Raw genomic sequence first — 55,000 nt, forward strand, 5'->3', positions numbered from 1 at the left:
TTCCTCAATTCCTCAATTCCTCAATTCCTCAATTCCTCAATTCCTCAATTCCTCAATTCCTCAATTCCTCAATTCCTGAGTTCTCCCCTTGGCCTGTCGCGCTGTCGCCAGGCCGACGCCGAAGGTGGTGATCGCCATGCCGACGATCTGCAAGGCGTTGAGCTGTTCGTTGAACAGGGCCCAGGCGATGAGGGCGGTGACGGCGGGCACCAGATAGAACAGCGAGGCCACTTTCGACATCTCGCCGTCGCGGATCATCACCATCAACAGGAAGATGGCGCCGAGCGACAGCACCAGCACCAGCCAGGCCATGGCGAAGATCAGTTCGCCATTGATGACGACGGTGTGCGTTTCAAAGGCAAGCGCGGCCAGGATCATCAGCGAGGCGCCGCCGACATATTGCCACATGGTCGCGGCGACGAGGTCGCCGCCGGAAGCAAAACGCTTCTGCCAGATGGTGCCGGCGCTCATGCCGAGCACCGAAACCAGCGAGGCGGTCAGCGTCGCCGCAGTCACGCCTCCGCCGAGCGCCCCGAGTTTTGGCCACAGCACGATGACGATGCCGACCAGGCCGATGCCGAGGCCAAGCCAGTGGCGCGGCAGGATGGCCTCGCCCAGAAACTTGCCCGCAAGCACCGCGGTGATCAGCGGCTGCAGGCCGACGATCAGGGCCGAAAAACCGGCCGGCATGCCCCGATGAATGGCCCAGAAGACGGCGCCGAGATAGACGCCATGCATCAGCACGCCGGCGCCGGTGGCGTGCAGCGCCTCCTTGCTGGTGGCTCGTTTCGAGCCCAGCACAAGCGTCAGCAGGGCCAGCAGCACGGCGGCGATGATAAAGCGCGCGGCGAGGAAGGTGAACGGCTCCGCCCACGGCATGGCATAGCGCGCGCCGATGAAGCCGGTCGCCCACAGGACGACGAAGGTGGCGGGGATGAACCGCTTGAGGCTGTGCATGTTCCGGGACCGCCACACTGGTGAGAACTGACCGTGGCGATGCTCTAGTCCCGTTCAGCCCGCCGCGCAAAACGAAACGATTGATCCATGGGTCATGGGGACGATGAACCTGTCGGGATGCTCAGACGGTATTTTCTTGGCGACGCGGCCGTGTCTGTGGCAAAATAGCAATATGGACAGGATCGACGGCATTTCAGATGATCTCTTGCGGCGCATCGATGCGCTAACGGCCCGGTCGACGCTAACGCGTGCCCAGATCATTGAGGACGCGCTTGCGCGCGGACGCTCGCTCGCATGGCAAGAAAATTGGATCTCGGGCGTCCAGGCCGGGCTTGAAGAGGCCGATCGCGGCGAGTTCGCCACCGAGGAAGAGATTGCTTTGGTCCTCAATAAATACAGCACGGCGTAAGCCGGGCAATCATGCGCATTGTCTGGACCAGACGCTACCTGACTGAGCTTGAAGCTATCGGCGACTACATCAGCGAACACAATCCACGCGCCGCTGCCCGCATCGTCAAGGAGATCCATGGTAAAACCAGTCGCCTTCTTTCGGCGAATCCATTCATCGGCCGCACCGGCGAAATCAATGGTACACGCGAACTGGTCATCCCGAGCACGCCCTACATTGTCGCTTACCGCGTCAGGGATAAGGAAATCGAGATTCTCTTCGTTCAGCACGGTGCGCGACAATGGCCCAACGAACCTTGACCGCTTATAGCCCCACCATCCTTTCGACATCATCCGGCGAAGCCCCTGCGTCACGCAAGGCGGCGAGGCCGGTATCCCCGAGGCTCTTCGACAGTTTTCGCCCGTCCGGCCCAAGGATCAGCCGATGATGGAAATACGCGGGCCGCGGCAGCCCGAGCAGTTCTTGGAGCAGGCGCTGCACACCGGTCGCGGAAAACAGATCCTGGCCACGCACGACATGGCTGACGCCTTGCAGAGCGTCGTCCATGACGACGGCGAGATGGTAGCTGGTCGGGATGTCGCGGCGCGCCACGATCACGTCGCCCCAGTCCTGCGGACGCGCCTCCACGGAGCGCGTGGCGGAAAGCGTCTCATCGGTGAATTCGGTCCATGTGAGGCCCTTGCCGGCACGCGCCATGGCGGCGCCGACGTCCAGCCGCCAGGCGAACGGCGCGTTCCCGGCAATCCGCCGCTTGCGCTCCTTCATCGGCAGCGCCTTGTCGGCCGGGGGATAGAGCGGCACGCCGTCGGGGTCGCGCGGCCAGTCGCGGCCGCGCGCTGGGGTGTCGGCGATGAAAGCCCTGATCTCGCCACGGCTCATGAAGGCGGGATAGACCAGTTCCTCGCGGATCAGGCGCTCGAGCACCGTCCCGTATTCCGCAAAATGCTCTGATTGCCGTCGCACCGGCTTTTCCCAGGCCAGGCCGAGCCATTTCAGGTCGGCGAGCATGCCCGCCTCGAACTCCGGCGTGCAGCGCGTGATGTCGATATCCTCGATGCGCAGCAGCAGGCGGCCGCCTGACGCCTTTGCCAGCTTCTGGTTGAGCAGCGCCGAATAGGCGTGGCCAAGATGCAGTTGGCCGTTGGGGCTGGGCGCGAAGCGGAATGTCAGGAGCGTCATGTCTCTGGCGGCAATCGGGTTGTGCTGTGGTTTTGGCGGTTGCTACTTTGCGGCACATTCGCGGACAAGGATACCATGCAGCGCATCGCCACACTGGACGACGTTGAGCGCGGGCTCGATGCGCTTTGCATCATCGATCCCCGCCTGGAAAAGGTGCGCGGCATGGCCGGCGAGGTGCCGCTGCGGCTCTCGGAGCCCGGGTTCAGAAGCCTCGCCTCGATCATCGTCTCGCAGCAAGTTTCCCGGGCGAGTGCCGATGCCATTTTCGGCCGGCTGACGAAACTGGTCGATCCGCTGACACCCCAAGCGATCCTGGCCGCCGGCGAGGACATGTTTCGCGAGGCCGGCCTTTCGCGGCCCAAGCAGCGCGGCCTGATCGCGGTCGCGCAAGCCGTGGTCGACGGGCTCGACCTGCATCACCTCTGTTCGCTCGACGCCGGGGAGGCGATCACGGCAATGACCGCGGTGCCCGGCATCGGTCCCTGGACGGCGGAAGTGTACCTACTGTTCGCCGCCGGACACCCCGACATCTTCCCGGCGCGGGACGTCGCCCTGCAGAGCGCTGTCGGCCATGCGCTCGGTATCGACCCGCGCCCAGCGGAGAAAACACTGATCGCCCTGGCCGAATCATGGAGCCCGTGGCGAGGTGTCGCATCGCGGCTTTTCTGGTCCTATTATCGCGAAACCAGGGGCAGGGACGCCGCGCCGCCAGCCTGAATCCGCAAAAAAGCATGAAAATCATGCGTTTTTCGCAGTTAGGGCGAGTGACAATCCGCTTCACATCCCTGTCATGTCAGGCTTACAGTATCCGCGCCGAACGGTCGGGCTTTTGAAGCTGCACGCGGTCCTTTGCGAGAGTCGAAATTTCGATTTTCGAGGGCGTGTGCGAACCAAGGAGGTCAACAAGGTGACGGTTGCCGTATCTCCGGATGGGCTTCCAGCGCTGGTGCTGAATGCGGATTACCGTCCGCTCAGCTATTACCCCTTGTCGCTCTGGTCCTGGCAGGACGCCATCAAGGCGGTTTTTCTTGACCGGGTGAATATCGTCGCCGAATACGAGCATGCGGTGTCCTCGCCGACCTTTTCGATGAAGCTGCCGAGCGTGGTCAGCCTGAAGGCCTATGTGAAGCCGTCGAGGCACCCGGCATTCACCCGCTTCAACGTGTTCCTGCGCGACCGCTTCCAGTGCCAGTATTGCGGCACGCCAGAGGATCTGACCTTCGATCACGTCATCCCCCGCCATCGCGGCGGTGCGACGACGTGGGAGAATGTCGTCGCCGCCTGTTCGCCTTGCAATCTGAGGAAAGGCGGCATGATGCCGGCGCATGCCAAGATGTTTCCCCTGCAGAAGCCCTACCAGCCGACGGTGCATGATCTGCACAATAACGGCCGCCTGTTCCCGCCCAACCATCTGCATGAAAGCTGGATGGATTATCTCTACTGGGATGTGGAGTTGGAGCCGTAGAGTTCGACGCGATCGGTCAGCCACGCAAATTGTCGATCCCGGCGCTGCCCCCTCATCCGGCTGCCGCCACCTTCTCCCCGTATAGTGACTGGGAGAAGGGAACTGTCCGCGACGCCGGCACCGTTCTGCAACGTTGATGATTGGCGAAACCATTGACGACGGAATCTTTCTCCCCGTCATATACGGGGAGAAACGTCCGGTAGGACAATGAAGGGCGGCGCCGACCGCATGCAGGGCGGCGCGAGTTTTGCTTCGTGCCGACTGAGTCGTCAGTCGCGAGAAAGCGCGCCACGGAAGGCGACGGCGGCGAGGATCAGGCTGGCGATGGCGTTCCAGCCGGCCAGCGACAGGCCGAGAATGCGCAAGGCGGCCTTGTCGCAGGAGGGCGGCACGAATTTGTCGAGCGCGTCGAGCACGCCCTTGCCGCCGGTGTCGACCGGTCCGGCGCCCGCCGTGCAGTCGGTCGGGCCGGCCCACCACTGCCATTCGACGCCGGAGTGATAGACGCCGAGATAGAGGCCGTAGAGCATCAGGAGGCCGCCGATGGCCAGCAGGCCGCGCGTCAGCCATGCGGGCGCGCGCAGCATCGATGCGATCACCGCCAGCAGCATCAAGGGCACGCCGATGTAATAGGGCGTGCGCTGTTCCAGGCAGAGGTGGCAGGGGATATAGCCGCCAATGTACTGGAAGGCGAGCGCGGAGCCGACCGTCGCGGCCATGGCGACGGCGAGAAAGAGCGCTGCGCGCGTCCGCGGATTTCCGGTGCCGGCGGTCATGGTCGATGTCATCTCGGGGATCCGTTTGGTTGCGCTGCTATCCGTGGGCGTATCTGACGAGGATATAGAGCAAAATGAGGGCAACGGCGCCGGCGCCGACGATCAGCCCCAAACGCTTTTCGATGAATTCCTTGATCGATTCGCCATAGCGGCGCAGCAGCCAGGCCAGCAGCAGGAAACGGGCGCCGCGCGCGACGATCGCCAGCCCGATGAACAGCAGCAGATTGACGCCGATGACGCCCGACAAGATGGTCACCACCTTGATCGGCGGCAAATGGGCGGCACCGGATGTGATCAGCATCAGGATGATGAAGCCGATGCCGGACGAGGTGCGCAACTGTTCGAACTCGTCATACTTGCCGTAGAATTCGAGAATCGGCCGTGCGACAGCCTCATAGGCGTAATGGCCGATGAACCAGCCGGCGACGCCGCCCAGCACCGAAGCGACGGTGGCGATCAGCGCGTAGCGGTAGGCGCGATCCGGCCGCGACAGCGCCATCGGCAGATAGAGCACGTCGGCCGGCACCAGGAACACCGAGCTTTCGACGAAGGCGATCAAAGCCAGCCACCACTCGGCCGACTTTCGCGCCGCCAGCGACAAGGTCCAGTCGTACAATCCGCGAAGCATCGGCTCTCCTAGTGCATGTGGCCCAAAACCGCGCGGCCGCGCTGGACAAAGGCATGGATCAAACAAGGACGCAAAGCGCGCCGCGTCCACGTCTCCAGACGCGCCGCGCTTTGATGCGCCGCCTGTCTAGAAAGATTTTCCGCGCTGCACAATGGCAGCCCTATCGCGAAATCGAAAGGCGAAGATTGGTCGCATCCGGACGATCGCGAGAATTGGCCGTTGACGAACAGGCCTCCGACCGTATAGTCCGCGCCCATCCAGGCCGCCCGGCCTGAGCCCCTATGGCGGAATTGGTAGACGCGCTCGACTCAAAATCGAGTTCCGCAAGGAGTGCTGGTTCGATCCCGGCTAGGGGCACCACTGGACCTTCTTCGGGCCAGGAAATTCAACAGTAGCAAGGGCTTAGAAGTCCCCTGAGGTACGACGTACGGTACCGAGAGAGGGACAGTTATGGTCAATGTGACGATGAAGTATTTGCAGGAGCGGCAGGGCAAGAAGCGCGGGACGTTGTCCTACCGATACCGCCGCCCGGTGCCGGGGGGCTCAAAGAGCATCTTGGAAAGGGCGAGTTGGTCGTGCCGCTGGGCAAGACGCTTGTCGCGGCGACGAAGGCCTACGGCAAGGTCGACAAAGAAGTTGAGAAGGCGCTCGCCGAAGCGTGGGACGCCCTCAATGGGAAGACGAAGGCGGCGAAGGTTCAGCAGGACAAGACGGCGCGCGAGCTATTCAACGATGCGATGGATCGGGCACGAGACCTTGGGGTCAACCCCTATCGCCATGATGATGACGACAGCGATGATGCCGACGACGAGGTGCGGGAGCTGATAGCCGATAGCGTCGCGAAGCAGTACCGCCCCAGCTACCGGGCGGAGGGCGGAGCCTATGCGACCGATGTTGATGAGCCGGACGAGCCGGCAGGGTTGACGAAGGCAGACGCGGCATTGCTCCGAGTAATGATGACGCCCGACCCCAAGGCCCCTCCTGTGACCATCATGGACGCCAAGAAGCGTTATCTTCAGGACCGCTTCGCCTTGAGGGAGCCGGGCGAACTGGAGCGGAAGAAGGACGAGCAGCGCGCGGAACGGGCGGCGGACGCCATCGTCGAGGCGTTGGGACGAGTGCCGACTATCGCAAGTATCTCGCGTGAGGAGGCCCGCAAGGTACAAGCGTACCTTAAGGGCAGGGTGGCTGCTGGGACGGTGGACCGCTATCTCAACGACGTTCGGTCAATCATCAACCACGCGATTGCCGAGTTCCCGGACCTCCACGAGTTGAAGAACCACTTCACTGGGCTGCCGATCCTCGCGGGTGGTCGTTATGGCGGGCCCACGGCAGATGAAGAAGGAAGGCCCCTGACGGTCGAGGAGGCGACGGCAATCCGTGACAGGATCGAGAGACTGTCCAGACAACCCGACCTCATCCTTATTTGGAGGATGCTGGAAGGTACCGGTTGCCGTCTTGCGGAAGTGACCGGTCTTCGGGTTGTGGACGTCGTAGCGGATGGCGAGATGCCTTACCTCGACATCAGGCCCCATGGTCGGCGGGGTCTCAAGACCGTGGCGTCAATCCGCAGGGTGCCGCTTGTGGGTGACGCTCTCGAGGCGACCCGTGCGGCTCTCAAGTTGATAGGCGAAAGTGACATGCTGTTTCCGCGCTACGGCGTTGAAGGTGGCAACACATCAGCCTCAGCGGCGCTCATGAAGCACGTTCGGGAGATCACCGACGATAAGCTGGCGAGGGTGCATTCGCTTCGGCACAACATGGCTGACAAGCTCAAGATTGCGGGGATCGAAGAGGCTGACCGGAAGCTGGTTCTTGGCCACGCATTGGGCGGCGAAGGGAAGCGTTACGGTGGGGCCGAGGGCCGGCTTGTGGCGGCGACGAGGGCGCTGCGGAAGGCTATGGACATCACGGGATGCGGATCTGCCTAGGATGCCGACCGCGCAAATGCGGAGGAGCTTCAGGGCGCTGCCACGATGTACCGAAGAAATGCCATTCCCTGCGTGGCAGACATGATGGCCAAGTCGATAGGAGCTTCGTGAATTTGGGCCAGCGCTGCACCATGGCGGAAGGGGTGTGCCGAGTGAACCCAAGCCTTGAACATTTCCATGGCGCGATCAACCTTGTCTTGAGCTTCAGCGTAGCTCGCATACCTTGCCATCAAGATCGGCTTGAGGTGAGCATCGATCGACTGGGCATTCAGCCTGTTGACGGTTGGTTGGTTGATCGCCACCAAGAAGGCGCTTTCGACGGCCTCGAAGACCCCCCGGATGAGGGCCTTGCCGCTTTGGCGACCGGGGTCCAGGTGGGAGAGAGCTTCGTCGAGAGCGTGGCTTGCCGCTGCAAAGCGTGGCTGCCCCAGTCCCGCGAGCGCGGTTTCAGAAATGCGCGCAAATTCCTCATCCACCAAATAGTGAACCCCGAGAGCGTCGTCTATTCGGTAGTGAAGGCCCTCCTCAGCGATGATCCTACGGGCGGTCGCATGTGCTCGTTGTTGGTTCAGTTGTCCCCGTGACTGCGCCAACCTGAGAACCAGCGTTATCCCGCTCAGCACGTCGATTATCCCCGCCCGTCTCCAAAAATCTCCATGAAGAGCATAGCCACCCGGCGTCCTTGGATACTCGATGCCAAGCAGCCGTTCGACTTCAGTGACGAAATTGGCCTGCTGGTCTGGGCTTAAGAAATCTGTAAAAAACACCAAGAGACGCTGGCGCGCCCGAGCACTGTCTGCCAACGGAACTGGTTCCCTGACATAGTTTCTGCGAAACAAAGCCCCTTCCACAGGAGGGAGTGCCATCACAAAGCTCCTCGACTTTCTCCTGCAACCTTTAGTGTTTGTGAGTGCTGTTGCCGATAGCTGATCGACTTCGCCCACCGAAATGTTTGAGAAAAAAGTTCGCGCGGGTGATCGAATATTCAGCATGCGCCACGGCCCCCCGTACCCCGTCCACTTCCACTACACGGAGACCGAGAGGTTCCCTCGGGATCGACGGCGGGAATACCCTCACCACCAGGCCCATCCAACCCCCCCCGCCATTCTGACCCACAGTGGACCTTGATCTCGTACCTAATTCTCAAGTACAAGGTACACAGAACGAGCCCATTGGCTTGTGATGCATGGGATAGGATGTCAGAGAATGACCACGGCAGTTGCATACCTTCGGACCTCCAGCCGGACCAATGTCGACGGCGACAGCGCGCCTAGGCAGCGGCAAGCTATCGAGGAGTACGCCAACCGGCACGGGCTGGCGGTGGTGGAGTGGTTCCACGATGCGGCGGTGAGCGGGGCCGACCCGATTGACACGCGCCCCGGCTTCCAACACCTCCTTGAGTACATGGCCGGCAACGGTGCGCGGGTGATCCTGATCGAGAACGCCAGTCGGTTTGCACGTGACCTTGCGGTGCAGATCGCGGGCCACAAGCTCCTGCAGGGTCTCGGCTATGAACTGATCCCAGTCGACGCGCCGGATAGCTTCACGAATGACACGCCGACCGCTGCGATGGTGCGGCAGATACTCGGGGCCGTGGCTGAGTTTGAGAAGGCGCAACTTGTGGCGAAGCTCAGAGGCGCGCGAGACAGGGCCTCGAAGGCCGCTGGGAGGCGCGTCGAGGGCAACCATGGTTACCGGGTGTCCAGCCCGGAGTTGATCCGGGAAGCCAAGCGGCTGGCCCGCAAGAGCCCCAAGACGGGCAAGGCAAGGAGCCTGCGGGAGATCGGAGCGGAACTTGCCCAGATGGGCTATATGACCTCGAACGGACAGCCGTTCTCGGCATCTCAGGTGCAGCGCTTAGTCGAGACTAGGTAGCCACAGTCGGTCGCACCCGCTACTGGGACGACGTAGCAGGCGGTTTCTGGCCAAGCGGAAAGGACGCGCCTTGCTCACTTCCGACGCTTGGCGTGGAAGATCAACTCGAGCGCGCTCGGTACGTCAGCCTCGCTGGTCACCTTGAAAAGGGTGTTGCCCCGGTCATCCTTGATCGGCAGCTTTGCCATGCTCTCAAAATGCTCAACTGGCCCACGAATGGTGATCGAAAGCTGCGCGACCCGGGGCTGAATGATGACGTACCAAAAGTTGTCTGGGGTTTCGCTGAAGTTGCGAGCAAGACCGCGCTTCAGTTCACCCTGCGCACGCTGACGCACCCCGTCCAACAGCGCTGCCGCTGCCCGCTGCATGGGCAGAGGGAGTAGGTCTTTGACCAACGAAAGAAACTGCCGGTCGCCGGGGGCATAGGTCGACACGGGGGTTGCATTGCGAGACGTGGACGCGGCTTGACCGCGCGATGTCGACGTCTCCGCCGCGATGGCGATTGCCTCGGGTTGTGTCCCTACATTCAGGGCAACGGCGTCATCCACATCGAACTGTAGGGTTTGCGCCTTGGCGTCGAAGTTGCACGCTTTGACGACAATTACGCTGCGGTGACCGATAGAGGTCGGGGCAGCTCCAAATAAACGGACCTGATGCGGAGGCATCTGGAAGGTCCAGAGGCCGGGGCCGACACCGGCTGCGTGCGTTGCTGTGATCATCAGTCCCATTGGTAACTCCCTTCAGTTAATTGTCTATCTGAGCAGATAATCTGCAGTTAGTCAACATCAGAGCGCTGGCTCATTAGTGGGTCGCGTCTGGTCAGGGTGGCTGCGTGTGGTTGCTCACCATCATGATCGCTGTTACACGCCCTTGTTCTGGCTACAGCGGGGTGGTCATTTTGAGTGGAGCAACGTTGCGAAACTGGGCAAGGAAGCGTGAGCGAAAGAGTGAGGTCAAGTCACGGGCAGGGGAGCCGAGCAACATGTTCAGCCGCTGCAGGGTCGTGGGCTGCTCCAGACCGGCCCGTGCGGGCATACAGGACGGCTTGGACACGCGCTTCTGCCGTTCCCATGCGGATCACTACGCGCGCCACGGGAGCGCCTATAAGCCGTCTTACGAGGCACGAGAGATCAACCCATACCGGGCTGCTGCACTGGCATGGCTGGAGGCGAACCAGAGCGACACCTACGTAACAAATGCAGTCGATCGGGTAGCGACGCTTCTGCGGACTGCGGGACCTCACGTGGAGGCTTTCCGGTTGCGCGGGCTGTCACCACAAGAGCGCGCTAATGCCGCCTGGGCGAGGCTGCGGAAGGCCGGCGTCGATCCACGTCGCGTAGTCGCTGCGTGGCTGGCCGTCGAGATGATCATTAGGGACGACCCACAAGCCGAGCGGAAGGCCGAGTTCAGGCAGGTGCAGGGCGCCAAGCTCATTCATCGGATGGCGTCTGGGACGCACAAGAGGTGGGGCGATGGGGCGACCGCGACCGAGCTGCACGTCTATCCGAGGCCGCGCGGAAGGGTCCTGAGGCACATGGGCGAGGCGCTGGAGAAGGCATGCGAGCTTCTCGTCGAGCATCGCGCCTCCGACCTGTTCAAGCGGTCGTCGAACTGATGGACGAAGACGGGGAGGCGGACGCGCGGGCCATCAGCGAGCCCGCTAACAGTTCGGCCGACATCCAGGAGACAGAGCCCAGATCGTCGACGGTGTGGATGACCTGCGAATGCGTCTTCTGCGCCAATGAGCGACGCAGGCAAGGCTTCGATCCTGAGCCCGAAACTGCTGAGCAGAGCCGCACTCCAGACCGCGAAGCGATGGACCGCTACCGTTCTCGGTTGCTGCCGGGGTCGCTTGGAGAGAACCGCGACTGGTCGATCCTGATGGCTGGCCGGCGGTTCGTCGGCGGCAAGCCCATCGACTTCAAGGATATCGTCCAGCGGGTCTATCGGGGAAAGGCAAGGCGCGCGCTCTATTCCAACTTCGGGGCAACCCAGGCGTCCCTTGATGGTGCCTCTCACGTGGATGCTCTCGACGATGGCATGGACAACTTCGGGTCGGTGGGCAACGAATGGCTCACGATCACAGCCTATGGACAGTCGAAGGGCATGGGTGGTCGAAGGGCTCGGGATGTGATGAGCAGCCTCCATCTCCTCCAGCCTGAAATCGAGGTCCGTTCGGCCCCATGCATAGTTGACCCAGCCGAAAGCGAAGGCGGATGGCTGAACAAGAGTAGTGAAGATTGGCTTGGGGCCACCAAGCCCGACTACCGCACTACGGAACGCCTTGCCACCTGGGCACTTCAGGCCGGCTTCGGCAGACGGATGAAATCCCGAGCAGGGATTGAGTTCGATGTCCTGTCACCGGACGGCGTGGCATGGCTCGATGCCCGTTGGCCGAAGTCCGTCGAGAAGCTAAAGGCAAAGCGCGGCCGTCCGTCGACATTGCGGGAGGAGGTCCGTCGCCTTCTCGATGAAGGCAAGACCCAGGCTGAAATCGCCCGGCTTCTCGGAAAGTCCCGGCAGATCGTGTCGCATCACTTCAAGGCACTTGTGGCCTCATGACCGAGTGTCAAACAATTCCGGGTCTTCACTAAGATATACACCTAAAGGCCACATGCTGGTTTGGGGAAGACCTCAGAATGGGTGACCACCATTCCACATGATCATCCTCCAATCAGCAGTTACATCTTCATTGGATCTTCACGGGAAGGCTTCGGAACAGCTTGGAACGAGGGCACCGAAGGCCGACGTGAAATGAGGTGAAGATTGACCGAGGGTGATGGGATGACGAGGTCGACCCTCACAACGCGAGCAGAGCGAGCCTGGAGTGAAGGGAGAGGACAGATCATGAGTGCCTACCTTCCGGTAGGAGGCTATGATGGTCTTCCTCTCGTAACCCTCGGCAGGGCTCGCTCCTGCTCGCCAGAGATGGATGTGTCTTCCAGGATTTCTGAAGCCCCAGGTCGACCAGAAGAGGACCTCATAGCGACCCAGCATGGATGCTGGTGACCATGAGCGGTACTTCTGGTGCCCTCGTGTCGCTGATCCCCGCTCCTGATCACGAGGATTGCCGACAAGTCATCCCTGTTCCAAAGCGACGTTCATGAGCAACTCGGCTATCAACCTCGCCGTCCTTGCTTCACCTTCGCTGCAGTGTCGCGTCCTGCCCTAATCCGCTCCAGCAAAGCGCTTGCGGGTTCGTCGGTGGGGTCCTGAGGCAGGAGTTTGCCCCGGAAGACCTTGGCGAGGACGGACTGGTCGAGGCGGTCAATCAGCTTGCGGGCGCTGTTCGCATCGGAGGCAAGCCGGTCGATCCAATTCAAGGCAGTTTCGATGCGGCGAATAATTTCCTCCTGCTCGGCGGACGAGGGAACTGGGAACATGAAGTTGCGGCACTGGCTAAGCGAGATGTTGACCTGCCCAGCCGAACCCTTTGTCTCGTTGGCGATCTCCGTGACCGACAAACCGCTGCACAGGAAGTGATATAGCCATTTTGTCCCAACGCGAGCTGACGGCCGAAATAGCGTCAGCGCCTGGTTCAGGTTCCACGCGGGATACGTTGTTGGAACGATCGCGACTTTTCCAAGAGGTGGCCCAACTATGTTCATCAGCACGTCGCCCGGCAGCGCAATGGACTTACGCAATTCTCCAGCATGGACAGATGGAGTTACGAATTGCGGCCTATAGTCAAACGATACACTCTGGTCGACTATGTTGTAGACTTTGAGGAACGGTACCCCGGTAGTCTCAAAACCTTCCTTTGGGGTGCCTCCGCTTTGGACTTTCGCACAGACATCTGCCGCTCGCTCAAAGGTCCAATCTGGCCATCCTTGAGCCACGCGGTCCGACGAAGTCAAATCCCCACGGAAGGCCGCCGCCAGCACAGCCTGCTTGTACTTGTCGACGAGACGAGGGATGTGGTCGAGGTGATCGCGGGCACGTCTGGACTTGCCGGCGAGGCTTTCGATCTTCGCCACGATCCGCCGCTGTTCGGGGAGCGGTGGGACTGGGAGTTCAATTTCCTCGATCATCGCCTTGGTGAGAGCCTGGCGGGTAACACCGTAGTTCTCGGCGACGATGAATTGCTGAATGGGCGGCGAAGCAAGGAACTTCGCAACGAACACAGGTTCGATGCCTTCGGTGGTCCTGATGATTGCAACGTGCTGATTGACGCGAGCACCGTCCATGCGTTCTGGCGCGACTGTGACACGGCCAATGGATGCCCCAGTGATGTTAAGAAGAACGTCGTCGCTGCGGACCGTCGCGCCATCCAGCTTTCGAGCCTGCATGTCGTCAAGGTAAGCGAGGCCGACATCCGCAAACCCGCTGAAATGGACGTTCTGCGACCGGATGAAGGGCGTCCCCGAGGACGAGTACGCAGCGTGGCCACCCTTCGGCGTGGCACCACTTCCGATCTTGTCGGTTACTTCGGAGAGCGGAACCTCTTGCCATCCATCCGGCAACTCGCTCATTCAGCTGCCTCGGCGATGGCAGCAGGCTCCTCGAGGCCGTTCGGCTCGATCTCCTCTGACAGAGCCTCGATCTCTTCGAGCGCGGCCTTGAGATGGCCGATGATGGCGGCGGCGATATCTTCCGGCTCGGTCAGCGCCTCCTCTGCTTCAGCCTCCGTGTCGCGCAGCCATGCCATGTCGAGATTGTCTTTGCGGTGCGTGACGGCCTCGCGGCTGAAGCTGCGCCAGCGGCCTTCCTCTCCCTGATCCTTCCGTTCGGCCCTGCCGTTCGGATCGGAGCCGTAGGCGATCTCGAAGTCGGCAAAGTCGGCGACGGTGAGCGGGCGCGTCTTGCCGAAGGCGGGCATGTTAGCCCGCATGTCGTAGACCCACACGACCTTCGTGTTCGCCTTGTCGGTCTTCCCGCGCTGGAGGAACAACACATTGGTTTTGACGCCCTGCGCATAGAAGATACCGGTAGGCAGGCGCAGGATCGTGTGCAGGTTGCACAGGTCCATCAGCCATGTCCGCAGGCGCCGGCCAGTATTGTCCTCGAACAGCACGTTGTCCGGGACCACCACTGCAGCGCGACCGCCGGGCTTCAGGGCCCGGACGATGTGTTCGACGAAGGCAAGCTGCTTGTTCGATGTGTCAGCCGTCACCGAGAAGTCGGAGCGTGTCGGGCGACCGCCGCCCTTCTTAGTGCCAAACGGCGGGTTGGTCAGGATCAGGTTTGCCCTTGGCAGCGCCTCGCCATCCGGGGAGAGGGTGTCGATGTTGTCCACGCCGCCTTCGATACCGTGCAGCAGCAGGTTCATCATGCAGAGCCGATGCGTATCGGGCACGAGTTCCGCGCCCACGAATGCGTTATGCCGTTGGAAGAAGGCCTGTGCCTCGGGCAGCTTGTAAAGGTCGTCGGTGTGATCCTTGATATATCGGTCGGCAGCGACGAGGAACCCAGCGGTGCCGGCGGCCGGGTCCTGCACGGTCTCGCCCGGCTGTGGCTGCATGAGGCGTACGATGGCGTCGATCAGTGGGCGCGGCGTGAAGTACTGCCCAGCACCGGACTTCTTGTCGGAAGCATTCTTCTCCAGAAGCCCCTCGTAAAGGTTGCCCAGCCCTTCCTCGCGGGCCGAGAACCAATCCAACTGGTCGATGTTGGAGGTCAGCGCCTTAAGATTTGTAGGCTTGCGGAGACATGTTTGCGCGTCGATGAAAATGGCGCGAACCAACCCATCCTTGGCCTTCCCAAGGTCGAGGAGCATGGACTTGTAGTAGTCGAGTTGCTCCATGCCCTCACGCTTGGCGAGCAAGCCCCAGCGATAGTTGTCCGGCAGACGGTTCTCACGTCCAGTCTCCTCCAGCATCTTTAGGAAGAGCAGGAAGGTCAGTTCGGTTACATACACGTTGTAGGTGACGCCGTCGTCACGCAGGACGTTGCAGAGGCCCCAGAGCTTGGCGACGATGTCGGTGGTGCTGGTCATCAGGCGGTCTTCTTCCACATCTCTTCGTTGATCTCGGCGAGCAGAGTTTCGAGCCCGCCGCTGAACACCTTGTTGAGCCGGTTGAACCCTCCATCGGCGATAAAGGGTTCCTTGTCGATGGCCTCGCGGTCGACGACGACCTCTTTTTCGATCTGTTCGCCGATGCGCTCCAGCCACCGCTTCTGCGGCTCCGTCCACTGGTGGTTCGCCATGATGGTCCGCATAGCGGCTCGGACCCGGTCAGCGTAGGGTTTCAGCGGATCACCGATGGCGGCCTGGCGCACGAAACCGATGATCGAGGCGGCAATCTCCTCGTTCGTCGCATCCGCCCAGGCCCGGCGCAGATTTGCTTCTGAATAGCCGTTGCGGTCGAGCGCGAGACGAAGCTCCTTCAGATCAGCGCGGGTAAGATCACGCGGGCGGGTCACGACCAGCTTGAGTGCGGCGATGGTGTTGACGTTGCCACGAACAAAGGCGGAGAACCCGTCGAGGAAGTCCTGCGGCCTCGTCGCCTCACCATAGCCACGGCTGACTGCCACCACCTCATCGGCATGGTGCGAAATTGGGACGAAGCGTGGGTTGTCGCCATCGCCCTGCCAGTCAAGGATGGGGCCAACGGCAGAACGATCCTTCAGCCATGCAGCCAAGGCCGGAGCATCGTCGGCCAACAGGCGCCTTAGCATTGCCTCCGGCGTCTCGCCCGCAACTGCCTCGAACCGCTGCCGGGCTTCCTCGGGAAGCTTCTTCAGGCGACGGCGCAGCTTTACGGCAAGCTGCTCGCGGATCGTGTCGCGATGGGCGTCTTCGGTCGTGTCGATCAGTTCGCGCACGAGTTGCTCGAAGGTGATCGAAGGATTGACCACGACCGGCTTCATGTCCGTGAGGTCTTGGAGATGCGGATAGAGGTCCACAGCATCGAAGATGCGGAACACATCCTTACCGATCTCGGGGCATTGGCGCGTCGCCCGGCCGATCATCTGCTCGTAGAGGATGCGGCTGTTGACCCGGCGCAGGAAGACAAGGTTGGTGATCTTCGGCACGTCGATGCCAGTGGTGAGTAGATCGACCGTCACCACGATCTGCGGGTTGGCGTCGTTGCGGAAAGAGCGGATTAGGTTCTGCACCTTGTCCACGCTGCCGGTGATCTTCTTCACAGCCGCGTCGTCGATCTCGCCATAGGCTTCGGCAAAGGCCTTCTTGATAGCGCTCACCACGATGTCGGCATGGGCGTCAGTCGCGGCGAAGATCAGCGTCTTGCCGGGAAGCGCCGGGTCGATGTGCCTAGCCAACTCCTCGGCGACGACGCGGTTGAACTCCGGTGTGATCACGTGCTTGTTGAACTGGTCCACCTCGAAACGGATGTCGTCGGGCGCGTGGGCAAGGTCGATCTCGCCGGTCTGGGTGTTCAGAAGGTCAAGCTGCTCGTCCTTCGCGAACCTGATGCCAGCCCGTGCCAGGGCCGTCTCGATGCGGACCGGCGGCTCGTGGTCGATCAGGTAACCGTCTACAACGGCTTCGCGGTAGGAGTACCGGAAGATCGGTTCGCCGAAGATGTCGGTGGTGTGCAGCGCGGGCGTGGCAGTCAGGCCGATCTTCACCGCGTCGAAGTACTCCAGCACACGTCGGTATTTCGAGATGTAGTCATCCTGGCCCCGGAAGCTAAGTTCGGCGTCGGACATCTCACGGTCGAGCAAGTAGCCACGATGGCACTCGTCGATGACCATCAGGTCGTACTGGTCGACCGGAGGAGCCTCGGACGTGTCGGCGGCGAACAGCACTCGCTTGACCAGCCCCTGAATGGTGCAGATGTGGACCTTGGTTTCAACTTCGGGCACAACGTCGCCCAATCCCTTCAGGCCGAAGATTTCGGCGAAGGTCTTGCCGGAGACGACCTTGGTGGTGGAGAACTCACCCTCGGTCTGATGCCCGAGCGCGCTGCGGTCTACGACAAAGCAGATGCGACGGAACCGCTTGGCCGACAGCAGCCGGTAAAGCAGGGCAATGGCGAGCTTGGTCTTGCCGGTTCCGGTCGCCATCGCCACTAGGATTGAGCGTTGCTCGGCTGCCAAGGCAGTCTCAACGGCCCGGATGGCCCCTTCCTGATAGGGCCGGAGCGGGAAGCCGAACTCGAATGGCTCGGTCTTCAAGGCGGCGGTGGCGGCATCCTGATCGACCTCCAGAAGCCCAGACAAGCCCTCCGGCGTCAGCCAGTCCACGAGCGCGCGGCGGTGATTGGTGCTGCGTCGCGTGTCCCGGAACCAGATGCCGCTGGCGGTTTCGATCTGCTTCAGATACGAGCGCCCGTTCGCGGCAAAGACGAAGGGCACGTGATGCCCGACCCACGGTCCGCCCGCCATGACGAAGTCGTCGCTGTCGCTGATCCCGGACGAGTAGCGTTCAGCCTGGTCGATGGCTGCGGACACATTCTTGCGTTGGCGCTTGGCCTCCACCACGCCGATCAGTGTCATGCCGACGAACAGAGCGTAGTCTGCCGGGCCACTGGCGGTTGGCCATTCGGCAATGGCCATGTTGCGGCCCTTGGCCGGGCGGACGCCGGCACTATGCCGCAAGGCCTTTGTGTCGGCTTCCCAGCCACGATCACGGAGCTGTTGGTCAATGAGGGCGCGGGTCTGGCTCTCGTCAAGTTCGATCTTAGCTGCGGCTTCCTCGCCCCCCACGATCAACTTCATGATTGTGTCGCGGGGCTCGGCCTCAGCCTCCTTCTGGAGACTGGCAAGCTTGGCCGCGATCTCGATCTTCTCGGCTTCGCCATCCGGGTCGAATGCCTGCCAAGATGCAGGTGCCTCGCTGAGCCCGTGATGTTGCGGCGTCACGGCCCCGGCCTGGAGACTGGCAAGCATCGCGGCAAGCGCCGATTTCTCGGCCTCGGTCTCCTGGGCAAGCTGCTCCCATGTCGCCCGGTCCTCGGTCTCGCGCTTCAGCCGCTGGACCTGTTCTTCCGCCTCACGACGAGCTGCCAGCACGGCGACCTCGCTCTCGGCGATCTTGCGGCTTAGCGCCTCGATCTCTTCCTGCAGCGGCGCTATCGCATCGACAGGCTCGGGTGGCGGAACGAACGCACCGGGACTGAAGGTAGGCTGCCTTCCATAGGTGCGGTGGAACCAGACGCCGAGGGATCGGGCATTCTTCAACGCGGTCAGCGCATGGCCGTGGTCACCCGCAGCTTCATGCACGGCGGTGTTTCCCGCCTTGCGCAGCGTGTGGAATAGATCGGCGACCTCCTTCGGAATGATCCGGTCGTAGGACAGGCGCTGAAGCGTTTGCTCGAACGTTTCGCGCTCGTCGCGATAGGCGGCACTACGGGCGGCAATCAGCTTGGCCATCAGCTCGGCGAACTGGCGCAGCTTGACGATGGCAGTGGAGGGATCGTCGCGGAAGTAACGCTCGGCAAGCCCGCCCAACGCCACAAGACGCTGATCGTGAGCCGCCAGAAAGATGAAGTTGGACGTGCCGCTCATTGCTCCCCCGGGGCAATGTTGCACAGTTTGCTTACCGGATCATCAAAGTATTCACCGGCATTCCTTGGCCCGAGGCGGGTCGCGTCGTGGACTGCGAAGCCCTTGACCTGAGATACGACGACCGCTACCCATTGAGGTACGACGCAGCTTTGCAACCTCAGGGGACGGCTTCCTTTAAGCTGTTGAATTTGCGATTGAATACCGTGCGGCAATGCCCGGTTCGATTTGGTCGACTAAGCCCGGCTAGGGGCACCATTCCATGCTTCACCATCGCTTGCTCGCGGATCGTCCAGGCGAGCTCGGTGAGGCCATGGCTGTCTGATGACAATGGGGATGTCCGTCAGGTGACAGCAGGCGGGCCGGCTCTCGTGCTCGCCACTCATCAAGGACGCGGATTTCATGGCGCTCCATGCAGCCGGACAATCCAGAACGCAGGCTGATCGAATGTGGCCGGGCGCTGCGGCCTATCCTTACCGCCGCCGCAGCAAACTCTTCATCCGGTTGCGCAGCAGGCGCGCCATGTTGCGGGTTTCGCGATAGAGATGCAGCTGAGAGGCGGCCTGGCGGGCGAGGCGGTCGGCATCCCGGGTCAGCCCGATCACCAGCGTGCCGACCGGCTTGCGCTCGCTCCATAGCCGGCTCATCACCGGGTGGTCGGGCACGGCGCAGGAATCGGTCATCATAATGTTGGGGTCGTCGAGATGCTGCCTGGTGACCTCGATCATCAGCAGCGTGCCGGGCGAATAGGCGGCCAGCGTCTCGTCATAGGCCGTCTTCCAGGTGTAAGCGACGCCGGCTTCGACAAAGACGATCAGGCAAGCGATGGTGCGCCCGCCCAGTGTCAGCGAATGGATGCGGCACATGTCCTGGTCGGCCAGCCGATGCACGGCCTCGCGGGCAAAGGCGGCGCGGAAGCGGTCGATGGCCATGGCGGTGCGCTCGCGGCCTTTCCAGCCGGATGCTTCCAGCGTCAGGAAGCTCTCGATGGCGTAGCGGATTTCCTCGGGGCCGCGTGCCACGACATGCTCGAGCACGCCGAGATCGCCAAGGCGCCGCTTCAGGCGGCGGAACTCGCGATAATGGTGGGCGCGCAGCGAAGCTTTCAGATAATCGTCGCCGTCGAGTTCGCTCTCCAGCACAGGCCGCGAGGTCTGGCCCGTGGTGACCAGCGTCAAGCCGCGCGTCTCGGCCACGGTGCCGACCAGGCTCGCCACCGGGCCGTCGAGCCTGATGTCGGGCAGGACCAGGACTTTCGGCAGCTTGAGATGCGGGCGCGACAGCATCGAGAAGAAATCCTCGACCACGCCGACCGGGTCGTCGCGGTCGATCAGCGGCGTGCCGAGCGGGCCGAACGGGCTCGACCAGGTGCGCATGACAGGTACGCCGAGCGGCACCACCGGCCGTTCCACCGAGATCGGCACCAGCAGCCGCAGTCGGTTGCGGTATTCATCGCCGTCGCGGATCACGGCAAGGCGCACTTCGCGGTCTTCCAGCCGGGGCATGGCCGGCGCCAGGAAACGCGGGTTGAAGAAGACGTTCGGCTCGATCGTGCGGGCGCAGAGATAGTCCAGTTCCTCGACAAGGTCGAAGCCGGCCGACGCCGGGTAGATGGCGAGTTTGCGCTCGGGCCGGTTGTTGGCGAGGATCTCGATATGGGCGGGATCGGCGTCGCGCGCCAGCCCGGCAAGGCCGGACACCATGGCGCCGGCGGGACCGCCGCTGGTTTCCTCGAGCAGAGGGATGGCGGCCATCAGACGGCTCCTTTGGCTGGCACGAAGATCGCCATGACGATGCCGAGCTTGCGCCAGACCGTGAAGGACAGCGCGCCGGCCTCGAAGATCATGGCAAAGGCGGTGGCCATGGCCGCGCCCCACAGGCCGAAATGCGGGATCAGCACCACGTTGAGTCCGATATTGAAGGCCAATGTCATGGCATAGACGGCGGCGCAGACATTCTGGTTGCCGCTCATGGTGAGCAGGCTTTCGCAGGGGCCGACGGCGGCGCGCGCCACGACCCCGAAGACGAGCAGGAACAGAAGCGGATAGCCCGACGTGAATTCGGGGCCGAACAGCACCAGCATCGGTTCGCCCAGCGCCAGCACCAGGAAGGCCATCAGCAGCGAGGGCCAGAAGGTCCACGATACCGTCTCGCGGGCGAAGGCGGCAAGCTTATGAGGCTCGCCATGGGTGAACTGCGCGTAGCGCTGGGCGACGCCGGCCTTGACCGCGAAATAGACGAAATGCACCAGCGCCAGCGTCTTGACCGTGGCGAAATAGACGGCGACGTCATTGGGATCCATGTAGGCGCCGACCATCAGCACATCGGCGTTGGTGAGCAGGAAGAAGAAGCTCTCGACCAGGAAGATCGGCAGTGAGACGACGAACCATTGCGCGAAATGCACTTTCATCGGGCCGGCCGGAATTTGCCTTTCCATGCGCTGGGTGACCCCGATGAGCTGGGTCAGCGTGGTGGCGTAGGTAGCGGCGATCGAGGCGAAGATCGCCGTCCGCGCGTCGGGGGCGTAGCCCGCCCAAAGCATCAGCGCCATGAACAGCAGGATCAGCACCGGCCGGATCAGGTAGGTCGGAGACAGCGCGAACAACGCCCATGAATTGGCGCGCGCCAACCCTTGCAGCAAATCCGACAGCGCGATCATCGGCAGGCAGATGACACCGAGGATGAACGGTATCACGTAGTAGTTTTCGATCCAGGGCGCGGCCAGCCAGACGCCGAGGGCGCCGAGCCCGGCGAAGACCGTCGAGGCGATCAGCACGAACAGGCGGCTCGCAACGACGATGCCGCGCAATTCGTCCATCAGGCCGCGCTCGCGGTATTCGGGGATGAAGCGGATGACCGATGTGTGGAAGCCGAGGCAGGCGAGGTTGCCGACAATGACCATTGTCACCCAGACCAGCACGAAGATGCCGTATTCGAACGAACCCATCCAGCGCGCCATCAGCACCTGGCTGATAAAGGCGATGACGGCACTGACGATGCGGATGGAGAAGGCGATGACCGACATCCGGCCGGCTTCGCCGCGCTCGTCGGCGGTGAACAGCACGGCGTCGAGGCGTCCAAGCAAAGGCTCGATGCGCAGCGCCAAACGCTGCGGCAAGAACCGCCCGGCAGTCGTGGCCGCGGAAAAGCGCACCCCGATTTCTCTCCGTTTTCCGCCTCTTTTCACGCTTTGGTGTAGCGAAGACACCTTAAGAAAGCGTGGGTGGGGGCGCTTCCTTATCCCGTTCACGGGGAGAAGGTGCCGGCAGGGCGCATGAGGGCAGCGCCGGCTTTCGGAGATTTTGCGTGGATGCGGGAAGAGGAAGAAAAGCTATCCGCAAAATCGGCTCGCCGGGAGCGGGCGAGGTTTTGGTCGCAGACAAACGCCAATCGTCACCGTTAGCGCCGCCCCTCATCCGCCCTTCGGGCACCTTCTCCCCATATAGGGACGGGGAGAAGGGAAGACCGAGCCCTTACGCGAACGTGCCGTGGCAGTGCTTGTATTTCTTGCCGGAGCCGCAGGGGCAGGCTTCGTTGCGGCCGACCTTGCCCCAGGTGGCGGGGTTGTTGGGGTCGCGGTCCTCGGGGGCGACGATGGCGTTGCTTTCCTGGCGCACCAGGAGGGCCGTTTCGCCGCCTTCGAAATCATTCTCGCCGGTGGTGCCGTCAATATGCGTGCCGAACATGTCGGGGGCTTCCGGCGGCGGCGCCTCGGCGGCCTGGCGGACCAGTTCGACGCGCATCAGCTGCGCGGTGACGGCCTGGCGCAGATTGCCGAGCATCGCCTGGAACAGTTCGAACGCCTCGCCCTTGTATTCCTGCAGCGGATCGCGCTGGGCGTAGCCGCGGAAGCCGACGACCGAGCGCAGATGGTCGAGATTGACGATGTGCTCGCGCCACAGATGGTCGAGCGTCTGCAGCACCACCGAGCGCTCGACATAGGTCATCACCTCGGGGCCGAAACGGTCGGCGCGTTCCTTGGCGGCGGCTTCGGCGGCTTGAGAGATGCGCTCGCGGATGTCGTCCTCGGCGATGCCTTCTTCCTTCACCCACTCCTCGACCGGCAGGTCGAGATTGAGGAACTCGGCGACCTCGGCCTTCAGGCCGGCGACATCCCATTGTTCGGCATAGGCGTTTTCGGGAATGGCCTTGGCGACGATCTCGTCGATGACGCCTTCGCGCATCTCGCCGATGGTTTCCGACAGGCCTTCGCCGTCCATCAGCTCGATGCGCTGCTCGAACACCACCTTGCGCTGGTCGTTGGAGACGTCGTCATACTTCAACAGGTTCTTGCGGATGTCGAAATTGCGCGCCTCGACCTTCTTCTGCGCCTTTTCCAGCGCCTTGTTGATCCAGGGATGGATGATGGCCTCGTCTTCCTTGAGGCCGAGCTTCTGCAGCATGCCGTCCATGCGCTCGGAGCCGAAGATGCGCATCAGATCGTCCTGCAGCGACAGGAAGAATTTCGAGCGGCCGGGGTCGCCCTGGCGGCCGGAACGACCTCTGAGCTGATTGTCGATGCGGCGTGACTCGTGGCGCTCGGTGGCGAGCACGTAGAGGCCGCCGGCGGCCAGCGCCTTTTCCTTCAGGCGCTCGATGTCGGCATGGATTTCCTTTTCGCGCGCCTCGCGCTCGGGTCCGGCCGGCATGTCGCCCAGCTCGTCCTCGATGCGCATCTCGGCATTGCCGCCGAGCTTGATGTCGGTGCCGCGGCCCGCCATGTTGGTGGCGATGGTGATGGCGCCGGGCTTGCCGGCCTGGGCGACGATGGCCGCCTCGCGCTCGTGGTGGCGGGCGTTCAGCACCTCGAAATCCGTGAAGCCTTCCTTGCGCAGGCGCTCGGCCAGCTGCTCGGACTTCTCGATCGAGGTCGTGCCCACCAGCGTCGGCTGGCCCTTGGCGCTGGCTTCGCGGATCTCCCTGACGATCGCCTTGTACTTCTCCTCGACCGTCCGGTAGACCTCGTCGTCCTCGTCCTTGCGGATGACCGGCAGGTTGGTCGGGATCTCGGTGACCTCAAGGCCGTAGATGTTGCCGAATTCCTCGGCCTCGGTCAGCGCCGTGCCGGTCATGCCGGAGAGCTTCTTGTAGAGGCGGAAGTAGTTCTGGAAGGTGACGGAAGCCAGCGTCTGGTTCTCCGGCTGGATCGCCACGTGCTCCTTGGCTTCGAGCGCCTGGTGCAGGCCTTCCGAATAGCGGCGGCCAGGCATCATGCGGCCGGTGAACTCGTCGATGATGACGATCTCGCCGTTGCGCACGATGTAGTCCTTGTCGCGCTGGAACAGCCGGTGCGCCTTCAGCGCGTTGTTGACGTGATGGACGATGGCGACGTTCTCGATGTCGTAGAGCGACTCGCCCTTGAGCAGGCCGGCCGCGCGCAGCATGTTCTCGAGCTTCTCGGTGCCTTCCTCGGTGAAGATCGAGGTCTTCTGCTTCTCGTCGATCTCATAATCCTGCGGCTGCAGCTGGATGATGAAGGTGTCGATGGTGTTGTACATTTCCGAACGGTCCTCGAGCGGACCGGAAATGATCAGCGGCGTGCGCGCCTCGTCTACCAGGATGGAATCGACCTCGTCGACGATCGCGTAGTTGTGGCCGCGCTGCACCATCTGGGCGCGCTCATACTTCATGTTGTCGCGCAGATAGTCGAAGCCGAGTTCGTTGTTGGTGGCGTAGGTGACGTCGGAAGCATAGGCGACGCGGCGCTCCTCGTCCGACAGGCCATGGACAATGACGCCGACCGACAGGCCGAGGAATTTATAGACGCGGCCCATCCATTCGGAGTCGCGGGTGGCGAGGTAATCGTTGACGGTGACGACATGGACGCCGTTGCCAGCAAGCGCGTTGAGATAGACCGGCAGCGTCGCGACCAGGGTCTTGCCCTCGCCGGTGCGCATCTCGGCGATGCCGCCATTGTGCAGCACCATGCCGCCGATCAGCTGGACATCGAACGGGCGCATGCCGAGCACGCGGCGCGCGGCCTCGCGGGCGGTCGCGAAGGCCGGGATCAGCAGATCGTCAAGGCTGGCGCCGTTGGCGATGTCCTGGCGGAATTTTTCCGTGCGCCCGGCAAGCTCGGCGTCGGAGAGCGCCCGCATCTCGTTTTCCATGGCGTTGATCGCCTCGACACGGGGGCGGGTCGATTTGACCCGACGGTCGTTGGAGGAACCGAAAACCTTACGGGCGAGACCGCCGAGACTGACCATCCAATGGTCCTTTCGATAGAATTCTCAATCTTGAGACGAGTGCCGGCCGGCCCCATCACATCCACGTGAACGCACCGCCTGAATGCGGGCAAACACAAAAAGCGCCCGGAAAACGGTTCTGGACGCCAAGTCGATGGACAGATAAGAGGGGGCTCAACTGATGTCAACGCCGCGCTGGCCCTGCCGGTCGCGCCAAATTCCGCCACAATCTGGCTGATCTGGAAGCCAACCTCCTTACAATCCCTCACCGGAGTCATCCTTATGTCCTTGTTGTTCAGCCGTGCGTCGCTTGCCAGCCTTGGCCTGGCCCTCGGCCTGTCGGCTCTTTGCCTGTCGCCTGTCATGGCGCAGGAGACCGCTCCCGCCGCGGCCGCCCCGGCGGATGCGGCCGCACCGGCCGCCGCACCGGTCGACCCCAATACAGTGATCGCCACCGTCAACGGCCAGCCCTTGACCGAGGCCGATCTGGTGCTTGCCGAAGGCGAGCTTTCGCAGCAGTTCGCGCAATTGCCGCCCGAGCAGCGCCGCGCGGCCGCGCTTTCGGCGGCGATCGAGATCCGCGTCATGGCTGGCAAGGCCGTCACCGACGGTCTCGACAAGGATCCCGACTTCCAGCGCCGCATGGCCTTCCTCCAGCAGCGCGCGCTGCATGGCGAGATGGTCGAGAAGGGTGTCGTCGACAAGGTCACCGACGCGGAGGTTCGCGCCCGCTACGACCAGGAAATCGCCAACACGCCGCCGGTCAGCGAGGTGCATGCCCGTCACATCCTCGTGAAGACGAAGGAAGAGGCCGAGGCTATCATCAAGCAGCTCGATGGTGGCGCCGACTTCCAGAAGCTCGCCAACGAGCACACCAGCGATCCGTCGGGCAAGTCCAATGGCGGCGATCTCGGCTGGTTCGGACCTGGCCAGATGGTGCCGGAGTTCGACAAGGCCGCTTTCGCGCTCGAAGTCGGCAAATACACCGAGCAGCCGGTGCAGTCGCAGTTCGGCTGGCACGTCATCAAGCTCGAGGACAAGCGCGCCAAGCAGCCGCCGGCCTTCGACGACGTCAAGGACCAGGCCAAGCAGGCGGTCATCCGCGACAAATATTTCGCGCTGGTCAAGTCGCTGCGCGCCGACGCCAAGGTCGAGATCCCCGATGCCAAGCTGAAGCAGGCAGTGGATACGCTCGAAAGCGCCAAGTAAGCCGGCGGGAATTTTATAAAAAGGGCGCGGCAGCCAAGGTTGCCGCGCCCTTTTTGTTGGCCTTTGCCGACAGGTCTCTACGCGCCGGGCGCAGCTATGCCTTGCAGGATGTATCGGACCATCTTGCGGATCGCCGCCTCAGGCTCGTCGAGCCGGTTAGTCAGGAGATGCCGCCAGGCGTAGGACGCCAGGAGGTCGGCGACGATGACCGGATCGATATCCCCAGCGATGTCGCCCCTTGCCTTGGCGCGCTCGACAATCTGCCCGGTATGGGCGCGGCGTCCGCTGGCATATCCGGCAAGGGCCGCGGCCGCGGTTTCATCCGACTGCGCCTCGGCGATCAGCGACTTGAAGACGCTGCCCGACGATGTCTCGCGCCAGTGCGAGAACAGGTTCATCAGGAAGCCGACGAGATCCTCTTCCAGTTGTCCCGTGTCGGGAACGTCGACGCGCTTCTGGCGCTGGTAGACCTCCAGCAGCAAGGCCGCCTTGCTCGGCCACCAGCGATAAATGGTCGGTTTGCCGGCGCGTGCCCGCCGCGCCACCGCCTCGATCGAGAAGCCGGCATAGCCGGCCTCGACGAGCACGGCCTCGGCGGCCTCCAGAATGGCCTCCGCACTATCGGGATTGCGCCGCGCACCGATCGATCTGCGCGCCGTATCCGTCGTCTCGGCCATTCCTGCCGCCCTCGTTTCAATTCGCCGGCAATGATAAATCATCCGGCGATGAAACGAAACGATCCGTTTTGCGCAAGAGCGACGCCATGGTCGGCAAGATCACATCGCTTGCGATGTTTCCGATACGATGCGCCATCCCTTGTCGGTCTTGATCAGATCCAGCGTCACACGCGCCTTGCCGGCCACACGCGGCGCCGACTTGTCCTTCGGCACATAGTCGTAGCTCATGGCAAAGACGGCTTGCGCGCTGCCCTCGCCGTGCGGTGTCACTTCCAGGCTGCCGGGCTCGAGGCCAAGCGACCAGGAGGCCCATTGCGCGAACCAGTCGCTCTTCACCTTGACCAATGTCTCGATGTCATAGGGCGTGCCGAAGATGGTGGCGGATGCACCGTAAAGCCGACTGACGGCGGCGCGCATGTCCTTGGCGTCGGGCTCCAGGTAGTCGTCGCGCAGAAACTTCTCGATCGAAGCCTTGTCGTCGCCGACCGAACGCTCCAGCGCCGCCACCTGCGTGGAAAGCGCCGGCGCGACCGCCGGCTCCGGCGCCTTCGCCGGTCCCGTGCCCGGTACGAATTCGAAGCGTTCGAGCAGCGAGCCCTGCTCCCAGGGGCGCTGGCCTTCGCGGGTTTGCGAAACGACGTCGCGGCGCACCGCGATCATCATGTCGTTGATGCTCTGGCCGGGTTCGGCAATGTGGCGCAACAGGGCGGCGGCAAAGGGCGAGTTGCGCCCGGTTCCGTCCATGGCGACAGCACCTGGAGCGGTCGAGAAGGCGATGAAGGAGCCGCGCGTTGAATCGAACTGCGCCAGGCCGGCGAGCGCCGTTGCCGAACGGGTCGTGGCGGTGCGGCTCAAGCCGCGGGCAAACGGATTGTTGCGGCAGGCATCGAGGAAGACCAGGCTGACCTTGGTCTGCTGTTCCATGATGTCGAGGACTTCGTCGATAGGCACGGCCTCGAGCTGCAGTTTCACCGGCATGTCCAGCCTGGCGTCGACCGGCACGATGTAGTTGCGCCCGTCGACCTGCAGGCCGTGGCCGGCATAGTAGAAAAGCCCGACGCCGGCGCCTTCGAGCGCATCGGAGAACTCGCCGATGCTGCGTTCAAGCTCGCGCTTGCCGAGGTCGTTGCCTTCGATGACCTCGAAGCCGATGGAACGCAGCTTGTCGGCGATGTCGAGCGCGTCGTTGACCGGATTGGCGAGCGTGCCGGCTTCGGCATAGGTCCCGTTGCCGATGACGAGCGCCACGCGCCGCGCCGGCTCCGCGTCGGCGCGCAGCAGCAAAAGTCCCAGAAATGCCCAAGCGAGGATCGCAAGCCTGCCCATGGGTCAAGATCATAGCGCCACGGACCCCGGCGACGCCAACAGATTTGAAATGCAGGCTTAATGCCGAACGGGTTTGCCCCTGGCGGGAGCGACGAAAACGCGCTTGCACCGACGCGCCGTATCGGGCAAACCGGCCTTCCCCTTGCGATTTTCCCGCCCGAGGTCCCCATGTCCACGACGATTTCGCCGCTCGCGCCGAAGAAATACCCCAAAATGCCGGAAATCGAAGGGGTGCGCATCGCCACCGCCGAAGCGGGGATAAAGTACAAGAACCGCACCGACCTGCTGGCCATGGTGTTCGATGCCGGCACCGCGGTCGCCGGTGTGTTCACCAAGTCGAAATGCCCGTCGGCGCCAGTCGATTTCTGCCGGCAGAACCTTGGCGCCGGCAAGGCACGGGTGCTGATCGTCAATTCCGGCAACGCCAACGCTTTCACCGGCAAGAAGGGTCGCGAGTCGACCGCGATGACGGGTGAAGCGGCGGCGAAGGCCGCGGACTGTACTGCGGCAGAGGTTTTCCTGGCCTCGACCGGCGTCATCGGCGAGCCGCTCGACACAACCAAGTTCAGCCATCTGCTTTCCGGCCTGGTCAACGGCGGCAAGCCCGACCTATGGACCGAGGCGGCCAAGGCCATCATGACCACCGACACCTATCCGAAGGTGGCGACGCAGACCGTCAAGCTCGGTGACGCCGATGTCACCATCAACGGCATTTCCAAGGGCGCCGGCATGATCGCGCCGGACATGGCGACGATGCTCTCCTTCATCGCCACCGACGCGCCGATCGCGGCACCGGTCCTGCAGGATCTTTTGTCGCGTGGCACGGTCAAGACCTTCAACGCGGTGACCGTGGATAGCGATACCTCGACCAGCGATACGCTGTTGTTGTTCGCCACCGGCAAGGCGGCAAAGCGCGGCGCGCCCGAGATCACCGATCCCAGGGATGCCCGCCTCGGCGCGTTCCGCCGGGCGCTCGGCAAGGTGCTGAAGTCGCTGGCGTTGCAGGTGGTGCGCGACGGAGAGGGCGCGCGCAAGCAGGTCGAAGTCACCGTCACCGGCGCCAAGTCGGCCCGCTCGGCCAAGCGCATCGCGCTGTCGATCGCCAATTCGCCGCTGGTAAAGACGGCGGTCGCCGGCGAGGACGCCAATTGGGGCCGCGTCGTCATGGCCGTCGGTAAGGCCGGCGAGCCAGCCGATCGCGACCGGCTGTCGATCTGGTTCGGCGACAACAGGCTGGCGCATGAGGGTGAGCGGGACCCTGGCTATTCGGAAGAAAAAACCTCGGCCTACATGAAGCGCGACGACATCCGCATCCGCGCCGATATCGGCATCGGCCGCGGCAAGGCGACGGTGTGGACTTGCGACCTCACCAAGGAATATGTCGCCATCAATGGCGATTACCGGAGCTGATCGCCTTGGTCTCGCGCCATCCGGCAAGCATGCTCGCGACCGTGCGCCGCTACGAGGCGGCCGGCTTTCGCGCCTGGCCCGCGGCGGCCGTCCACTATGACGGCACCTGGGTGGTGCGGCTGACCGCCGGCCATCCGGCCAAGCGGCTGAACTCGGTCAATCCGCTCGATCCCGGCGACATCCAGCACATCGCCGACCGCATCGGTCGGGCGAGCCGCCGCTTCGACGCCTATGGCCGGCCGTTGACGTTCCGCATGTCGCCACTGTCGGGGCCCGATCTTGCCAGCCATCTCGACAAGGAGGGCTGGAGCCGGTTCGACGAATCGCTGGTCATGCGGCTGCCGTTGGCCGACGCGCAACTCGACGCCGCCATGGACCAGATCCCGCTCAAGGACATCAGCCGCTTCATCGGCGCATTGCTCAAGGTCAACGGCTCGGACGTATCGCTGCGGCCGGGCCTGTCGGAAATCATCGGCGCCATCCAGCCAGAGGCCGGGCTGTTCGCGCTCGAGGACGGGACGGAGCCGCTGGCGACGCTGATCTGCGTGCATGACGGCGATCTCGCCGGCCTGTTCGAGGTCGCTACCGACAAGGCGGCGCGCAACAAGGGGCACGGCCGCAACCTGATCCTTTCGGCGTTGAAATGGGCGAGGCTGCGCGGCGCGCGGGAGGCCTGGCTGCAGGTCGAGGCCGGCAACGTGCCGGCGCTGGCGCTCTACCGCGCGCTCGGCTTCGAGGAAGTCTATCGCTATCATTACCGCCGGCCGCCCGGCCATGAATGATGTGACATCCAACGGCAAGCGCCTGCTGCTGGTCGCCGCATGCGCGCTGGTCGATGCCGATGGCCGCGTGCTGCTGGCGCAGCGCCCGCAAGGCAAGCAGCTTGCCGGCCTGTGGGAATTTCCCGGCGGCAAGGTCGAGCCCGGCGAGACGCCGGAACAATGCCTCATCCGTGAACTGCATGAGGAGATCGGCATCGAGACCGAGATCCCGTGCCTGGCGCCGCTGACCTTCGCCAGCCATTCCTATGATGATTTCCATCTCTTGATGCCGCTGTTCGTCTGCCGCCGTTTCCGCGGCATTGCCCAGCCGAGGGAAGGGCAGGCGCTGAAATGGGTACGGCCCAAACAGATGCGCGAGTATCCGATGCCGCCGGCCGACGCGCCATTGATCCCGTTCCTGATCGATCTCCTCTGAGGATCGAGAATCGGATCGGACCACGGTCCATATCAGCCAGCGTTAATGGAAGATTTATCTCATCATGAAAAATTGATGCATGGCCGTTCTCTCGCGGCCGCCGTCGTGCGCTGGGGAGCAATAGAATGAGCCTGGACAAGGATTGGGATTCGATCCGGCCCGAGCGGGGTTTTCGTGCCGTCGACGCCGGCATGGGCGTGCTGCGCGTCACGCTGCTGTTCGGATCGGCCGCGGTGGCGCTGGCGCTGATCGCGACCCCTTTCCTCGATAACCAGACGCGTTCGCAAACGGCCCGCGACGGTTTTCCCGGCCTCGACATGACGGCTACCGGTTCGATCAGCCATCGCGGCACCTACACGGTGCGCCGCAGCGTGCTGCAGTCCGAACCCGGCGGGGTCTGCATCATCCGCGCCGATGGCAAAAGCAGTGGCGACTGCTGACCTGGGTTTGAACATTCCCGAATGGCGACCATTTCATCGCCTGTTAAGCCTTTGCCGTTAACCTTTCTTAACAGATCGGCGGTAGGGTCGTGGCAAGGGGGAAATGAGGTGATGAAAACGGTGCTGCTGCTGCGCTTTCTGAAGGACGAAAACGGCGCCACGGTCGTCGAATACGCCATGATAGTCTGCGTATTGTCGCTGACGATCATCGGCGGTATTAGCCACGTCTTCAATTCGCTGACCTGGTTGTTCAGCGACGATTCCAGCAGACTTGCCAACGCCTTCGCCCCTTAGACTCTTTGTTTACGCAGTTCCTGCTCAAGGGCTGCCCGCGAGCTCAATACCCTTCAGGCCCCTCCAGTATCGTCTTTAACGAAACCTTGGCCGAACCGGGCTTCAGCGGCTTTTGCTGCGACGCGTCGGGCGCCCAGCCGGACATCCAGACAATCGAGAAGCTTGCCCTGATGCGACCGTCGGGGTCGGAAAAGCGCTCAGCGTAGATTTGCGCGGCGCGGGCAAACAATCTGCGTGATCCTGGCCGCCGGCTGCGGTCGGCGAGCGCGCTGGTTTCACCCATCGCACGCAGGTCCGCCATCAGGGCGAACAGGTTGGCGTAGCGCACCGTCACCGTCTCGACGTCGGCGACCGGCAGCGCGAAACCGGCACGCTGCAGCAGCGCGCCGGCATCGCGCACGTCGGTGAACGGAATGACGCGCGGGCTGGCGCCGCCATGGAGCTCGGTCTCGGCGACAAGCAGGCTTTCGCGCAGTTCGGCAAGCGTGCCGGCGCCGGCGAAGGCGCCAAGGAAAAGTCCGTCCGGCCGCAGCGCGCGGCGAATCTGGATCAACATGCCAGGGATGTCGTTCATCGCCTGCAGCGACAGAAGCGACACCACCAGATCGAGACCTTGTGGCTCGAACGGTACGGTCTCCGGCGGAGCAATCAGGCCGGGGGCACCATTCAGAAACGCCGCGTCCATCTCGACACGGGCGACATCCGCCACCTTGCCACTCCGCGCAACGACCTCGGCCGCGGCCGCTGTCTGGCAAAACAGCACCGCCGCCTTGGCGAACCTGCGCTCGACGGCATCCAGCCGATCGGCAAGATCCTCGGCGGCGCGGTGCATGAGGAAGTCGGCACCCTCAACCGGATGGATGAGCGCGCGCCGCTTGTGCGCCAGCCACAGGGAGGTATCCATTATAGGCTGCAAGGGATGGGTCCTTGTATGTCCGCGCCCTGATATGGTTGGTATGGTGGCGCCGAGAAACAAACCACGTGGCCGATCCGATGCCAGAGATCAAGTCCATCGAGATCAGGAAGCTGGCCCGGTCGGCTGCCCAGTCGGCTCTGGGGTGGCCGGCGCGCATCCTGTTTCCGCCGGTCTGCGCCGGCTGCCGCCGGCAGGTCTCGCAACCCGGCGTGCTGTGCGGCAACTGTTGGCCGAAGCTGCGGCTGCTGGAACGGCCCTGGTGTCCGGTGATGGGCACGCCGTTCACCCATCACATGGGCGAGGGGTTTCTCTCGGCGGAGGCGATCGCCGATCCGCCGCCCTTCGAACGGGCGCGGGCAGCGGTCGCCTATTCCGGCGTCGCCCGCCAGATGGTGCAGGGGCTTAAATACCAGGACCGCACCGATCTCGCTCCCTGGATGGCGCGCTGGATGGTCCGCGTGGGCGCCGACCTCATCGCCGATGCGGATGTGGTGGTGCCGGTGCCGCTGCATTGGCGCCGTTTTTTCAGGCGGCGGTTCAACCAATCGGCCGAACTGGCGCGTGCGGTTTGCGAGCTCAGCGGGCTGTCTTTCGCGCCTTCCGCCATGCGGCGCGTGAAACTCACCCGCCAGCAGGTCGGGCTGGAGCGGCAGGAACGCGAGGAGAATGTGCGCGCCGCATTTCGCGTGCCGGATGAGGCCGAGATCGAGATTGCCGGCCGCAGGGTGCTTCTGATCGACGATGTCTATACCACCGGCGCCACCGTGCGGGCCGCCACCAAGGCGTTGAAAAGGGGAGGTGCCGCCGCCGTCGACGTGCTGACCTTTGCCCGCGTTTTGCCGGGGGACTTCCGGGCGGACGAGTCCGCGACTATATAAGTCGGCAACGGAAGCGGAAATTCGTCATGGTCGATGTCACGATCTATACGCGCATGATGTGCGGCTACTGCACGGCGGCCAAGCGGTTGCTGGATCGCAAGGGTGTCGCCTATACCGAGCACGATGCCTCGTTTTCGCCGGAGCTGCGCCAGGAAATGATGTCGCGCGCCCACGGCCGCACGACCTTTCCGCAGATTTTCATCGGCGGAACGCATGTCGGCGGCTGCGACGACCTCCATGATCTGGAGGCAGAAGGCCGGCTGGACAAACTGCTCGCCAACGGCTCGTCGATTTGAGGGTATGACAATGGGTGTTTTCAAGGCGGCGGCAGTGCAGATGCGTTCAGGCGAGAGCCCCGAGCGCAACGCGGTCGATATGGAACGGCTGGTGCGTGAAGCAGCCGGGCAGGGCGCGACCTACATCCAGACGCCTGAAATGACCGGTGCGCTGATACGCGACAAGGAAGCGCGTGCCGCGTCCTTCACCTCCGAGGACAAGGACATCGTCGTCTCGACCGCGCGCAGGCTGGCGCGCGAACTCGGCGTGTTCCTGCATATCGGCTCGACCGCTATCTTGCGCGCCGACGGCAAGCTCGCCAACCGCGCGCTCCTGTTCGGGCCGGACGGTGCGACGCTCGCCACATACGACAAGATCCACATGTTCGACGTCGATCTCGACAATGGCGAGAGCTGGCGTGAATCCGCTGCTTACGAACCGGGCACCGAGGCCGTCGTGACCGCGATCGCGGGCGCCAAGCTTGGCTTCGCGGTCTGCTACGATCTGCGTTTCCCGCAATTGTTCCGTGCCGAGGCAATGGCCGGCGCCGAGGTGCTGACCGTGCCCGCGGCCTTCACCCGCCAGACGGGAGAGGCCCACTGGCATGTGCTGCTGAGGGCACGCGCCATCGAGAACGGCGCCTTTGTCGTCGCCGCCGCGCAGGGCGGCCTGCACGAGGACGGCCGCGAGACCTATGGCCATTCGCTGATCGTCGATCCGTGGGGCCGCATCCTCGCCGAGGCCGCGCATGACGAACCTGGCGTGATCGTCGCCCAGATCGACCCGGCGCAATCGCTTGCGGCGCGCAAGAAGATTCCGAATTTGAAGAATGCGCGGGATTTCGCCATCAATGCCGGCGAGGCGCCGCGCCTCAGGGGTGCCGCCTCTTGATCCGCTTTTCCCTGATCTGCGAAAACGAGCACGAGTTCGAGGGCTGGTTTCGCAGTAATGACGATTTCGACACCCAGAAGAAGCGCGGCTTCGTCGACTGTCCCAGTTGCGGCTCGCACAAGGTCGAGAAGGCGCTGATGGCGCCCGCCGTGTCCACGGCACGCAAGCAGGAAACCATCGCGCTTGCCATGGGCGAGGCGCAGAAGCAGGCGCTGGCCCAGCTGAAGGCGATGGCCGAGAAAGTGCGCGAGAATGCCGACTATGTCGGCGACAAGTTCGCCGAGGAAGCGCGCAAGATCCATTTCGGCGAGACCGATGCGCGCGGTATCTATGGCGAGGCGACGCTGGACGAAGCCAAGAGCCTGGCCGAGGACGGTGTCGAATTCATGCCGATCCCGGTGTTTCCGGACGACCGGAACTGAGCGATCAGCTCACGCTGCCGATCAATTTCTCTAGCAGATGTGAAAGCGTTTCCCGTTCCGTCGGCGTCAGGCCCCCGAGAACCTCGTGTTCGTTGGCGACATGAGCGGTGACGGCCTCGTCGATCAGGGCGAGACCCTTTTCAGTCAACCTTACGACGATGCCGCGCCGGTCGTTGGGATGCGGCCCGCGTAGGATCAATCCAGACGCTTCGAGCCGATCCAGCCTGTTGGTCATGGCCCCGGAGGTCACCATCGTGGCCTCGTAAAGCGCTGTCGGGGTCAGCGCGTAAGGCGAGCCGGAGCGGCGCAGCGTCGCCAGCACATCGAACTCTCCCGCCTGCAGTCCGAAACGGGCAAAGAGCGGCGCAAGGCGCTCGCGCGCGATCAGCGAGGAGACCTCATTCAAGCGTCCGATCACAGCCATCGGAGACACGTCCAGGTCCGGCCGTTCTCGCTGCCATTGCTCGATGGCTTTCCCTGCGCGGTCCATCTATCTCACCATAATATATCTTGACGTTAAGAATCTTTCCGTTATCTTACCGCGATATGCAACGCCAGCCAAGAGGCTGTGCACCATAGGGCTCGATCATGAAATATCTCTGGGACTCGGCGCTCGGCCTGCTGGTCGTCACCGGCGGCCTGCTCGGCCTGACGCTGCCCTTTGGCAAGCTCGCCACCGCGGCCGGCGTGCCGGCCATGGTCTGGGCCTTCGTCATCTCGCTCGGCGCCGGTGGCGTGCTTTTCGTCGTCCTGCTGCTGCGCGGCCAGCGCATCCGGCTCACCGCGCACAAACTGCGCTATTTCTTCGTTACTGCCGCCGTTTCCTATGCCGTGCCAAACCTTTTGATGTTCTCGGCGATACCGCATCTGGGAGCCGGCTACACCGGCATCATGTTCACGCTGTCTCCGGTCATCACGCTGGTGTTCTCGATCCTGCTCGGTGTCCGGCGCCCCAACATGCTGGGCATATCAGGCATTGCCGTCGGCTTCCTCGGCGCGGTCATGGTGGCCGTGACGCGTGGCGAGGCCGGCCAGCCGGCCGATGTCTTCTGGGTCGTCATGGGCCTGCTCATTCCGGTCAGCCTTGCGGCCGGCAACATTTATCGCACGGTCGACTGGCCGGAAGGCACCGGTCCTATCGAACTCGCGGTCGGCAGCCATCTGGCGTCCGCGTCGATGCTGCTCGTCGGCATCCTGACCTTGCTTGGAGGCAAAGGTTTCGTCCAGATCGGCGCCGTGCCGCTCACCGTGGTGGCGCAGATGGCCTCGGCATCGGCGATGTTCGCTTTCTTCTTCCGGCTGCAGGCGGTGGGCGGCCCGGTCTATCTCAGCCAGATCGGCTATGTCGCGGCGGCCGTAGGGCTGTTCGCCGGTACGATCTTCCTTGGCGAGCACTATCAGCTGCTGACCTGGGTCGGCGCCATCATCGTCACGGCGGGCGTCTTCATCACCACCAAGGCGCAAAGCCAGAAGGCCTGACGGCTTCGGGCTCAGTCGTACTGTCGCCGGCGTCGCCGCCGGGCTCCGGCCGTTCGGTATCGACAGCCGAGGATTGGCGGATCAGACCGATCCCTTTTCCGCCAGCACCATGTAGTTGACGTCCATGTCCTTCGACCGCGCCCAGCGGTCGGCAAGCGGATTGTAGGTGACACCGGTGCGGTCGATAATGGTCAGGCCGGCGCCGCCCAGCGCCTTTTCCAGCTCTTCCGGGCGCACCAGCTTGCCGAACTGATGGGTGCCGCGCGGCAGCCAGCGCAACACATATTCGGCGCCGATGATGGCGAGGCCGAGCGCTTTCAGAGTGCGGTTGATGGTGGCCACGAACATGATGCCGCCGGGCTTGACCATCTCGCCGCATTTGGCGACGAACAGGTCGATGTCGGCGACATGTTCGACCACTTCCATGTTGAGGACGACATCGAATTTTTCGCCCGCCTCTGCGAGATCTTCCGCCGTCGTGGCGCGATAGTCGATGCTCACATTGCCTTCGGCGGCATGGAGTTTCGCCACTTCGATGTTTGTTTCGGAGGCGTCCGCTCCGACCACCTCGGCGCCGAGCCGCGCCATCGGCTCGCACAAAAGGCCGCCGCCGCAACCGATGTCGAGGATGCGCAGGCCCTCGAACGGCCGCGCCGCGCGCGGGTCGCGACCAAAGCGCGCCGCGATCTGGTCGCGGATATAGGAAAGCCGGACCGGATTGAATTTGTGTAGCGGACGAAATTTGCCGTTCGGATTCCACCATTCGGCGGCAAGGGCGGAAAAGCGTTCCACTTCTCCGGCATCGATCGTCGATCGTCGGGGCTCAGGCATTCGGTTGGTCTCCTCGAACGCTAGGAAGTCGGGCGGGAGGCATCGAATGTCAAGGCAACAATTTTCAATGCTGACATAGTGACTGGCCGACCAAAGGCCAGCCTAATTCGTGTCCAGCACGTCGCGCAGCTTCGCTTCCAACTGCTCCATGGTGAAGGGCTTGGCCAGGAAGTGCACGTCATGGTCGAGCACGCCGTTGTGGACCACGGCGTTCCTGGTGAAACCGGTGGTGAAGACGACTTTCAACCCGGGCTGGCGTGCGACCGCCTCCTCGGCGAGCTTGCGGCCATTCATCGCCGGCATGACGATGTCCGTGAAAAGCAGGGCGATGCCAGGGGTCGCGGCGAGCTTCTGAAGCGCCTCCTCGCCGCTTCCGGCCTGGATGACGGTGTAGCCGAGTTCGCGCATGACCCCCGTCGTGGCGGCCCGCACGCGGGCGTCGTCCTCCACGACGAGGATCGTCTCGGTGACCCTGACGGCGCTCTTGCCGGGCCCGGCGGGTGCCGCCGGCTCCTCCGGCCCGAAAAACCGCGGCAGATAGATTTTGACCGTCGTGCCTTCGCCGATCTCGGAGTAGATCTTGACGTGGCCGCCCGACTGTTTGACGAAGCCGAACACCTGGCTCAGCCCAAGTCCCGTGCCCTTGTTGACCGGCTTGGTCGTGTAGAAGGGCTCAAAGGCCTTGGAAATGACTTCCGGCGACATGCCCGCGCCGGCGTCGGTCACCGCGATCATCACATATTGGCCAGGCGCGACTTCGGCGTGCGTGGATGCATAGGCCTCGTCGAGGTGGCTGTTGGCGGTCTCGATGGTCAACTTGCCGTCATTGTCCATGGCATCGCGGGCATTGACGGCAAGATTGAGGATCGCGTTCTCGATCTGGCTGGGATCGGCATGGGTTTTCCACAGGCCGCCCGCCAGCACCGTTTCGATGCGAATGCCTTCGCCGAGCGCACGGCGCAGAAGATCGGACATGCCCGTCAACAGGCGGTTGGCATCGACAACCTGCGGCGCCAGCGGCTGCAGCCGCGAGAAGGCAAGCAGGCGGGAGGTCAGATTGGCGGCACGGTTGGTTGCGTCGGTCGCGGCCTCGACGAGTTTTTCGATGTCATGTTCGCCACGCTTCAGCTTGCGCTGGGCAAGGTTCATGGCGCTGAGGATGACCGCCAGCATGTTGTTGAAGTCATGCGCTATGCCGCCGGTCAATTGCCCGACCGCTTCCATTTTCTGCATCTGGCGTATCTGGGATTCGGCCTTTTCACGCGTCTGAATCTCGTTGCCGAGCTCGATGTTCTTGCGCATCAACTCTTCCTGGGCCGTGGCGACCTCGCGGAAGCGGCGGCGGGATTGACGGATGGTGTAGGCGGCCAGGAGGAAGATCGCCAGCAACGCTGCCAGTGAGCCGATGCGCAGCCAGGCCTCGACTCGGTCGGTGTGGGCGTCGCGTGCGGCCACGGCGGCGGCGCCGATCCGCCGGATCGTGTCCATGCTGGCGCGGATCTCGTCCATGGCGGCCTTGCCCTGGCCGCTGCGGACCAGTTGCAGGGCCTTTGCCGCATCGCCCCGGTCGTAGAGCGCGATTGTCTGCGACAGCTCGGCCTGCTTTTGCGAAAGCGCGTCCTTGATGTGGCTGACCTGCTGGACGAGCTGGTCGTCCTCAGCCGTCATGGCGTCGATACGGGCGAGCTGTCCGGGCATGGCCTCGACGGCCTTCCGGTAGGGCTCGAGATAGGATTTTTCACCGGTCAGCAGGTAGCCGCGCTGACCGCTCTCGGCGTCCTGGGCCAATGAAAGCAGACCGGAAAGCTGTTCCTGATACTCGATCGTCTCGCGCGCGGCCGCACGATTGGCCCTCTGGCTCTCGACGAGCACAGCACGGGTGCCGACGATCAGCGCCAGCACGGCGAAGCCCGCGACAAGCGGAAGCGATTGCAATCGCGTGGCGCGCCGAAGCCGAGCAATCATCTGTTATGCCGAACCAAAAGGAATTCCCCGCGGGCAGCATTTGGTAAGCGGCGCAAGCCTGGAAGGCAATATGCCGTCTTCTTGAAGCTTGCGATCGGCCGCAGCCTTGCGAAACCCTCGTCATTTGGCTAAGGAGGCCGCGCATTCAGCGGCCGGCGCCAGCCGGGCGTTTTCTTCCGTTTTCGGCTCCCAGGTTTGGCAGGTGGCCGGTTTCAGTCAAAGGCATTTCGCTTCCATGGCGCGTATCGTGATGAAATTCGGCGGAACCTCCGTCGCCGACATCGCCCGCATCCGCAATGTGGCGCGTCACGTCAAACGCGAGGTCGACGCAGGTCACGAGGTGGCGGTAGTGGTCTCGGCGATGGCCGGCAAGACCAACGAGCTGGTCGGCTGGACGCGCGAAGCTTCGCCCATGCATGACGCGCGCGAATATGACGCCGTCGTCGCTTCCGGCGAACAGGTCACCGCCGGCCTTCTCGCCATCACCTTGCAGAACATGGGCGTGCATGCGCGGTCCTGGCAGGGCTGGCAGATCCCGATCAAGACCGACAACGCGCATGGCGCGGCCCGCATCCTCGACATTGACGGGGCATTCCTGATCAAGCGCTTCGGCGAGGGGCAGGTGGCCGTCATTGCCGGTTTCCAAGGCATCGGCCCGGACAACCGGATCGCCACGCTAGGCCGCGGCGGTTCGGACACCAGTGCCGTCGCCATCGCCGCCGCGGTCAAGGCCGACCGTTGCGATATCTACACCGACGTCGACGGGGTCTACACCACCGACCCGCGCATTGAGCCCAAGGCGCGCCGGCTGGCCAAGATCTCTTTCGAGGAAATGCTTGAAATGGCCTCGCTCGGCGCCAAGGTTCTGCAGGTGCGTTCGGTCGAGCTTGCCATGGTGCACAGGGTGCGTACCTTCGTGCGGTCGTCCTTCGACGATCCCGACGCGCCCGGAATGGGGGATTTGCTCAATCCTCCCGGAACGCTCATTTGCGACGAGGAAGAGATCGTGGAACAGCAGGTCGTCACCGGAATTGCCTACGCCAAGGACGAGGCCCAGATTTCGCTGCGCCGCGTCGGCGACCGCCCGGGAGTCGCCGCCGGCATTTTCGGGCCGCTGGCCGAGGCCAACATCAATGTCGACATGATCGTCCAGAACATCTCCGAGGACGGCAAGTTCACCGACATGACCTTCACCGTGCCCTCGGGCGACGTCGACAAGGCGCTTCACGTGCTCGAAAATCTGAAAGCCGAAGTCGGCTACGATGTCGTGCAGTCGGAAGCCGGCATGTCGAAGGTTTCGGTCATCGGCATCGGCATGAGGAGCCATGCGGGCGTTGCAGCCACCGCTTTCAAGGCGCTGGCCGACAAGTCGATCAACATCCGGGCGATCACGACCTCCGAGATCAAGATTTCGATACTGATCGACGGTCCATACACTGAACTCGCGGTTCGTACTTTGCATTCCGTCTACGGTCTGGATAAGCAGTAGCGAGAACGATTTGAGTTATTGCGTGTGCGCCGGTCGCAGTGGAAACTGCGGCGGGCAAAATGCCCATTGGAGAAGAAGCCGCGATGCGTGACACGGCCGTTGGCCCGCGCGTTTTGCTGAAACGGCTCCGCGAGCTCATGCAGGAGCCGCTGGAGCCGCAGGAGCGGCTTGACCGCATCGTGCGCGACATCGCCTCCAACATGGTCGCCGAAGTCTGCTCGCTCTACGTGCTGCGCGCCGATTCGGTACTCGAACTCTACGCCACCGAAGGTCTGAACCCCAACGCCGTCCACCTGGCGCAGCTGCGGCTGGGACAAGGCCTGGTCGGCACCATCGCCGCAAGTGCGAGGCCGCTCAACCTGTCCAACGCGCAGGAACATCCGGCCTTCGCCTACCTGCCGGAGACCGGGGAAGAGATCTACAATTCCTTCCTCGGCGTGCCGGTGTTGAGGGCAGGGCGCACGCTGGGCGTCTTGGTTGTCCAGAACAAGACCATGCGCCATTACCGCGACGACGAGGTCGAAGCGCTGGAAACCACCGCCATGGTCATCGCCGAGATGATCGCCACCGGCGATCTGGCGCGGCTGACCCGGCCCGGGCTGGAACTCGATCTGCGCCGGCCGGTGAGCTTCACGGGGCTGTCCTTCAACGACGGTGTCGGGCTTGGCCATGTCGTGCTGCACGAGCCGCGCATCGTCGTCACCAATCTGTTCAACGAGGACAGTGAGGAAGAGGTTCGCCGGCTCGAAGCCTCGCTCGGTTCGCTCAGGCTCTCGATCGACGACATGCTGGAGCGCCGCGATGTCGCCTTCGAGGGCGAGCATCGCCAGGTGCTGGAAGCCTACCGGATGTTCGCCAACGACCGCGGCTGGGTGCGCCGGCTGGAAGAAGCGATCCGCAACGGCCTGACGGCGGAGGCGGCGGTGGAAAAGGTGCAGAGCGACATGCGCGCCCGCATGCTGCACATGACCGATCCCTATCTGCGCGAGCGGATGAGCGATTTCGACGACCTCGCGAACCGGCTGCTGCGGCAGCTGATGGGACGTGGGCCCGAGGATGTCGCGGCCTCGCTGCCGAAGGATGCCATCATCGTCGCGCGCTCGATGGGCGCCGCCGAACTGCTCGATTACCCTCGCGACAAGCTGCGTGGCCTGGTGCTTGAGGATGGTGCCGCCACCAGCCACGTCGTCATCGTCGCGCGCGCCATGGGCATTCCGGTCGCCGGCCAGATGAAGGGCGCCGTTTCCATGGCGGAAAACGGCGACCCCATCATCGTCGACGGCGAGGAAGGCGCAATCCATCTGCGGCCGCAATCCGATCTCGAAGCCGCCTATGCTGAAAAGGTGCGTTTCAGGGCGCGCCGGCAAGAGGTCTACCGCGAGCTGCGCAAGAAGCCGTCGACGACCAGGGACGGTGTCCAGGTCGATCTCTTGATGAATGCCGGGCTTGCCGTCGACCTGCCGCAGCTGGCCGAGGCGGGCGCGGCCGGCATCGGGCTGTTTCGCACCGAATTGCAGTTCATGGTCGCCTCGACCTTTCCGCGCGCCGAGGCCCAGGAAAAACTCTATCGCGACGTGCTCGAGGCCGCGCGTGGCAAGCCGGTCACCTTCCGCACCATCGACATCGGTGGCGACAAGGTGCTGCCCTATTTCAAGGGCGCGATCCAGGAAGAAAATCCCGCGCTCGGCTGGCGCGCGATCCGCCTGACGCTCGACCGGCCGGGCTTGCTGCGCACCCAGATCCGCGCCCTGCTCAAGGCCAGCGGCGGGCGTGAGCTCAAGCTGATGCTGCCGATGGTGACCGAGCTCGGCGAAATCGCGCAGGCGCGCGAGATCATCGACCGCGAGGTGCGGCACCTCTCGCGCTTCGCCCACCACCTGCCGACCAGCCTCAAGCTGGGCGCCATGCTGGAAGTGCCGTCGCTCCTGTTCCAGCTCGACGAACTGATGAAGGCGGTCGACTTCGTCTCTGTCGGGTCGAACGATCTGTTTCAGTTCGTGATGGCGGTCGACCGCGGCAACACGCAACTGGCCAACCGCTTCGATACGCTGTCGGCGCCGTTCCTGCGCGTGCTCAAGCAGATCGCCGACGCCGGCGCCCGCAATCACACGCCGGTCACCTTGTGCGGCGAACTCGCCGGCAAGCCGATCTCGGCGATGGCGCTGATCGGCCTCGGTTTCCGCTCGATCTCGATGTCGCCGGCCTCGATCGGTCCGGTCAAGGCGATGCTGACGGAGTTGCCGCTGGAGGAATTGAAGGCGTTCTTCGACGACAATCTGATGGCGCCGGCGGAGGGCTTGCCGATGCGGGCTTTGCTGCAGGCCTTCGCCGACGACCGCTCGATCCCGTTGTAGCAGCCTCATCATGGTCAATTTGCCCCGCGATCGCATGGATCAAGTCGTCAAGCGTTTCGAGATGCTCGAAGCGCAAATGTCGGCCGGACCGGCGCCGGATGCCTATGTGAAGATGGCGTCGGAATATGCCGAATTGCAGGACATGGTGGCCAAGGTCAGGGAATTGCGCTCGGCCGAGCACGAGCAGGCCGACCTCGAAGCGATGCTCGCCGACAAGGGCACCGATGCCGAGATGCGGGCGCTCGCCGAAGCCGATCTGCCCGGCGTCGAGGAGCGCATCGAGGCGCTGCAGAAGGACATCCAGATCCTGCTCCTGCCCAGGGATGCCGCCGACGACAAGAACGCCATCCTCGAAATCCGCGCCGGCACCGGCGGCGACGAGGCCGCACTTTTCGCCGGCGACCTGTTTCGCATGTACGAGCGCTACGCCGCCGAACGCGGCTGGCGTTTCGAAACGGTGTCGGCCAGCGACGGCGATGCCGGCGGCTTCAAGGAAATCATCGCCACGATCTCGGGCAAGGGCGTGTTCGCCCATCTGAAGTTCGAATCCGGCGTGCATCGCGTGCAGCGTGTGCCGGCGACCGAAGCCAGCGGGCGCATCCACACGTCCGCTGCCACCGTCGCCGTGCTGCCGGAAGCCGAAGAGGTCGACATCGATATCAGGGCCGAGGACATCCGCATCGACACGATGCGGGCGTCGGGTTCCGGTGGCCAGCACGTCAACACCACCGATTCGGCGGTGCGCATCACCCATTTGCTGACCGGCATCATGGTGGTGCAGGCGGAGAAGTCGCAGCACCAGAACCGGGCCAAGGCCATGCAGATCCTGCGCGCCCGGCTCTACGACATGGAACGCAGCAAGGCGGACGAGGAACGTTCCGAATCGCGCAAGTCGCAGGTCGGGTCGGGCGACCGCTCGGAACGCATCCGCACCTACAATTTCCCGCAGGGCCGGGTCACCGACCATCGCATCAACCTGACGCTCTACAAGCTCGACCGGGTGATGATGGGTGAACTCGACGAAATCGTCGACGCGCTGATCGCCGATCACCAGTCGAAGCTGCTGGCCGATATCGGCCTCGATGGCTGACCAACTGCCCGTGGCGCTGGGGGCGCTGCTGCGGGAGGCGCGGGCCAGGCTTGCCGAAGCCGGTGTCGAGGATCCCGCGCTCGACGCGCGGCTGATCGTCGAGCACTATTCCGGCACGACGCGAACGCAAGCCATTACCGACCCCGAACGCAAGATCGACGCAGACGCCATCGCCGCGATCGACGGCGCCCTGAGACGGCGGGCCGGAGGCGAGCCGGTGCATCGCATCCTGGGCTATCGCGAATTCTACGGTTTGCGCCTGTCGCTGTCGCCGGAGACGCTCGAGCCGCGGCCGGACACCGAAACGCTGGTCGAGGCGGTGCTGCCCTTCGTCAAGGCCATGGCCGCACGGGAGGGGGTATGCCGCATCCTCGACCTCGGCACCGGCACGGGTGCCATCGCCCTGGCGCTGTTGAGCGTCGTGCCGGCGGCGACCGCCACCGGTGTCGACATCTCCGCCGGCGCTCTGGCCACGGCGACCCGCAATGCCGGGCAATCCGGGCTCGGCGAGCGGTTCGCGACGCTACAGTCGGACTGGTTCGAAAAAGTTTCCGGCCGATACCATGTAATTGCCGCAAACCCTCCCTATATACCTACACAAGACATTGGAAATCTGCAGGACGAGGTCCGCGATTTCGACCCGCGTCAGGCCCTTGATGGCGGCGCGGATGGGCTGAACCCCTACAGGATCATAGCCGCAGAGGCGGCAAGGTTTCTGGAAGCCGAAGGCAGAATTGCGGTCGAGATCGGCCACACACAATGCAACGAGGTCAACGATATATTTCGCGCGGCCGGTTACACGGCCGGCAAGGTGTTTGGCGATCTCGGCGGAAACGACAGGGTTCTTGTTTTTCAACGGGCAACGTCTTGACGCAGTGCGAAAAAACCGCTTGGCAATACCGGGGAATGCGGCTAGGGTCGCCTAACCGGATGAGACGAAGCAGGCAGTGCTCTTAGCGATTCGGTTTCCTTGGAAATAGCTGCCTTCTTGCGCAAACGACGCCCATGCTTCGTGCGGGAATCGTCCGGAAAGTGATGTAACCGGAACAGGATGGCACGTGGCGCCAACGCAATCGATGCGGGCGAACGCCGGTGAAGAAACGAAACGGCTGGCCGCATGAGCGCCTCCGTTCGTGAAGAGTTTTTCGAAAATTTCACTATGAAGAGAGTCTAATGAGGCCACAACAGCAGAACAGGCGCATGCGCGGTCGCAACAACAATGGCGGCGGCGGTGGCAATAACAATAATAACAACAACAACAACCGCAAGGGACCTAATCCCCTGACGCGCAACTACGAGAGCAACGGCCCGGACGTGAAGATCCGTGGATCGGCTCAGCAGATCGCCGAAAAATATGCCACCCTGGCCCGCGATGCGCACAGCTCCGGCGACCGGGTGATGGCGGAGAACTACCTCCAGCACGCCGAGCACTACAATCGCATCATCGCCGCCGCGCAGGCGCAGATGCCGATCCAGAACGTCCAGCAGAACCGCGACGAGTTCGATGAGGACGGCGATGAGGATCGCGACGAGTTCGACAATGCCGGCAACAGCGGAGCGGGCAACAGCGCCGGTTCCGATTCGCAGATTCCGGTCGTCAACCATGGCGCCGGCCCGCAGCCGGTGATCGAGGGCATGCCGGCCGAGGTTGCGCTGAACCGGGAGAACGGCCGCGACAATCGAGACAATAGCGGGCGAGACAATAGCGGGCGAGACAATAACGGGCGCAACAATGGCGGCCGCGACAACAATGGCGGGCGCCACCGCGATCGCCGCCCCAATGGCGGCTATGGTCAGAACGGCCAGCGCGACTATGCCGCGGCTGAACAAGGCAATCAGCAGCAACGCAACGAGTCCACGGGGCAGACGAAAGTCCAGGCGGAGCCTGCTTCGCCGGCCGAGACCGTGCCGGCAGCCGAGCCTACTCCGCGGTTCGAGAATTTTTCGCCAGCCGGTCTTTCGCCAGCCGGTCTTTCGCCAGCCGGTCTTTCGCCAGCAGGTCTTGCGGCCCAGGCCGAGCTCAACGAAGTCGCCGCCGAGAACGGTGCCGCCAAGCGTCCGCGCCGTCCACGCCGTCCACGCACCAACCCCGATCAGATCGAGGGCGGCAGCGACAATACGGATGCCGGCGAGACGTCAGCGGCTCCGGCCGAGAGCGGCGGCGCCGACCCCGTGATCGCCGACATCGACAACTGATCTAACGGCACTGCAACACATTGAACGGCGGAGAGAAATCTCCGCCGTTTTCGTTTGGGCTGACGTGGAATATTATGCGTTCACCCCTATCGAGACGTCTTGAGGGACCGGGGTCCATGCACCATATCTGGCCTGAACAGGATCCGGCTCGAATGGGCGGGTCCGTCACCGCAATCTGATCCGGTGCCGCAAAGCGGGCCGGTGATGGAAGGAGACAGATATGAACCTTGAGAAATACTCCGAGCGCGTGCGCGGCTTTATCCAGTCCGCGCAGACCATGGCGCTCTCCCGAAACCATCAGCAATTCACCCCCGAACACATTTTGAAGGTGCTTGTCGACGATGACGAGGGCTTGGCCGCGTCGCTGATCGAGCGCGCCGGCGGCAATGTCCGCGACGTCAAGCTCGGCGTCGAGACGGCGCTCGAGGCGATGCCCAAGGTGGAGGGTGGCAATGGCCAGCTCTATCTGGCGCAGCCGCTGGCCAAGGTGTTCTCGACCGCCGAGGACCTGGCCAAGAAGGCCGGCGACAGCTTCGTCACCGTCGAACGGCTGCTGCAGGCGCTGGCCATGGAGAAATCGGCAAAGACGGCCGAAATCCTGGCCAAGGCCGGCGTCACCGCGCAGGCGCTGAACCAGGTCATCAACGACGTTCGCAAGGGCCGCACCGCCGATTCGGCGAGTGCCGAACAGGGCTATGACGCGCTGAAGAAGTATGCGCGCGACCTGACCGCCGATGCCCGCGCAGGCAAGCTGGACCCCGTGATTGGCCGCGACGACGAGATCCGCCGCACCATTCAGGTGCTGTCGCGCCGCACCAAGAACAATCCGGTGCTGATCGGCGAGCCTGGCGTCGGCAAGACGGCGATCGCCGAAGGCCTGGCGCTGCGCATCGTCAATGGCGACGTGCCGGAATCGCTGAAGGACAAGCAGTTGATGGCGCTCGACATGGGCGCGCTGATCGCCGGCGCCAAATATCGCGGCGAGTTCGAGGAGCGGCTGAAGGCCGTGCTCTCGGAAGTCACCTCGGCCAGTGGCAACATCATCCTGTTCATCGACGAGATGCACACGCTGGTCGGCGCCGGCAAGGCCGATGGCGCCATGGATGCGTCGAACCTGCTGAAGCCGGCGCTGGCGCGCGGCGAGCTGCACTGCGTCGGCGCGACCACGCTGGATGAATACCGCAAGCATGTCGAGAAGGACGCGGCCCTTGCCCGCCGCTTTCAGCCCGTCTTCGTCGACGAGCCGACCGTGGAGGACACGGTCTCGATCCTGCGCGGCCTGAAGGAAAAATACGAGCAGCACCACAAGGTGCGAATCTCCGATTCGGCGCTGGTGGCCGCGGCAACGTTGTCCAACCGCTACATTGCCGACCGCTTCCTGCCGGACAAGGCGATCGACTTGGTCGACGAAGCCGCTTCGCGGCTCAGGATGCAAGTCGATTCCAAGCCCGAATCCCTGGACGAAGTCGACCGCCGCATCATGCAGCTCAAGATCGAGCGCGAGGCGCTGAAGGTCGAGAAGGACGAGGCTTCGAAGGACCGGCTTGCCCGCCTGGAAAAGGAACTCGCCGGCCTCGAGGAGGAATCGACCGAGATCACCGCCAAATGGCAGGCCGAGAAACAGAAGCTCGGGCTTGCCGCTGATCTGAAGAAGCAGCTCGACGAGGCGCGCAACGACCTTGCCATTGCCCAGCGCAAGGGTGAATTCCAGCGCGCCGGCGAGCTTGCCTATGGCAAGATCCCGGAACTGGAAAAGAAGCTGAAGGAGGCCGAAGCCCAGGACGGCAAGGCCGGTATGGTCGAGGAAGTGGTCACGCCCGACCATGTCGCCCATATCGTGTCGCGCTGGACCGGCATTCCGGTCGACAAGATGCTGCAGGGCGAGCGCGACAAGCTGCTGCGCATGGAAGACGAGATCGGCAAGCGTGTCGTCGGCCAAGGCGAAGCGGTGCAGGCTGTCTCGAAAGCGGTGCGACGTGCGCGTGCCGGCTTGCAGGATCCGAACCGGCCGATCGGCTCGTTCATGTTCCTCGGACCGACGGGCGTCGGCAAGACGGAACTCACCAAGGCATTGGCGAGCTTCCTGTTCGACGACGAGAGCGCCCTGGTGCGCATCGACATGTCGGAGTTCATGGAAAAGCACTCGGTTGCCCGGCTGATCGGCGCCCCTCCCGGCTATGTCGGCTATGAGGAGGGCGGCGCGCTGACCGAGGCGGTGCGGCGCCGGCCCTATCAGGTCGTGCTGTTCGACGAGATCGAGAAGGCGCATCCGGACGTGTTCAACGTGCTGTTGCAGGTGCTCGATGATGGCCGGCTCACCGACGGACAGGGCCGCACGGTCGACTTCCGCAACACGCTGATCATCATGACGTCGAATCTCGGCGCTGAATATCTGGTCAATCTCGGCGAGGACCAGGATGTCGATGCGGTGCGCGACGAGGTGATGGGCGTGGTCAGGGCATCGTTCCGGCCAGAGTTCCTCAACCGCGTCGACGAGGTGATCCTGTTCCACAGGCTGCGCCGCAAGGACATGGACCGTATCGTCGAGATCCAGCTCAAGCGGCTGGAGAGCCTGCTTGTCGATCGCAAGATCACGCTGTCGCTGGATCCCGAGGCGATTGAGTGGCTGGCGGCCAAGGGTTACGACCCTGCCTATGGCGCCCGGCCGCTGAAGCGGGTGATGCAGAAGGAACTGCAGGATCCGCTGGCGGAGAAGATCCTGCTTGGCGAGATCCTGGATGGCTCGACGGTCAAGGTCACGGCTGGCTCCGACCGGCTGAATTTCCGCTCCAAGCCGACGATCGTCGCGGCCGAAGCGGCGGCCTGATTCCAAACGCCGCGCGTCCACCGGACGCGCGGCGTTTTCATGCAATCGGCGGGGGGTGAATGACGCTGGACGACTACAACGGCTTCTGCGCCTCGCTGCCATCGACCACGCATGTCGTCCAGTGGGGCGGCGCGCATGTCTGGAAGGTCGGGGCCAAGATGTTCGCGATCGGTGGTTGGGACCAAGGCCAGCAGCTCTTCGTCACCTTCAAATGTTCCGACATCGCCTATAACGTGCTCAAGGAGCAGCCAGGATTGCGCCCGGCCCCCTATCTTGCCTCGCGTGGCATGAAGTGGATCCAGCGTCGGACAAGCCAGAGCATGGATGATGGCGCGCTGAAGGATTATTTGCGCGAGAGCCACCGGCTGGTTGGCCTGAAGCTGACGAAGCAGGCGCGCAAGGAATTGGGCTTGGCTAATATTCTTTGAGGCGGCGGAAAATCGCCATCTTCATGCCCGGTTCATGTTGGAACCATATGCTGGGTAACTGGTTTGCTGGCGAAGGGATTCGCCGAACCGAACAACGCCGGGCGGCGGCACATACGGACCGGAGAGTTTCGCCACGATGCTGCGCACTATCTTCACCCTTTCGGTGCTTGCCGCGGGCCTGGTGTTTTCCAATGCGTTCGCCGCACCGACACGTGACGGTGCCGCCCAGCCTGTCCGCACGGCCGGGAGCGGCGGCATTCTGCTCGCCCAGGACGGCAATCTCGACATCTATTACGACGCCAGGGGCAATCGCGTCATCGTCGATGCGGACACAGGCAAGGTGATCGCCATTCAGCCGCCGCAGACACGTCTTGACCGTCGCGCGCTGCGCCGCGAGTCGCGTATGCGCGAGTTGGGCCGTGCCCCCGCCGACGATGACCGCTACTATCTCGACGATCCCCAGGACATGGCCCGCTTTCGCCGCAAGCAGCTGGAAGAGGAAGGCCGGGTCATCCCGCCGCCAGCCGACGAATATGATCCTGATAGCAACAATTCCGTCGATGCCTATCCGCCGGCGCCCCGGGACGATGGCAGTTACGACGACAATTATCCCGATGCCCCGCAGACGGCGGAGCCGCGCGCCATCAAGCGCCAGCCGCTGAACGAGGCGTCGATAGACCCCCTCCAGCCGGCGGTTCCGGCGGAACAGGCGGCGCCCTCCGACCAGACGGCAATGCCGCCGAAGGCCGGCGGCAAGAACACGGTCGACCCATCGCTTTCACTTGGCGCGCGCCAGGATGTGGCAGCGCTCCAGGTGCTGCTCGATCGGGGCGGCGCTTCGCCTGGCGTCATCGACGGGCGTTTCGGTTCGAATGTCGACAAGGCGATCGCCGCCTATAACGAGATCAACGGCAGCAGCCTCAAATCGACCGATGCGGTCGGCATCCAGTCGGCACTCTCGCAATCCGGCGGCGATGCCTTCGCCAACTACACCATCACGGCCGAGGATGCAGCCGGGCCGTATGTCGCCTCCATCCCGGAAGACTACAGCCAGAAGGCGCAGCTCAACTGCATGTGCTACACCTCTGTCACGGAGGCGCTGGCGGAGCGCTTCCACATGGACGAGAACTATCTGAAGTCGATCAACAAGGGTCTCGACTTCAACCGCCCCGGCACGATCATCAAGGTCGCCAATTTCGGCAAGCTGGTGTCGACGCCGGTCGCACGCATCGTCGCCGACAAGACCAAGAAAGAGGTGTACGCCTACGATGCGGGCGGCAAGCTGGTGGCAGCCTATCCCGCCACCATCGGCTCGGCGGACACGCCGTCGCCCACCGGCATCCACGCCGTGTCGCGCATCGCGCTCGACCCGAACTACACCTACAATCCGAACATCAATTTCAAGCAGGGCGAGAACGACAAGATTCTAACCGTTCCACCAGGTCCCAACGGACCTGTCGGGTCGGTGTGGATCGCGCTGGACAAACCGACCTACGGCATCCACGGAACGCCCGAACCGTCGAAGATCGGCAAGACCGAAAGCCATGGCTGCGTGCGCCTGACCAACTGGGACGCGCGCGAGCTCGCCAAGCTGGTGTCGCCAGGCGTTACCGTGGAATTCGTTGGCGGACCTTCAGCCGATGACGTTGCGCAGCAATGAGCCGCGTAGCCCCGCGGCATAGATCAACTGCACGACCAGAATGAAGCCGACGCTGAGCAGCGGGTCGATCAGGCAGAGTGCGGCGCCGACCGCCCACAGGATTTGTGCCTTGACGATGCGCAGATAGACCGTGCGCCTCGTTTGCGCGTCAACATCTTCCGCGACAAAGCCGTTCTTATCCGCGTAGCGCCAGCTGGCGAACAGCGTGAGGCCGAGCATCAACAGGTTGAGCCAGTAAACCAGCACCGCGATCCTGAACTCGAGGAAGTCGGCCAGAAGATCGGTCGAGAACGGCAGGAGCGCGATGAAGGCGAGAAAGCAGAGGTTCAGCGTCGCGAGCCGCCTGTCGGACTTGGCGATCAGCCCATGCTGCGCCTGCTGGCCAAACCAGAAGATGGTCAGTGTCAGGAAGCTCAAGGCATAGGTGAGGAAGCGCGGCGCCAGTGCCGCGATGGCGGCAAGCAGATCGTTTTCGGAATGGATCGTCTCATGGGCCGGCACCCTGATCTCGAGCACGATTAGGGTGAGTGCGATGGCGAACACGCCATCGGTGATACCGACAATACGGCCGCGCCCTTCGACCGATGCTTCGAGTGGACGCTTCATCGATTTCTCCCGCCTGTGGCTCTCGGGCAAACCTAACATGACGGCCGCGGTTTGCATCGTGATGGATACGATCCCTGGCAATATGGCTGGGTTCAAGGACAGTATGCCTCTGGCGGGTTGTTGCCCGCGCGCCGCCGGTCTAATTAGGGTGGCATGCATTCACCCAATGAAGCCGCCGCCGTTCCGCTGACCGCTCCGGTCGCGAATGGCACGTTCTGCCCGCAATCGCAGCGGCGCTATGTTTTGATCGCGGCGATCCTGGCCTCGGCGCTCGGCTTCATCGACGGATCGATCCTGGCCATCGCCATGCCGGCGATCCGCGTAGACCTCGGTGCCAGTCTGGCCGAGGCGCAGTGGATTTCCAATGCCTATGCGCTGACGCTCTCGGCGCTGATCCTTGCCGGGGGCGCCGCTGGCGACCGGTTCGGGCTGCGCCGGGCTTTCGTGGCTGGCATTGTGCTGTTCGTTGCCGCCTCGCTGGCCTGCGCGCTGGCGCCAGACGCCGTGGTACTGATAGCGTTTCGCGCGCTCCAGGGCATTGGAGCCGCGATCATGGTGCCGGGAAGTCTTGCCATCATCGCCAAGGCCTACCCAAAGAAAGAACGCGGCCGGGCAATCGGCATCTGGGCGGCGGCCTCGGCGCTGACAACCGCACTGGGTCCGGTGCTCGGCGGCCTTGTGCTGTCCGCTTTTGGCGGCGGTATCTGGCGGGCGATCTTCGCCGTCAATCTGCCGCTTGGCCTGGTCTCGATCTATCTTTTGCTCGCCAAGATTCCGGCCGATGCGCCGACGGAGAAACGTAGCCTTGACCTTGGCGGTGGGGCGCTTGCGACGCTTGCCTTCGGTGCGCTCGCCTACGGGCTGACTTCGATGAGTTCCAGCGGCGAAGGCCATATGGCGGGGCCGAGCATTGCCGCCGGGGCCGTGCTGCTTGTCGTGTTTATCCTGTTCGAACAGCGGCGGCGCGAGCCGATGATCGACCTCAGCCTGTTTCGCATCGGTGCTTTCGCAGGTGCCAATGTCGCGACCTTCTTCCTCTATTTCGCGCTGTCGGCTAATCTCTTCTATCTGCCAATGGTGCTGATCGCCGGCTGGGGGCTAAGCACGGCCGAGGTCGGCTTCATCTTCCTGCCGCTGTCGGCATCGATCGCGCTTCTGTCGGGACCCGTCGGCACGCTGTCGGACCGGATCGGGCCACGGTTTCCGATTGCCTGCGGCAGCCTGATCGTGGCGGTTGCCTTCGCCGGGCTGGCGTTGCTCGCCCATGCCGGTTTTCACCATTTCTGGACAGGCATCTTCCCCTTGATGGCGCTGATGGGGCTCGGCATGGCGTTGGTCGTGTCGCCATTGTCCACCGCGATCATGACGGCTGTGGAAGACAAGGATACCGGGGCTGCTTCCGGTATCAACAACGCCGTCTCACGCATCGGGGGCCTGATCGCGGTGGCGGCAATGGGGTCGCTCGCTGCCTGGGTCTATGCCAAAATGCTGGAGATAAATGCCGCGCCCGGCGTTCCCGGCTTTGGCGAACCGGCACCGACCGGCCTTGCGCCGGCACTCGATGCGGCGAGGGTCGCCGCCAGCGACGCCGCTTTTTCCGCCGTTTCCGCGGTGACCGCGCTGCTATGCCTGCTTTCGGCTGTCATTGCATGGATGACGATTTCCGGCGAGGCGCTGCCGTGGTCGCGGGCCGAACCTCGGCAGGACTGAGGCTGGCGCAATTCCAGCAAAAATGTGCAGCGGTTTTCCGTTTGGAATGATGTAAAAACAACGAGTTAGAGCGGGTCAGCGTATCTGCGCTGGGCAGCTCCAGGACTCAGCCTTCGATCTTGGCGCTGGCGACCTTCAGCGAATTGCCATCTTCCTGCTTCAAGAGATCGTCGATGCGTTCGCGCTCGCGTTTGAAGGCGACGAGGTCGTCTCCCTTGAGCACCTTGCCGACCGGCAGGCGCACGCGCATCGGATCCACCTTGGTGCCATTGACGATCAGTTCGTAGTGCAGGTGCGGGCCGGTGGCGAGGCCGGTCTGGCCGAGATAGCCGATGGTCTGGCCCTGGCGCACGTGCATGCCCGGCTCCATGCCCTTGGCAAAGGCGCTCTGGTGATTGTACGAGGTCTCGTAGCCATTGGCATGGCGGATGATGATCTGCTTGCCATAGCCGCCGGCCCAGCCGACCTTCTCGATGACGCCGTTGCCGGCGGCGATGATCGGCGTGCCGATCGGGGCCGCCCAGTCGACGCCGGTGTGCATGCGGACATAGCCGAGGATCGGATGCTTGCGGGCACCGAAGCCGGAGCGGAATTTTCCGGCCGGCAACGGGTTGCGCAGCAGGAATTGCTGGGCGCTCGAGCCGTCTTCGTCGAAATAGTCCGTACTGCCGTCCTGCATCTGGAAGCGGTAGAAATTGCGCGTCGTGCCGCCGAAGGTTGCCGAGACATAGAGAAGCTCGGAACTATCCGAAGTCTGATCATCGCCATCGGGCTGCGAGAACAGCACTTCGAGGCGGTCGGAGGGATTGAGGCGGGACTGGAAGTCGACATCGGATGCCAACAGCTTGATCAGCCGCTGGGTCATCGCCTTGGACATGCCATAGGAATAGGCGGCGCGGTAGATGCCGTCATAGACATTGGGCAGGTTGCCGCGCACCACCACCGGCGCCGACGAATCATCGAACGCCGTCAGCAATTCGGGATTGGGCTCCGGCTCTTGCGCCGGCACGTACTGGCCGCGGTCGTCGAGCGCGATGGTGACGATATGCGTGGTCTTGTCGTAGACGCTGGTGCGCACGACCTTGGCGGCATCGCCGTGAACCTCAAGACCGACACGCAGCACGGTTCCGGCCTTGAGCGCCGGGGCGTTCAACAGCTTGGCGATCGCTTCGGCCATGCCGGTGGCATCGTCGCCCGTATAGCCCGAATCGGCAAAGGCCTCGGTGAGGTCGGTGTCCTTGGTGAAGGGTATGATTTCCTCGGCGAAAGCCGGCGCCTGGTCGTCAGCATTGGCGCGCGGCGAAACGGAGACGTTTTCCGGCACGATCTTGACGTCGTAGGAGCCGGCCATGCTCTCGGCAAAAGCTTCGCCGAATCGCTGTGGATCGACATAGTGGAGCGAAGCCACCTGTACGGCGCCGTCGCTGAGATCGGTGCCGGCTTCGCGCACCACCTTTTCCACCTCATCGGCGGACAGGTCGCTCTTTTCGTCGAAGGAGGCCGTCTCGATGGGGAAATCGACGGTCTTCAAGCTCATTTCGCTTTCGACCTTGGCGCCGTAGATCTGGCCGGACGCGGCCGAGGCCGTCGCCGGCTGCGCGGGGGCGTCGTCT

At 63.4% G+C, this 55,000-nt stretch carries 48 protein-coding genes and 1 tRNA gene (1 of these 49 cut by a window edge); 29 read left to right on the forward strand and 20 right to left on the reverse strand.

The features are described 5' to 3' along the window. Positions 1 to 60: 60 nt before the first annotated feature. The gene (locus FJ948_RS27570; protein WP_140710053.1) at positions 61 to 957 is read right to left on the reverse strand and encodes a DMT family transporter; all 897 of its coding nucleotides are present in this window, start codon (positions 955 to 957) and stop codon (positions 61 to 63) included. A gap of 172 nt (positions 958 to 1,129) precedes the next feature. Here FJ948_RS27570 and FJ948_RS27575 point away from each other — a divergent pair, with 172 nt between their 5' ends. After that, complete coding sequence (locus tag FJ948_RS27575; RefSeq protein ID WP_140710055.1) at positions 1,130 to 1,366, forward strand: ribbon-helix-helix protein, CopG family; 237 nt, start codon at positions 1,130 to 1,132, stop codon at positions 1,364 to 1,366. A gap of 11 nt (positions 1,367 to 1,377) precedes the next feature. Further along, on the forward strand, positions 1,378 to 1,665 hold the full coding sequence (locus FJ948_RS27580; protein WP_140710057.1) for a type II toxin-antitoxin system RelE/ParE family toxin: 288 nt from the start codon (positions 1,378 to 1,380) through the stop codon (positions 1,663 to 1,665). A 4-nt stretch (positions 1,666 to 1,669) separates the two neighbouring features. Here the strand turns inward: FJ948_RS27580 and gluQRS are convergent, their stop codons facing one another. Next, entirely contained in the window at positions 1,670 to 2,545 is an 876-nt protein-coding gene (gene gluQRS, locus FJ948_RS27585) for a tRNA glutamyl-Q(34) synthetase GluQRS (RefSeq protein ID WP_140710059.1), read from the reverse strand. A 75-nt stretch (positions 2,546 to 2,620) separates the two neighbouring features. On the opposite strand from gluQRS, the gene FJ948_RS27590 reads away from it, so the two are divergent. Together FJ948_RS27590 and FJ948_RS27595 are read left to right on the forward strand one after the other, a co-directional pair. Next, positions 2,621 to 3,262: a DNA-3-methyladenine glycosylase gene (locus FJ948_RS27590; RefSeq protein WP_140710061.1), complete on the forward strand. Its 642-nt coding sequence runs from the start codon at positions 2,621 to 2,623 to the stop codon at positions 3,260 to 3,262. Positions 3,263 to 3,452: 190 nt separating this feature from the next. Then, positions 3,453 to 4,010, forward strand: a complete 558-nt coding sequence (locus FJ948_RS27595; protein WP_027031236.1) for an HNH endonuclease — start codon at positions 3,453 to 3,455, stop codon at positions 4,008 to 4,010. A gap of 269 nt (positions 4,011 to 4,279) precedes the next feature. Here the strand turns inward: FJ948_RS27595 and FJ948_RS27600 are convergent, their stop codons facing one another. Together FJ948_RS27600 and FJ948_RS27605 are read right to left on the reverse strand one after the other, a co-directional pair. Continuing rightward, positions 4,280 to 4,798: a disulfide bond formation protein B gene (locus tag FJ948_RS27600; RefSeq protein WP_140710063.1), complete on the reverse strand. Its 519-nt coding sequence runs from the start codon at positions 4,796 to 4,798 to the stop codon at positions 4,280 to 4,282. Between the two features lie 25 nt (positions 4,799 to 4,823). Next, entirely contained in the window at positions 4,824 to 5,414 is a 591-nt protein-coding gene (locus FJ948_RS27605; RefSeq protein WP_140710065.1) for a YqaA family protein, read from the reverse strand. 275 nt (positions 5,415 to 5,689) lie between these two features. Here FJ948_RS27605 and FJ948_RS27610 point away from each other — a divergent pair. Next, positions 5,690 to 5,774, forward strand: a tRNA-Leu gene (locus tag FJ948_RS27610). A gap of 215 nt (positions 5,775 to 5,989) precedes the next feature. Continuing rightward, positions 5,990 to 7,345 (forward strand): tyrosine-type recombinase/integrase, encoded by a 1,356-nt coding sequence (locus FJ948_RS27615; protein WP_246677642.1) that lies wholly within the window; start codon positions 5,990 to 5,992, stop codon positions 7,343 to 7,345. A gap of 29 nt (positions 7,346 to 7,374) precedes the next feature. On the opposite strand, the gene FJ948_RS27620 is transcribed toward FJ948_RS27615, so the two are convergent. Continuing rightward, positions 7,375 to 8,337 carry a hypothetical protein gene (locus FJ948_RS27620; RefSeq protein WP_140710069.1) on the reverse strand — a complete coding sequence of 321 codons (963 nt, stop codon included), beginning with the start codon at positions 8,335 to 8,337 and terminating at the stop codon, positions 7,375 to 7,377. Between the two features lie 214 nt (positions 8,338 to 8,551). Here FJ948_RS27620 and FJ948_RS27625 point away from each other — a divergent pair, with 214 nt between their 5' ends. Then, positions 8,552 to 9,220, forward strand: coding sequence for a recombinase family protein (locus FJ948_RS27625; protein ID WP_140710071.1), 669 nt, complete (start codon positions 8,552 to 8,554; stop codon positions 9,218 to 9,220). 74 nt (positions 9,221 to 9,294) lie between these two features. Here the strand turns inward: FJ948_RS27625 and FJ948_RS27630 are convergent, their stop codons facing one another. After that, positions 9,295 to 9,948: a hypothetical protein gene (locus FJ948_RS27630; RefSeq protein ID WP_140710073.1), complete on the reverse strand. Its 654-nt coding sequence runs from the start codon at positions 9,946 to 9,948 to the stop codon at positions 9,295 to 9,297. 317 nt (positions 9,949 to 10,265) lie between these two features. On the opposite strand from FJ948_RS27630, the gene FJ948_RS27635 reads away from it, so the two are divergent. Then, entirely contained in the window at positions 10,266 to 10,835 is a 570-nt protein-coding gene (locus tag FJ948_RS27635) for a hypothetical protein (protein ID WP_246677641.1), read from the forward strand. Beyond that, positions 10,835 to 11,782: a helix-turn-helix domain-containing protein gene (locus tag FJ948_RS27640; protein ID WP_140710077.1), complete on the forward strand. Its 948-nt coding sequence runs from the start codon at positions 10,835 to 10,837 to the stop codon at positions 11,780 to 11,782. Before FJ948_RS27635 ends, FJ948_RS27640 begins: the two co-directional genes overlap by 1 nt. A 557-nt stretch (positions 11,783 to 12,339) precedes the next feature. On the opposite strand, the gene FJ948_RS27645 is transcribed toward FJ948_RS27640, so the two are convergent. The 6 genes from FJ948_RS27645 to secA form a co-directional block, all read right to left on the reverse strand. Next, positions 12,340 to 13,692, reverse strand: a complete 1,353-nt coding sequence (locus FJ948_RS27645; RefSeq protein ID WP_140710079.1) for a restriction endonuclease subunit S — start codon at positions 13,690 to 13,692, stop codon at positions 12,340 to 12,342. After that, positions 13,689 to 15,155, reverse strand: a complete 1,467-nt coding sequence (locus tag FJ948_RS27650) for an N-6 DNA methylase (protein WP_140710081.1) — start codon at positions 15,153 to 15,155, stop codon at positions 13,689 to 13,691. The genes FJ948_RS27645 and FJ948_RS27650 overlap by 4 nt, the downstream gene beginning before the upstream one ends. After that, positions 15,155 to 18,634, reverse strand: coding sequence for a type I restriction-modification system endonuclease (hsdR, locus tag FJ948_RS27655; RefSeq protein ID WP_140710083.1), 3,480 nt, complete (start codon positions 18,632 to 18,634; stop codon positions 15,155 to 15,157). The genes FJ948_RS27650 and hsdR overlap by 1 nt, the downstream gene beginning before the upstream one ends. Before the next feature lie 470 nt (positions 18,635 to 19,104). Beyond that, positions 19,105 to 20,385 carry a GNAT family N-acetyltransferase gene (locus FJ948_RS27660; RefSeq protein ID WP_140710085.1) on the reverse strand — a complete coding sequence of 427 codons (1,281 nt, stop codon included), beginning with the start codon at positions 20,383 to 20,385 and terminating at the stop codon, positions 19,105 to 19,107. Continuing rightward, entirely contained in the window at positions 20,385 to 21,785 is a 1,401-nt protein-coding gene (locus tag FJ948_RS27665; protein WP_140710087.1) for a lipopolysaccharide biosynthesis protein, read from the reverse strand. Before FJ948_RS27665 ends, FJ948_RS27660 begins: the two co-directional genes overlap by 1 nt. Before the next feature lie 319 nt (positions 21,786 to 22,104). Then, on the reverse strand, positions 22,105 to 24,837 hold the full coding sequence (gene secA / locus FJ948_RS27670; protein ID WP_140710089.1) for a preprotein translocase subunit SecA: 2,733 nt from the start codon (positions 24,835 to 24,837) through the stop codon (positions 22,105 to 22,107). Between the two features lie 261 nt (positions 24,838 to 25,098). On the opposite strand from secA, the gene FJ948_RS27675 reads away from it, so the two are divergent. After that, complete coding sequence (locus FJ948_RS27675; RefSeq protein ID WP_140710091.1) at positions 25,099 to 26,025, forward strand: peptidylprolyl isomerase; 927 nt, start codon at positions 25,099 to 25,101, stop codon at positions 26,023 to 26,025. 77 nt (positions 26,026 to 26,102) lie between these two features. On the opposite strand, the gene FJ948_RS27680 is transcribed toward FJ948_RS27675, so the two are convergent. Together FJ948_RS27680 and FJ948_RS27685 are read right to left on the reverse strand one after the other, a co-directional pair. Continuing rightward, positions 26,103 to 26,702: a TetR/AcrR family transcriptional regulator gene (locus tag FJ948_RS27680; protein ID WP_140710093.1), complete on the reverse strand. Its 600-nt coding sequence runs from the start codon at positions 26,700 to 26,702 to the stop codon at positions 26,103 to 26,105. A 99-nt stretch (positions 26,703 to 26,801) separates the two neighbouring features. Next, positions 26,802 to 28,028 carry a caspase domain-containing protein gene (locus tag FJ948_RS27685; RefSeq protein WP_140710095.1) on the reverse strand — a complete coding sequence of 409 codons (1,227 nt, stop codon included), beginning with the start codon at positions 28,026 to 28,028 and terminating at the stop codon, positions 26,802 to 26,804. Positions 28,029 to 28,196: 168 nt separating this feature from the next. On the opposite strand from FJ948_RS27685, the gene argJ reads away from it, so the two are divergent. The 5 genes from argJ (at position 28,197) to FJ948_RS27710 (ending at position 31,369) form a co-directional block, all read left to right on the forward strand. Next, positions 28,197 to 29,438: a bifunctional glutamate N-acetyltransferase/amino-acid acetyltransferase ArgJ gene (argJ, locus tag FJ948_RS27690; protein WP_140710097.1), complete on the forward strand. Its 1,242-nt coding sequence runs from the start codon at positions 28,197 to 28,199 to the stop codon at positions 29,436 to 29,438. Positions 29,439 to 29,467: 29 nt separating this feature from the next. Continuing rightward, a complete protein-coding gene (locus FJ948_RS27695) occupies positions 29,468 to 30,220 on the forward strand; it encodes a GNAT family N-acetyltransferase (protein ID WP_140710143.1) in 753 nt (250 codons plus the stop codon). Continuing rightward, positions 30,213 to 30,635 (forward strand): (deoxy)nucleoside triphosphate pyrophosphohydrolase, encoded by a 423-nt coding sequence (locus FJ948_RS27700; RefSeq protein ID WP_140710099.1) that lies wholly within the window; start codon positions 30,213 to 30,215, stop codon positions 30,633 to 30,635. The genes FJ948_RS27695 and FJ948_RS27700 overlap by 8 nt, the downstream gene beginning before the upstream one ends. A 125-nt stretch (positions 30,636 to 30,760) precedes the next feature. Further along, positions 30,761 to 31,075 (forward strand): hypothetical protein, encoded by a 315-nt coding sequence (locus FJ948_RS27705; protein WP_140710101.1) that lies wholly within the window; start codon positions 30,761 to 30,763, stop codon positions 31,073 to 31,075. A 111-nt stretch (positions 31,076 to 31,186) separates the two neighbouring features. Then, positions 31,187 to 31,369 (forward strand): Flp family type IVb pilin, encoded by a 183-nt coding sequence (locus FJ948_RS27710; RefSeq protein WP_140710103.1) that lies wholly within the window; start codon positions 31,187 to 31,189, stop codon positions 31,367 to 31,369. Positions 31,370 to 31,412: 43 nt separating this feature from the next. Here the strand turns inward: FJ948_RS27710 and FJ948_RS27715 are convergent, their stop codons facing one another. Then, complete coding sequence (locus FJ948_RS27715) at positions 31,413 to 32,285, reverse strand: methyltransferase domain-containing protein (RefSeq protein WP_140710105.1); 873 nt, start codon at positions 32,283 to 32,285, stop codon at positions 31,413 to 31,415. A gap of 65 nt (positions 32,286 to 32,350) precedes the next feature. Between FJ948_RS27715 and FJ948_RS27720 the strand changes: the two genes are divergently transcribed. Genes FJ948_RS27720 through FJ948_RS27735 form a run of 4 tightly spaced genes read left to right on the forward strand, consistent with a single transcriptional unit; the run spans position 32,351 to position 34,752 of the window. Further along, complete coding sequence (locus tag FJ948_RS27720; RefSeq protein ID WP_140710107.1) at positions 32,351 to 33,163, forward strand: ComF family protein; 813 nt, start codon at positions 32,351 to 32,353, stop codon at positions 33,161 to 33,163. A gap of 26 nt (positions 33,164 to 33,189) precedes the next feature. Further along, complete coding sequence (gene grxC / locus FJ948_RS27725; protein WP_140710109.1) at positions 33,190 to 33,459, forward strand: glutaredoxin 3; 270 nt, start codon at positions 33,190 to 33,192, stop codon at positions 33,457 to 33,459. Between the two features lie 10 nt (positions 33,460 to 33,469). Then, positions 33,470 to 34,330, forward strand: a complete 861-nt coding sequence (locus FJ948_RS27730) for a carbon-nitrogen hydrolase family protein (RefSeq protein ID WP_140710111.1) — start codon at positions 33,470 to 33,472, stop codon at positions 34,328 to 34,330. Next, complete coding sequence (locus tag FJ948_RS27735; protein WP_140710113.1) at positions 34,327 to 34,752, forward strand: DUF1178 family protein; 426 nt, start codon at positions 34,327 to 34,329, stop codon at positions 34,750 to 34,752. Before FJ948_RS27730 ends, FJ948_RS27735 begins: the two co-directional genes overlap by 4 nt. 4 nt (positions 34,753 to 34,756) lie before the next feature. Here the strand turns inward: FJ948_RS27735 and FJ948_RS27740 are convergent, their stop codons facing one another. Then, positions 34,757 to 35,242, reverse strand: a complete 486-nt coding sequence (locus FJ948_RS27740; RefSeq protein WP_140710114.1) for a MarR family transcriptional regulator — start codon at positions 35,240 to 35,242, stop codon at positions 34,757 to 34,759. Positions 35,243 to 35,340: 98 nt separating this feature from the next. Between FJ948_RS27740 and FJ948_RS27745 the strand changes: the two genes are divergently transcribed. Continuing rightward, entirely contained in the window at positions 35,341 to 36,231 is an 891-nt protein-coding gene (locus FJ948_RS27745) for a DMT family transporter (RefSeq protein WP_140710116.1), read from the forward strand. 81 nt (positions 36,232 to 36,312) lie between these two features. Here the strand turns inward: FJ948_RS27745 and ubiG are convergent, their stop codons facing one another. Together ubiG and FJ948_RS27755 are read right to left on the reverse strand one after the other, a co-directional pair. Beyond that, entirely contained in the window at positions 36,313 to 37,062 is a 750-nt protein-coding gene (gene ubiG, locus FJ948_RS27750; protein ID WP_140710118.1) for a bifunctional 2-polyprenyl-6-hydroxyphenol methylase/3-demethylubiquinol 3-O-methyltransferase UbiG, read from the reverse strand. Between the two features lie 102 nt (positions 37,063 to 37,164). After that, on the reverse strand, positions 37,165 to 39,027 hold the full coding sequence (locus FJ948_RS27755) for a CHASE3 domain-containing protein (protein WP_140710120.1): 1,863 nt from the start codon (positions 39,025 to 39,027) through the stop codon (positions 37,165 to 37,167). Positions 39,028 to 39,262: 235 nt separating this feature from the next. On the opposite strand from FJ948_RS27755, the gene FJ948_RS27760 reads away from it, so the two are divergent. The 8 genes from FJ948_RS27760 (at position 39,263) to FJ948_RS27795 (ending at position 51,071) form a co-directional block, all read left to right on the forward strand. After that, on the forward strand, positions 39,263 to 40,516 hold the full coding sequence (locus FJ948_RS27760) for an aspartate kinase (protein ID WP_140710121.1): 1,254 nt from the start codon (positions 39,263 to 39,265) through the stop codon (positions 40,514 to 40,516). A gap of 83 nt (positions 40,517 to 40,599) precedes the next feature. Then, complete coding sequence (ptsP, locus tag FJ948_RS27765) at positions 40,600 to 42,870, forward strand: phosphoenolpyruvate--protein phosphotransferase (protein WP_140710123.1); 2,271 nt, start codon at positions 40,600 to 40,602, stop codon at positions 42,868 to 42,870. Positions 42,871 to 42,880: 10 nt separating this feature from the next. Next, positions 42,881 to 43,960 (forward strand): peptide chain release factor 1, encoded by a 1,080-nt coding sequence (prfA, locus tag FJ948_RS27770; RefSeq protein WP_140710125.1) that lies wholly within the window; start codon positions 42,881 to 42,883, stop codon positions 43,958 to 43,960. Continuing rightward, positions 43,953 to 44,831 (forward strand): peptide chain release factor N(5)-glutamine methyltransferase, encoded by an 879-nt coding sequence (prmC, locus tag FJ948_RS27775; protein WP_140710127.1) that lies wholly within the window; start codon positions 43,953 to 43,955, stop codon positions 44,829 to 44,831. Before prfA ends, prmC begins: the two co-directional genes overlap by 8 nt. 302 nt (positions 44,832 to 45,133) lie before the next feature. Further along, positions 45,134 to 46,156, forward strand: a complete 1,023-nt coding sequence (locus FJ948_RS27780; RefSeq protein WP_140710129.1) for a DUF4167 domain-containing protein — start codon at positions 45,134 to 45,136, stop codon at positions 46,154 to 46,156. A gap of 220 nt (positions 46,157 to 46,376) precedes the next feature. Further along, entirely contained in the window at positions 46,377 to 48,983 is a 2,607-nt protein-coding gene (gene clpB, locus FJ948_RS27785) for an ATP-dependent chaperone ClpB (protein WP_140710131.1), read from the forward strand. A gap of 59 nt (positions 48,984 to 49,042) precedes the next feature. Continuing rightward, positions 49,043 to 49,411, forward strand: a complete 369-nt coding sequence (locus FJ948_RS27790; RefSeq protein WP_140710133.1) for an MmcQ/YjbR family DNA-binding protein — start codon at positions 49,043 to 49,045, stop codon at positions 49,409 to 49,411. A 136-nt stretch (positions 49,412 to 49,547) separates the two neighbouring features. After that, on the forward strand, positions 49,548 to 51,071 hold the full coding sequence (locus tag FJ948_RS27795) for a L,D-transpeptidase family protein (protein ID WP_140710135.1): 1,524 nt from the start codon (positions 49,548 to 49,550) through the stop codon (positions 51,069 to 51,071). On the opposite strand, the gene FJ948_RS27800 is transcribed toward FJ948_RS27795, so the two are convergent. After that, the gene (locus tag FJ948_RS27800) at positions 51,045 to 51,677 is read right to left on the reverse strand and encodes a TMEM175 family protein (protein ID WP_140710137.1); all 633 of its coding nucleotides are present in this window, start codon (positions 51,675 to 51,677) and stop codon (positions 51,045 to 51,047) included. The genes FJ948_RS27795 and FJ948_RS27800 overlap by 27 nt on opposite strands. Positions 51,678 to 51,830: 153 nt before the next feature. Here FJ948_RS27800 and FJ948_RS27805 point away from each other — a divergent pair, with 153 nt between their 5' ends. Further along, complete coding sequence (locus FJ948_RS27805) at positions 51,831 to 53,387, forward strand: MFS transporter (protein WP_140710139.1); 1,557 nt, start codon at positions 51,831 to 51,833, stop codon at positions 53,385 to 53,387. Positions 53,388 to 53,493: 106 nt separating this feature from the next. Here the strand turns inward: FJ948_RS27805 and FJ948_RS27810 are convergent, their stop codons facing one another. Then, on the reverse strand, positions 53,494 to 55,000 hold the 3' portion of the coding sequence (locus FJ948_RS27810; protein ID WP_181173859.1) for a M23 family metallopeptidase. 464 nt of this gene lie beyond the right edge of the window; only the last 1,507 of its 1,971 coding nucleotides appear in the window; the start codon falls outside the window, past its right edge; its stop codon occupies positions 53,494 to 53,496.

The sequence above is a fragment of the Mesorhizobium sp. B2-3-12 genome (assembly GCF_006442205.1).
Classification (GTDB): Bacteria; Pseudomonadota; Alphaproteobacteria; order Rhizobiales; family Rhizobiaceae; genus Mesorhizobium.

Coding starts and splice junctions, on each gene's coding strand:
- FJ948_RS27570 (WP_140710053.1), bottom strand. CDS start 957: ATGCACAGCCTCAAGCGGTTCATCCCCGCCACCTTCGTCGTCCTGTGG.
- FJ948_RS27575 (WP_140710055.1), top strand. CDS start 1,130: ATGGACAGGATCGACGGCATTTCAGATGATCTCTTGCGGCGCATCGAT.
- FJ948_RS27580 (WP_140710057.1), top strand. CDS start 1,378: ATGCGCATTGTCTGGACCAGACGCTACCTGACTGAGCTTGAAGCTATC.
- gluQRS (WP_140710059.1), bottom strand. CDS start 2,545: ATGACGCTCCTGACATTCCGCTTCGCGCCCAGCCCCAACGGCCAACTG.
- FJ948_RS27590 (WP_140710061.1), top strand. CDS start 2,621: ATGCAGCGCATCGCCACACTGGACGACGTTGAGCGCGGGCTCGATGCG.
- FJ948_RS27600 (WP_140710063.1), bottom strand. CDS start 4,798: ATGACATCGACCATGACCGCCGGCACCGGAAATCCGCGGACGCGCGCA.
- FJ948_RS27605 (WP_140710065.1), bottom strand. CDS start 5,414: ATGCTTCGCGGATTGTACGACTGGACCTTGTCGCTGGCGGCGCGAAAG.
- FJ948_RS27620 (WP_140710069.1), bottom strand. CDS start 8,337: ATGCTGAATATTCGATCACCCGCGCGAACTTTTTTCTCAAACATTTCG.
- FJ948_RS27625 (WP_140710071.1), top strand. CDS start 8,552: ATGACCACGGCAGTTGCATACCTTCGGACCTCCAGCCGGACCAATGTC.
- FJ948_RS27630 (WP_140710073.1), bottom strand. CDS start 9,948: ATGGGACTGATGATCACAGCAACGCACGCAGCCGGTGTCGGCCCCGGC.
- FJ948_RS27640 (WP_140710077.1), top strand. CDS start 10,835: ATGGACGAAGACGGGGAGGCGGACGCGCGGGCCATCAGCGAGCCCGCT.
- FJ948_RS27645 (WP_140710079.1), bottom strand. CDS start 13,692: ATGAGCGAGTTGCCGGATGGATGGCAAGAGGTTCCGCTCTCCGAAGTA.
- FJ948_RS27650 (WP_140710081.1), bottom strand. CDS start 15,155: ATGACCAGCACCACCGACATCGTCGCCAAGCTCTGGGGCCTCTGCAAC.
- hsdR (WP_140710083.1), bottom strand. CDS start 18,634: ATGAGCGGCACGTCCAACTTCATCTTTCTGGCGGCTCACGATCAGCGT.
- FJ948_RS27660 (WP_140710085.1), bottom strand. CDS start 20,385: ATGGCCGCCATCCCTCTGCTCGAGGAAACCAGCGGCGGTCCCGCCGGC.
- secA (WP_140710089.1), bottom strand. CDS start 24,837: ATGGTCAGTCTCGGCGGTCTCGCCCGTAAGGTTTTCGGTTCCTCCAAC.
- FJ948_RS27675 (WP_140710091.1), top strand. CDS start 25,099: ATGTCCTTGTTGTTCAGCCGTGCGTCGCTTGCCAGCCTTGGCCTGGCC.
- FJ948_RS27680 (WP_140710093.1), bottom strand. CDS start 26,702: ATGGCCGAGACGACGGATACGGCGCGCAGATCGATCGGTGCGCGGCGC.
- FJ948_RS27685 (WP_140710095.1), bottom strand. CDS start 28,028: ATGGGCAGGCTTGCGATCCTCGCTTGGGCATTTCTGGGACTTTTGCTG.
- argJ (WP_140710097.1), top strand. CDS start 28,197: ATGTCCACGACGATTTCGCCGCTCGCGCCGAAGAAATACCCCAAAATG.
- FJ948_RS27695 (WP_140710143.1), top strand. CDS start 29,468: ATGCTCGCGACCGTGCGCCGCTACGAGGCGGCCGGCTTTCGCGCCTGG.
- FJ948_RS27700 (WP_140710099.1), top strand. CDS start 30,213: ATGAATGATGTGACATCCAACGGCAAGCGCCTGCTGCTGGTCGCCGCA.
- FJ948_RS27705 (WP_140710101.1), top strand. CDS start 30,761: ATGAGCCTGGACAAGGATTGGGATTCGATCCGGCCCGAGCGGGGTTTT.
- FJ948_RS27710 (WP_140710103.1), top strand. CDS start 31,187: ATGAAAACGGTGCTGCTGCTGCGCTTTCTGAAGGACGAAAACGGCGCC.
- grxC (WP_140710109.1), top strand. CDS start 33,190: ATGGTCGATGTCACGATCTATACGCGCATGATGTGCGGCTACTGCACG.
- FJ948_RS27730 (WP_140710111.1), top strand. CDS start 33,470: ATGGGTGTTTTCAAGGCGGCGGCAGTGCAGATGCGTTCAGGCGAGAGC.
- FJ948_RS27740 (WP_140710114.1), bottom strand. CDS start 35,242: ATGGACCGCGCAGGGAAAGCCATCGAGCAATGGCAGCGAGAACGGCCG.
- FJ948_RS27745 (WP_140710116.1), top strand. CDS start 35,341: ATGAAATATCTCTGGGACTCGGCGCTCGGCCTGCTGGTCGTCACCGGC.
- ubiG (WP_140710118.1), bottom strand. CDS start 37,062: ATGCCTGAGCCCCGACGATCGACGATCGATGCCGGAGAAGTGGAACGC.
- FJ948_RS27755 (WP_140710120.1), bottom strand. CDS start 39,027: ATGATTGCTCGGCTTCGGCGCGCCACGCGATTGCAATCGCTTCCGCTT.
- FJ948_RS27760 (WP_140710121.1), top strand. CDS start 39,263: ATGGCGCGTATCGTGATGAAATTCGGCGGAACCTCCGTCGCCGACATC.
- ptsP (WP_140710123.1), top strand. CDS start 40,600: ATGCGTGACACGGCCGTTGGCCCGCGCGTTTTGCTGAAACGGCTCCGC.
- prfA (WP_140710125.1), top strand. CDS start 42,881: ATGGTCAATTTGCCCCGCGATCGCATGGATCAAGTCGTCAAGCGTTTC.
- prmC (WP_140710127.1), top strand. CDS start 43,953: ATGGCTGACCAACTGCCCGTGGCGCTGGGGGCGCTGCTGCGGGAGGCG.
- FJ948_RS27780 (WP_140710129.1), top strand. CDS start 45,134: ATGAGGCCACAACAGCAGAACAGGCGCATGCGCGGTCGCAACAACAAT.
- clpB (WP_140710131.1), top strand. CDS start 46,377: ATGAACCTTGAGAAATACTCCGAGCGCGTGCGCGGCTTTATCCAGTCC.
- FJ948_RS27790 (WP_140710133.1), top strand. CDS start 49,043: ATGACGCTGGACGACTACAACGGCTTCTGCGCCTCGCTGCCATCGACC.
- FJ948_RS27795 (WP_140710135.1), top strand. CDS start 49,548: ATGCTGCGCACTATCTTCACCCTTTCGGTGCTTGCCGCGGGCCTGGTG.
- FJ948_RS27800 (WP_140710137.1), bottom strand. CDS start 51,677: ATGAAGCGTCCACTCGAAGCATCGGTCGAAGGGCGCGGCCGTATTGTC.
- FJ948_RS27805 (WP_140710139.1), top strand. CDS start 51,831: ATGCATTCACCCAATGAAGCCGCCGCCGTTCCGCTGACCGCTCCGGTC.